Genomic DNA, 54,768 nt, shown 5'->3' with positions numbered 1-54,768 from the left:
GCACGCCACCGGCCGCGCTGCCGGTGGACGAACGCGCGCTTTCGCCCTGAGCACCCGCCAGCACATGGCGTCCTGCCAGGCGCCGCGGCTGGCACATTGACGCCTCGGCGCTCCGCTGATCGCCCGCAATATGCAGCCGGCTGCGCCAAACCGCGTCAAAAAGCGTTGCATTTGCCCCGATCCGGACTAAAAAAGGAGAAGAGAATAATTCGCATCTGGTAGAATCTGCCCGTAATTTCAAAGGCTTACCATGCTCTACCCCGAACTGTTCAAATCGTTGGAAGCCGTCCGCTGGCACATGGACAAGGACATCCCCTGGGACTCCTTTGACGCCAGCATGCTGACGGACGACCAGGCCAAGACCATCCGGATGAATGCGATCACGGAATGGTCCGCCCTGCCCGCGACCGAGATGTTCCTGCGCGACAACCGCCACGATTCTGATTTTTCGGCGTTCATGAGCATCTGGTTCTTTGAGGAACAGAAGCACTCGCTGGTGCTGATGGAGTACCTGCGCCGCTTCCGCCCGGACCTGGTGCCGACCGAGGAAGAACTGCACGCGGTGCGCTTCGAGTTCGACCCGGCCCCGCCGCTGGAAACCCTGATGCTGCATTTCTGCGGCGAGATCCGCCTGAACCACTGGTACCGCCGCGCCGCCGAATGGCACACGGAACCGGTGATCAAGCATATCTACCGCACCCTGTCGCAGGATGAAGCCCGCCATGGCGGCGCCTACCTGCGCTACATGAAGAAATACCTGGCGCAGTTCGGCGACAGCGCGCGCGCCGCCTTTGCCAAGATCGGCGTGCTGATGGCCTCGGCCCGCCGCACCGAGAAGCCGCTGCACCCGACCAACCTGCACGTCAACAAGGCGCTGTTCCCCAACGACACGGTGCAGTCGCGCCTGCCGGATCCGGACTGGCTCGAGCACTGGCTGGACGAGCAGATCCGCTTTGACGAAGGCTGGGAGAAGAAGGTCATCGAACGGATTCTGCACAACATGTCGCTGCTGTTCGAACGCACCTTCGAAACCGTGCAGGACCTGAACCGCTACCGCAAGGAACTGAACGCCAGCCTGCAAGGCTCGGGCGGGGCCCAGCCGGCGCAAGCCTGAGCGGCCAGTCCGGCAGCACGAAAAAAAGCCCCGCCGAAGCGGGGCTTTTCTTTTCCCTTCTTTTGCCTTGACGCATTCCCGACAAATGCGACCCGCGGCGGCGCACCGGACCTGGTCCGGCTGTGGCGGGTATTCTGCGATGCTGATTTCCTTGTCCCGGAAATTCGAGCGCCTGGCATGATAAACGAGCGAGTTGCCACGCAGGTAGTAACCGGTTACTACATCATTCCATTCCCGTCCCGCGCACTGCCGCGCTCTCGCGCGGCGGCGGCAAACCCATGCCTGGCGTCCGTTTGTCGAATAGATTTATATCCGGAAATAGAATATTTAAATCACGCCTCAATTACCCTGGCCATCAATTCGATGTAAATCCAGCATTACGAATTCATTTAATTCGTGGTGTAATGCCTCGCAATTCCGATAATATCGGAATTAGCGCCAGCCGCAGCTGGCAGCAACGCGCAGGCCGCGCATATCGACGCCGTGCGGCAGGCGCTGCAGGGCGCCTTGCGCGGCATTGCCACCGCGTCGGTGCAGCAGGCCCGGCCGGTCTCCGATCCGGCAGCCAGGGATGTCGCCAACGACGCGGCCATGAGGCTGTGCGTGACGGGGTAACCAGGACCCCGCCGCCGGCGGGGATCCCAAGAAGGGGTACCATCTCGGGCAAGCACGCCGGCTCCGACCAGGGGCCAGCCTCCACTTTCCGATGCCGACCCCATGTCCGTACCCGCTTTCGAATCCAAGCTGACCCTGCCTGACACCCCCGCCGCGCTGGCCGCGCGCATCGCCGCCTTGCCGCGCCCGCTGGTGTTCACCAATGGCGTCTTCGACATCCTGCACCGCGGCCATGCCACCTACCTGGCACAGGCGCGCGCACTGGGCGCAAGCCTGGTGGTTGGCGTCAACAGCGATGCTTCCGTAAAGATGCTGGGCAAGGGCGACGACCGTCCGCTGAACCATGAATCGGACCGCATGGCGCTGCTGGCCGCGCTGGAGTCGGTCGACCTGGTGGCGATGTTCCGCGAACAGACCCCGGTGGAACTGATCCGCCTGGTGCGCCCCGACATCTACGTCAAGGGCGGCGACTACGACATCGACACGCTGGAAGAAACCCGGCTGGTGCGCAGCTGGGGCGGGCAGGCCTACGCCATCCCCTTCCTGCACGACCGCTCGACCACCAAGCTGCTGACCAGGGTGCGCCAGGGCAGCTAAGGCAGCCCAGGGCGCTCAGGAGCAGGCCAGCACGTCCTCGGCGCCGTAGCGCTGGCGCATGGCCTCGAGCCGGGCACGCGCCGCGTGGTCGGCATCGCGCACGCGCAGCCACTGCCGCGTGAGCGGCCGCGCGGCCTCGGTCAGCATGGCGGTACGCACGCCATAGCCGCGCAGGGTATCGAGATATTGCTCGGCACGCTCGCGCTCGCGGAAGAGGCCCAGCGACACCGTATAGGTGGGGGCCTCGGGCGTGCCAGCGGTCACCAGCGAGTACTCGGTCACATTGCGCCGGCGCAGTTCGGCCAGCTTGCGCTCGGCATGCTCGCGCGTGGGCTGCGCGGGCAGATGGACCCACCAGCGCACCTGTTCCTGCCGCGCGAACGCTTCCACGCGCAGCGCGGCGGCGGCCAGGTCTTCAGTGGCGCGGCGCGCCGCCTGGGCGCTGAAGCCACCGATCTCGACGCAAGCTGCCGCCAGCGTGGCGGACGGCAGCGCGCTGCGCGGTGCGGCACCCGCCGCCGGTGCCGACGCCGGCGCCTGCACCCGCATCCGCTCCCCACGAACTTGCTGCTGCAGCCGTTGCGGTTCACGCGGGGTTTCAAACCAGCCGGCCAGCGGGTTCGCGCCGAACACCCCGAGCACCGCCCCCAGCAGCACGGCATTGGCGAGCAGCAGCAACAGCGGGACGATGCGCGGCGAGCGTGGCCGGGCGGGCTGGCCTGGGGCGGTCATGGGTCGGGGCGGATTGAGGCTGTGAGAAGTTGCGCTGCGCGCTAGTCGCCGGCCGATGCCATCGCCATCGCGTGCAGGCCGAGCAGCACCAGATTATCGTGCATCTCGAACGGCACGGCGAGCGCGCCTGCCAGCGCGCCGCGGGCACCGCCGGACAGCAGGCAGCGCACGGGGCCCGGCCCGCGCTCGCCCAGCGCACGCCAGGTGCGTTCGATGGCGCCGGCCTGCGCGGCCAGGCAGCCCGCGGCAATGGCGTCGTGCGTATTGTCGGCCCAGCGCAGGTGCGCGCCGGCCACGGTGCCGGCGTCGTCCACGTCCAGCGCCGGCAACTGCGCGGTGTTGCGCGCCAGCGTGCCCAGCATCAGCGCCAGCCCGGGCAGGATCAGGCCGCCCTCGAAGCGCGCGCTGCCATCCGCCGCGGCCGTGACGATATCCAGCGTGGTGGCCGTGCCCGCGGTCACCACCAGCAGTGTGTCGTGCGGCAGCCAGCGGTGCGCTCCGATGGCGCCGACCCAGCGGTCCACGCCCAGTTGCGTGGGCTTGCGGTAGCCGTTGGCCAGGTTGCCGTGCGCGGCGGCGCTGCGCACCCATTGCACATGCGCACAGCCCCCGAAGGCGTCGGCCAGCGCCGCATCCACGGCGGCCGCGATCACCGGCCCGGCGACGTTGCTGATCCACACCGACGGCATCGGCCCGCTGCCGCGCAGCGCGCGCAGGTCAGCGGCCAGCGCCTGCAGCGCGCCGGCGTCGGCATGGGTAACCACGCCGCCGTGCTGCCACGGCGTGGGCAGCGCGCCGGTGGCGGGCAGCGCCGCACCGGCTTCGCACCAGGCCCACTTGAGGCGGGTATTGCCGATATCGATCAGCAGGAGCGGCGCGCTCATGCGGTGTCTCCCTGCCCCGGCGCGGGCCGCAGCGACAGCTCGCCGCTGGCGATGCGCTCAAGCCCCGCCGGCGTTTCCAGCAGCAGGTGGCCAGCCTCGTCGACGCCGCGCGCCATGCCTTCGGCGATCACCTTGCCCTCGTGCAGCAGCCGCACCGGCTGGTCGCGGTAGGCATCGGCCGCGGACCAGCGCCGTGCCATCGGCCCGAAACCGTGCGCCAGGAACGCGATGCGCATGGCCGCCAGCCGTTCCAGCAGCGCGGCCAGCAGGCGCGGGGCATCGCGCTGCGCGTCGAAGCCGGGCATGGCCTCGGCCACGCCAGCCAGCTCGCGGCCCAGCGCCGCTTCCATCTGCGCGTCGCGCACCAGGTTCAGGCCGATGCCGATCACGGCCCAGACGCGCTGCGGCCCGGCGGGCACCGACTCGATCAGGATGCCGGCCAGCTTGCGGCCATCGATCTGGAGGTCGTTGGGCCATTTCAGCCCGATCCGTGCGCCGAGTCGCGCATCGACATCGCCCAGGGCCTCGGCCAGCGCCAGGCCCACGGCCAGGCTCAGGCCGCTCAGTTGCGCCGGCGCCAGCGCCAGCGGCAGTGCCACCGAGAAGGTCATGCCTGCCTGCCCCTGCCATGGCCGGCCCTGGCGCCCGCGCCCGGCGGTCTGGCGGTAAGCCAGGCGCAGCCTGGCGGCGTCGGTCCACGGCGCCTGGCGGCAGGCCGCGGTCAGGTCGGCATTGGTGGAGCCGGTTTCCTCCACCAGCTCCAGCGTCCAGTCGCTCAGCGCGGGCGACAGCATGCCGCGCAGCGCGCCGGCATCAATGCGCCAGTTGGCGCCGGATGGGGCGGAAGGGTCGGATGGAGTCGGAGGAACGGCGGACATGCGCGGCAAAGGGTTGGGATCGATGGCGATCGTAGAAAACACAGGCGGGGACGGGGTGCGGCCCGGGTGCCTGCGGCAGATGCCGCATTGTAGCCGCGCCGCCGCCTCGGCACGGCGCGGTCGCGCCAGCGGGGCGGGTGGCTTAGAATCGAGACTCGGCCATCACATCGCATGCCCTTGGAACGCCAGACGACGCCAGACTTCGATATCACGCGCGGGGACGGAACCGTCAGCGTAGCGCTGCGTGGCGACTGGACCGCGCTCGCCCTGGCCGGCTGCCACCAGGCGCGGCAGCTGCGCGCGCAGCTGCATGAGCTGGCGCAGGCGCCAGACAGCGCGCAGTGGTCGCTGGCCGGCGTCGAGCGGCTGGACCATATCGGCGGGCAACTGCTGTGGCAGGCCTGGAACGGCGCGCTGCCGCAGCGGCTCGATGCCAGCGAGGGCCAGCGCCGCGTGTTCGAGCGCATCGCCGCGGTGCAGAACGAGGGCTGGAAGAAGCACATGATGGACCGCTTCAACCCGATCACGCTGTTCGGCGCCAACGTGCTGTCGTTCGGCGCGCAGCTGCGCAGCGGCATCACCATGCTGGGCCAGCTGGCCTTCGATCTGCTGCGCTTTGCGGGTGTGCCGCAGCGCGGCCCATGGCGCGAGATCTCGGCCAATATCTACAACGTGGGCTACAAGGCGCTAGGCATCACCGCGCTGGTCGGCTTCCTGATCGGCATCGTGCTGTCCTACCTGTCGGCCAACCAGCTGCGCACCTTCGGCGCCAGCACCTTTATCGTCAACATCCTGGGCATGGCGGTGATCCGCGAGCTGGGCCCGGTGCTGGCGGCGATCCTGATCGCGGGGCGCTCGGGTTCGGCCATCACCGCGCAGATCGGCGTGATGCGCGTGACCGAGGAGCTCGACGCGATGCGCGTGATGGGCATCTCGCACGGCTTCCGGCTGATCATGCCGCGCGTGATCGCGCTGGCCATCGCCATGCCGCTGCTGGTGGCGTGGACCGACGTTATGGCGCTGGCCGGTGGCATGCTGGCCGCGCGCATGCAGTTGGGCATCAGTGCCACCTTCTTCCTGCGCGAGCTGCCCGATGCGGTGCCGGTAGCCAACCTGTGGCTGGGGCTGGGCAAGGGCGTGGTGTTCGGCATCCTGATCGCGCTGACCGCATGCCACTTCGGGCTGCGCATCAAGCCAAATACGCAAAGCCTGGGCGAAGGCACCACCGCCTCGGTGGTGACCGCGATCACCATCGTGATCCTGGCCGACGCGGTCTTCGCCGTCCTGTTCAAGGACGTGGGCCTGTGAGCGCCGCGCCAGCTACCGCCACCCAGGACGGGAAGGTCCAAAAGGACCGCACCCCGGTCATCGAGGTGCGCAACCTGGTCAAGCGCTTCGGCAAGGCCATGGTGCATGACCACGTGAACCTGGACGTCTACCGCGACGAGGTGCTGTCGATCGTGGGCGGGTCCGGCAGCGGCAAGACCGTGCTGCTGCGCCAGATCGTGGGGCTGGAGCGGCCCACCTCGGGCAGCATCAAGGTGTTCGGCGAGGACCCGACCCGGCTGCGCCCGGCGCAGCTGCAGGCGCTGCGCAACCGCTGGGGGCTGCAGTTCCAGCGCGGCGCACTGTTCTCGGCGCTGTCGGTGATCGACAATATCGCGCTGCCGCTGCGTGAGCTGCGCGCGCTGCCCGACAACCTGATCTGCCAGGCCGCGCTGCTCAAGCTGCAGCTGGTGGGCCTGTCGGCGCGCGATGCCGACAAGATGCCGTCGGACCTGTCCGGCGGCATGATCAAGCGCGTGGCGCTGGCGCGCGCGCTGGCGCTGGAGCCCGAGCTGCTGTTCCTGGATGAGCCCACCGCCGGGCTGGACCCGATGGCCTCGGACGACTACGTGGCGCTGATCCGCGAACTGCGCCGCGAACTGGGCCTGACGGTGGTGATGATCACGCACGACCTGGACACGCTGGTGGCGTTGTCCGACCGCGTCGCGGTGCTGGCCGACCACAAGGTGATCGCCGCGGCGCCGATCCCTGAAGTGGTGAAGGTGGACCACCCCTTCATCCGCGAGTATTTCCTGGGCGAGCGCGCCCAGCGCGCCATGCAGGCGCTGCCGCCGCACGCGCAGCCGGATGCGCCGCCCCCTGGAGAAGCATGATGGAAAACAAGTCACACGCATTCCTTGCCGGCGTGTTCACCATCGGGCTGGCCGTGCTGGTGCTGTTCGCGATCTTCTGGTTCAGCACCGACCACGCGGTGCGCGTGCCGTATGACCTGATCACACGCTCCACCGTCAACGGCCTGCAGCCGCAGGGCGATGTGAAATACCGCGGGCTTGCGGTGGGCAAGGTCGAGTCGATCAAGTTCGACCCGCAGGTGCCGGGCCAGATCATTGTGCGCGTCAACGTCAACAAGGACACGCCGATCACGCGCACCACCTATGGCACGCTGGGCTTCCAGGGCGTGACCGGAATCGCCTACGTGCAGCTGGACGACAGCGCTACGCACGACGGCACCACGGCCTCGCCGCCGCTGCCGACCTCGCCCAAGGCGGTGGCCCGCATCGCCATGCGCCCCGGCTTCTTCGAAGAGCTGGAAAAACGCGGCGATTCGCTGCTGACACAGGTCGAGACGATGATGGCCTCGCTCAACGACATGTTCCAGGGCGCCAACCGCGCCGAGCTGATGGCCGCGATCCGCTCGGTGCGCAAGACCGCCGAGGACTACTCGCGGTTGTCCGATTCGCTGGGCCCGGCCGCCAACCGGCTGCCGAAGGTGACCGAGAACCTGAACGCCACGCTGGAATCGACCCGGCGCCTGACGCAGGAGCTGGCCAACCCCAACGGCACAGTGATGCGCACCGTCGACAGCGTCGGGCGCGACCTGCAGGGCGCGGCCTCGTCGGTGCAGTCCGCGGCGGGCACCTTCAGCGAAGAGACCCTGCCGCAGCTCAATGGCCTGGCCCGCGACGCGCGCCAGACCGCGCGCACCTTCGAGCGCGCCGCCGGCCAGTTCAACGAAAGCCCGAGCAGCGTGCTGTTCGGCGCGCCCGCGCCCGCGCCGGGTCCGGGCGAGCCGGGCTTCAGCGCGCCGTAGCGCGGCCCGCATGCCGCCCCTCACCCGATACCGCCAACCGCGAGATGCCGCCGTGAACCCTGCGACCGAGATGCCACGCTTGCTCCGATCCGCGATCTCCCGCCTCCAGGCCGCCCTGCTGCTGGCCGCCGCGGGGCTGGCGCTGTCAGGCTGCGCGCTGACGCGCGGCAACGACCCCACCGTCACCTACGACCTCGGCCCGCCGGCCGCCACCACCCCCGGCAACGGGAACCCTGCGCCGGCGCGGCTGCCCAAACTGCGCGTGGCGCAGACCGATGGGCCCAACTGGCTGGATGGCAACGCCCTCTTCTACCGGCTGCAGTATGCGCAGGCGCAGCGCCTGCAGGCCTACGCCACGCAGCGCTGGGTGATGTCGCCCACGCGCCTGTTCGACGAGCGGCTGCGCGAGGCCGTGGCCGCGCGCGGCACGCTGAGCTGGTTCGGCGACAGCAGCGTGCCGGCGCTGAAGGTGGACCTGATCGAGTTCGACCAGGTGTTCGACAGCGCCACCACCAGCGAAGGCGTGGTGCGGCTGCGCGCCACGGTGTTCCAGCATGGCATGCTCGGCCAGCAGACCTTCGAGGCACGCCGGCCCGCTGCCAGCGCCGATGGCGCCGGCGGCGTGAAGGCCCTGGCCGAGGCCAGCGACGCGGTGATCGCGGCGCTGCTCGACTGGATCGGCACGCTGCAGCTAAAGTAGACACGCAAGGAGAAATGCCATGGAGCCGGCTCCCCCGCCGCCCTCCGCGCCGCCCCCGGCGGCTCAGCCAACGCCGGAAGCCACCGGCCCGCAGCACTCGCCGCTGGCCCGAGTGGGGCTGATTTGCTTCACGCTGCTGGTCGTGTACGCCAGCCTGTACCCGTTCTCGGGCTGGGTCGACAACGGCGTTTCGCCGTTTGCCTTCCTGAGCGCGCCCAAGCCGCGCTACATCACCGACTTCGACCTGCTGACCAATGTGCTGGGGTACTTCCCGTTCGGTGCGCTGGTGGTGCTGTCGCTGCATCCGCGCATGTCGGGCGGGCGCGCCACGCTGGTGGCGCTTGTGGCCGGGACGCTGCTGGCGGCCTGCATGGAGGCCTTCCAGACCTGGCTGCCAAGCCGCATCTCTTCCAATATCGACCTGATCACCAATGCGCTGGGCGCGCTGCTGGGCGGCGCGGTGGTGGCGCCGTTCACCCGGGCCCTGATCGACGACGGGCGCCTGACGCGCCTGCGCCATGCGTGGTTCGAGCCGCACGCCAGCTTTGCCATCATCCTGCTGCTGCTGTGGCCGTTTGCGCAGGTGTTTCCGCAAGAGCACCTGTTCGGCATGGGCGGCATCGTGCGCGAATGGCTGACCGACCCGGAGTCCTGGCCGATGCAGGCGCTGCAGATGGTGTTCCCGCAGCTTGAGGCCTGGCAGGACCATTTCGGCCTGCGGCCCGAGGACATGCAGAGCCAGCAGTTGCTGGAATCGCTGGTGACCGCCAGCAGCTGGGTCGGCACCGGCCTGTTCGCCTCGATCGCGATGCGCCGCAGCGCGCCGATGCTGCGCATCCTGGCCGGCCTGCTGGCGGCCGCGCTGCTGCTCAAGGCTACCGCGGCCGAACTGCAGTTTCCGTCCGAGAGCGCTTTTGTCTGGCTGTCCGAGGGCGGGCGCTTTGCCTTGCTGACCAGTTCGCTGGTGCTGGCGCTGCTGCTGTACCTGCCGCGCTGGCTGCGCGCGGTGCTGGCGATGGTGGCACTGATCGTGCTGGTGGTGCTGACCAATGTGCTGCCATCCAACCCCTATGCGTGGATCTCGGAGCAAGGCTGGCGCATGGGCCGCTTCATCCACTTCAACAGCCTGGCGCAATGGCTGGGCTGGCTGTGGCCGTTCCTGGCATTCTGCTATGTGATCTGGCGCTTCGAACAGGTCAGCCTGCGCCGCCATGCCAGGAAAAAAGCCGCGGCGCGCCGTGAGGCGGCCGCGGCCGGTACGCAGGAATAGCGCTGACGGGGCCTAGTGCAACTGCCCGCCTTGCTCGCGCACATCGGCGCGGGTCGACAACGCCGTCGCCACCGCCGCGCGCAATCCCTTCACCAGCGTTTCCTGCGCCAGGCTGGGCTGGCCCGGATGGCGCGCCGCCTGCTCGGGCAGGTAGGGGATATGGATAAAGCCGCCGCGCACGTCGCCATCCGGCTGCTGCGACAGCCGGTGCATCAACCCGTAGAAGACATGGTTGCAGACGAAGGTGCCGGCGGTCTGCGACACCGAGGCCGGCACGCCCGCCGCGCGCATGTCGCGCACCATCGCCTTGATCGGCAGCGTGGCAAAGTAGGCGGCCGGGCCGCCCGCGACGATGGCGGTATCGATCGGCTGGGCGCCGGCGTTGTCGGCAATGCGCGCATCGTCGACATTGATCGCCACGCGCTCCACCGACATCTCGGCGCGCCCGCCGGCCTGGCCCACGGCAATCACCAGCGCGGGCCGCAGCACGTCGACCAGCTCGCCGATGGTATCGATCGCCGCGCCGAACACGCACGGCAGCTGCCGCGCCACGATCACCGCGTCGCCCACGCGCTCGCCGTCGAGCGCGCGCACTGCCTCCCATGAGGGATTGATCGGTTCATTCTCGAACGGCTCGAAGCCGGTCAGCAGCACGGTACGCATGGCGAGGCTCCGCGGTTACATCAGGAAGTACAGCAGCGCGATATTGGCCACCAGGATCGCCAGCGCGGTCGGCACCTGCGCGCGGATCACGGCGTTCTTGTCGTCGAGTTCCAGCAGCGCCGCCGGCACGATATTGAAGTTGGCCGCCATCGGCGTCATCAGCGTGCCGCAATAGCCCGAGAACATGCCGATCGCCGCCATCACCGCCGGATTGCCGCCGAACATGCCGACCAGGATCGGCACGCCCACGCCGCCGGTCATCACCGGGAAGGCCGCGAAGCCGTTGCCCATGATCACGGTGAACAGCGCCATGCCCACGCAATAGACCGCCACCGCCACTAGCTTGTAGTCCATGTTGATATAGGCGGTGGACAGGTGCGCCACCGCCTTGCCCACGCCCGCGTCGGCGAACACCAGGCCCAGCATCGCCAGCATCTGCGGCAGCACCAGCGCCCAGCCCAGCGACTCGGTCAGCCGGCGCGACTCGCGCAGGCCCTGCGCCACGGTGTCGCGCGTGAGCCAGCACACCACCGCCAGCGAGATCAGGCAGCCGATCCCCAGCGAGACAAAGGTCACGTTCTTGGGATCGAGCAGCGGCACGCCGGCGATCTTGACGTCCTTGAACAGCATGGTGCCGATCACGGTCACCAGCGGGATCAGCAGCGCCGGGATGAACAGCCTGTTGCCCAGGCGGCGCGCGCTGGCGCGGCGTTCTTCCTCGGGCAGGCTGTGGTGCTTGCCGTGGCCGACGCCGCCGAAGCCCGCAATCAGCGCCATCACCACCGCGCCGATGCCGACCGCGGCCGGCGGCAGCCGGTCGCCAATCAGGAATACGATCGCGTACAGCAGCCAGAACAGGCCGGTGCTGAGGCGGCGCGGATGCTCGCGGTCGGCGAAGGTCATCAGCGCGGTGATCGCCAGCACCAGGCCCGCGAGCCAGTAGAGATATTCGATGGAAATGATCATGGCGGGCTCCTTACTCTGCGCTCTTGGCAGGTACGGCGGCTGCGGCGGCCTTGCCGCCCAGTTCGCGCTCGAGCCAGCGGTCCAGGCGCTTCAGGCGCACGGCGTGGATCAGGAAGGCGCAGATCGCGGTGGGGATGCCCCACACGGCAATATGCAGCGGCTCAACGTCGATGTTCGACGACAGCAGGAAGGTGTGCATCAGCGCGATCGCGCCGAAGGCCACGAAGATGTCCTCGCCAAAGAACAGGCCGACATTGTCGGTGGCGGCGCAGAACGCCAGCACGCGCTGGCGCACCGGCTCGGGCAGGTGGCCGAAGCGGTTCTCGGCCGCGCCCTCGGCCATCGGCGCCAGCAGCGGGCGCACCATCTGCGGGTGCCCGCCCAGGCTGGTCAGGCCGATCGCGGCGGTCAGCTCGCGCACGCCCAGGTAGACGATCAGCAGGCGGCCAACCGTGGCCGAGGCAATGCGCGCGATCCATGCCTGCGCATGTTCGCGCAGCCCGTGCCGCTCCAGCAGGCCGATCACGGCCAGCGGCAGCAGGATGATCAGCGGCAGGTTGCGCGCCTTGACGAAGGCGGTGCCGATCGCCGAGAAGATCTGCATCAGCGGCATCGGCGCGGCCAGCCCCGTGGCCAGCGCGGCGAGCACCACCACCAGCATGGGATTGAAGCGCAGCACGAAGCCGACAATGATGACGCCGACCCCGACAAGGGGCCAGAGATTGACTGCCTGTTCCATAAGAGACACCAAACGAGTGTGACGGAGGCGAGCGGACGGCAGCCGTGTCAGCGCACGACAGCGCCGGCCGCAGTGGATGCTGGCGGTTGAGACGGAGTGCTCAGTCGCCGGCGCGGACCGCGATGCCTTCCGCGCCCAGCCGTTCCCGGATGCGCCGCGCAAAGGCCAGCGCGTGGGCGCCGTCGCCGTGCAGACACACGGTTTCGGCTTGAATCGGTACCCAGGTGCCGTCGATGGCGCGCACGCGTTTCTCGCGCACCATGGTCAGGGTCTGGTTCAGGGCGACTTCCTCGTCCTCATGCAGCGCGCCCGGCGTGCCGCGCTTGACCAGCGTGCCGTCGGGGTTGTAGCCGCGGTCGGCAAAGACCTCCTGCTTGACGCGCAGGCCGGCTTCCCTGGCGATATCGATCATCTGGCTGCCGGCCAGGCCGAAGAACACCAGGTCGGCATCGAAGTCGCGCACCGCGCGCACGATCGCGCGGGCCAGCGCCGGATCGCGCACGGCCTGGTTGTACAGCGCGCCATGCGGCTTGACGTGATGCAGCTCGCCGCCCTGCGCGCGCACGATCGCGTCGAGCGCGCCGATCTGGTACAGCACGTCGGCGTAGACGTGTTCCGGGTCGCGCTGCATCTCGGTGCGGCCGAAGTTCTCGCGGTCCGGGTAGCTCGGGTGCGCCCCGATCGCCACGCCGCGCTCCAGCGCCCACTTCACCGTCTGCACCATGGTGGCCGCGTCGCCCGCGTGCCAGCCGCATGCGATATTGGCCGAACTGATCAGCGCCAGCAGCGCCTCGTCGTTGGCACAGCCTTCGCCAAGGTCAGCGTTCAAATCGATCTGCATTGCCATTCTCCTGTGCGGCGCACTGCGTCGCCCGATTGATGTTGCGCGTGCGCGCCTATGCCGCCACGCGCGTGCTTGCGCGCCGCCGCGCGGCGATGGGCATGCCATCGCCCTGCCACCGCAGCGCCTGGTCGATCTGGCGCAGGTAGCGCTCCAGCTCGGCCTGCGCCGCCTCTGCCTGCGCCAGCGTCACCTGCACGAAACGCACCGGCGCACCCAGCGGCACCTGCGCCAGCCGCCACAGGTCCGCACCGATCACCACGCCGATCTTGGGGTAGCCGCCGGTGGTCTGCGCATCGGCCATCAGCGCGATCGGCTGGCCGCCCGGCGGCACCTGCATCACGCCCGGCACCACGCCATGCGACAGCAGGTCGGCGCTGCGCTCGGCGCGCCGCGCCAGCGCGGGCCCGTTCAGGCGCAGCCCCATGCGGTTGCTGTTGGGCGTGACGGTCCAGTCGGCCTGCCACAGCGCGGCCCGCGAGGCCGCGTCGAAGTCTTCATATTCAGGCCCCGGCAGCATCCGGACCGGCGCGGCCTTGCCCGCGATGCTGGCAGGCAGCGCCCACGCCGGCGCCTGCACGCCGATCCAGTCGGTCTCGGCCGCCAGCCCCGGGCGCCCCGCCGTCAGGCGGTCGCCTTCCTGCAGCGCGCGCCCGCCCAGACCGCCAAAGCCTGACTTCAGGTCGGTGCTGCGCGAGCCCATCACCGGCTCGACCTCGATGCCGCCCGCCACGCACAGGTACACGCGCGTGCCGCCGCGCGTCGACGGCAGCGTCAGCGTCTCGCCCTTGTGCACGTCAAAGGCATGCCACGACCACACCGGCACGCCGTCCAGGTTGGCGCCGCATTCGGCACCAGCCAGCGCCACGCGCATATCGGCATGGAAGCGCAGCGCGGCTCGGCCCAGCGTGAATTCAATGGCGGCACAGCCCGGCGCATTGCCGAGCAGGCGGTTGCCCACCTCCACCGCCAGCATGTCCATGGCCCCGCAACGGCCGACGCCAAAACGGCGAAAGCCGGTACGGCCCAGGTCCTGCACCGAGGCAAGCGCGCCGGGACGAATGATTTCGATCACGCGATGATTTCCTCGGCAACAAAGCGCACGGTATCGCCGGGCGCAAACAGGGACGGCGGATCCCGGTCCGCCACGAAGAGCTCGGCATCGGTGCGCCCGATCAGCTGCCAGCCGCCCGGCAGCACCGCCGGATAGATCCCGGTCTGCTCGCCGCCAATGCCGACCGACCCGGCCGGCACCGCCACCCGCGGCTCACGCCGGCGCGGCGTGGCCAGCTCCGGCGCCAGACCGCCCATATAGGCAAATCCCGGCTGGAAGCCCAGGAAGTAGACGACGTACTCGCCGGCGGCATGGCGGCGCACCACTTCCCGCGGTGTCAGCCCGGTATGGGCCGCCACATCGCCCAGGTCCGGGCCATGCTCGCCGCCGTAGCGCACCGGGATCTCCACCAGCTTGCCGGTGGCATTGCGTGCCTCGCCGGAGGCCCAGGCGAGCTTCAGGTTGCGCTCCAGCGCGTCCACATCGGCGCTGCCGTCGAAGATCACGGTCAGGTTGTTCATGCCCGGCACCACGTCCACCACCCCGCGCCAGTCCTCGGCCCGGGCAGCCATCGCCCAGATCCGGCGCTGGACTTCCAGCGATGCGGGGGGAGCCACGCTGTACAGCAGCGCCTGCTCGGCGAGTCGGTGGACGGTGCAGTTCATGAGATTCCCGGTAGCGCACTTGCTACCAGTTTAGGCAGGCAAGCCGGAATGTGACGTGTTTGTATTTCATCGATAATTTATCGATGAATTCATAATATCGAAATGAGACGAGGAGAAACAGTCAGGATTGACCCTAGGGGCGCAAGGGCCACTGCGACCGGCTGCACCATGGCCGGGCACCAAAGAAAAACGGCCGGGAAATCCCGGCCGTCTCTGCTCGATCAGTGTGCAGCGCTGTCGTTCAGGCAAACCCAGCCTGATGCGCCTGCTGGTCGGCATGGTACGAACTGCGCACCATCGCGCCCACCGCAGCGTGGGTGAAGCCCATCTTGTAAGCCTCTTCCTCGAACATCTTGAAGGTGTCGGGATGCACGTAGCGCAGCACCGGCAAGTGGTGGTTCGACGGCGCCAGGTACTGGCCGATGGTCAGCATGTCGATATCGTGGGCGCGCATGTCGCGCATGACTTCGAGGATTTCCTCGTCGGTCTCGCCCAGGCCCACCATCAGGCCGGACTTGGTCGGCACGTTGGGGTTGCGGCGCTTGAATTCCTGCAGCAGCTTGAGCGAGTGCTCATAGTCCGCGCCCGGGCGCGCCTGCTTGTACAGCCGCGGCACGGTTTCCATGTTGTGATTCATCACGTCCGGCGGGCAAGCCTGCAGGATGTCCAGCGCCTTGTCCAGGCGGCCACGGAAGTCGGGCACCAGCACTTCGATGCGCGTGGCGGGCGACAACTCGCGCGTCTGCGAGATGCAGTCGACATAGTGCTGGGCGCCGCCGTCGCGCAGGTCGTCGCGGTCGACGCTGGTGATCACGACGTAGTTCAGCTTGAGCTGGGCGATGGTGCGGGCCAGGTTGCCCGGCTCGTTCACATCCAGCGGATCGGGGCGGCCGTGGCCGACGTCGCAGAACGGGCAGCGGCGCGTGCACTTGTCGCCCATGATCATGAAGGTCGCGGTGCCCTTGCCGAAGCATTCACCGATGTTGGGGCAGCTCGCTTCCTCGCACACCGTCACCAGGTTGTTGGCACGCAAGATGTCCTTGATCTCGTAGAAGCGTGAGCTGCCGGTGGCGGCCTTGACGCGGATCCAGTCCGGCTTCTTGAGCTTTTCGGCCGGCACGATCTTGATGGGGATGCGTGCGGTCTTGTCGGCCGACTTCTGCTTGCGGGTCGGGTCATACTGCTCCGCGGGGGACTGCGGGGCTTCGCTGGAAGTGGCGATCAGGGCGTCGCTCATACATTTCTCCGCACGCGCTCAGCGTGCATTTCGCTTTTGACTAGGAGGCCAGGGCCGTCTCACCCGGCTGCTTCGCTTCAGCCGGGGCGGCAGTTCCTTCGGCAGCCAGCGCGCGGGCTTCGTGCGCTGCCAGCACCTCGCACAATGCTGCCGCCAGGCGCAGTGCGATTTCCGGTTGTTGTGCCGCGGTCACGGGCAAGGGGGCGCCGTTGGCATCCGCCGCCGCGAAGGTGGCGCCTGCGCTGGCCATGTCGACTGTTTCCAGCCCGGCATAGCCGCAGGGATTGATGCGCAGGAACGGCGACAGGTCCATCTGCACGTTGAGGCTGACGCCGTGGTAGCTGCAGCCGTTGCGGATCTTGAGGCCGAGCGCGGCAATCTTGGCGCCCTGGTGCGGCCCGTCGGACAAATAGATGCCGGGGGCGCCGGGCTTGCGTTCGGCTGCGAGATTATACGCCGCGAGCGTGTCCAGCACCGCCTGCTCGATGCCGTGCACCAGTTCGCGCACCATCAGGCGGCGGCGGCGCAGATCGAGCAGCAAATAGGCCACGACCTGGCCGGGACCGTGATATGTGATCTGCCCGCCACGATCGATCTGCACGACGGGAATCTGGTCGTCCGGGGCGAGCAGGTGTGCGGGATCGCCCGCCTGGCCCAGCGTGTAGACCGGCGGATGCTCGACCAGCCAGACCTGGTCGGGCGTCTCGGGCGTGCGTGCGGCGGTGAAGGCGCGCATCGCGTCGAAACACGGCTGATAGTCCTCGCGGCCGCGTTCGATGACTTGAATCGGATGCATGGCGAGAGTGTAACGAAAAGGGCCGGCTTGCGCCGGCCCTGCCTCGGTCACTTGTGCTGCCCGCTCAGGGCGTGGACCGGCGGGAATCGTCCGATGCGTCACGCGACCAGACCAGGCGCAGATGCCCGCGGCTGCGGTGTGATGCGGACGATGCCCCGCCGGCCTTCGCCTCAGGATGCAGTGACCTGGTCCTGGTTAGGCGTCCACTCCGTGCCTCGAACCAGACGGCGCAGGCTGCGATATACCAGGTGCGGCACATCAGCCAGCGCCAGCGCCGGGCGGCGGGCTTCCGCGATCAGGGCGAGGCGCACCGGGTGCAGCGCACGCGGGTCAACGCTCAGCACCACCTCGTCACCCGAGCGCAGCAGCAGGCTGCCGCCACAACGCAGCCAGTAGTCCTCTGAATCTTTCTCGCGGGTCAGCCATACGTCAGCGCCGCGGGCCTCTTCGACATGCAGGCGCTGGGCAGCATGCACCGACAGCGTGGTGACTTCGCCAGGATTCAGGGTGAACACGGTCGTTGTGAGCACGGTTTTCATGGTGGTTCTCCGTTCAGCCGGCCTCGGCGGGGATACGCCAAACCCAGTACGAATTCGCGGCGGGGTACCGGAACTGGCCCGGCAAGGGGACCAGGCCAGTTAAATCCTCTGAATATCGCCGTGAAGTAAATGACTACTGCGGGGGCCGGTGATGGAATATTAGTGATTGCCCGGCCACTATCAAAACGATATATTTTCTTTGTTCTTGTTAGACAAACTCACATACACACGACCGCCTGGAGACCACCATGGCATGGAAGAGCGCCTGGGAAAAGGACCTGCCGCGCGGCTGGCACCGCGAGCTGCCGCGCCTGCCGGCGCTGACCGCGCTGCGCGCCTTCGAGGCCGCGGCGCGGCACGAGAGCTTTTCGCGCGCGGCCACGGAGCTGTTTGTCACGCACGGCGCGGTCAGCCACCAGATCCGCGCGCTGGAAGACGAACTGGGCATGCCGCTGTTCGAGCGCCACGGCAAGCGTGTCGCGCTGACGCCGTCGGGGCGCCTCTATGCCGAGCGCGTGCGTGACGCGCTGCTGCAGATCGCCGATGCCACGCGCGCGCTGCAGGCCGGCAACCGCGACAAGCGCCTGACCATCAGCACCATGCCGTCGTTTGCCGCGCGCTGGCTGACGCCGCGCATCGGCAGCTTTATCGAGCGCCACCCGGAGCTGGATGTCGAGCTGCTGTCGTCGAACACGCTGGTCAACTTTGCGCATGAGGAAGTCGATATCGCGCTGCGCATGGGCAGCGGCGACTATCCCGGCCTGTATGTGGAGCGGCTGCTGGACGACGTCTTCTTCCCGGTCTGCAGCCCCGGCTTCAATGGCGGCCGCCTGCCCGAGCGGCCGCAGGACATGGCGGGGCTGCCGCTGCTGCGCGGCGAGGGCGATCCGTGGAAGCCGTGGTTCGAGGCCGCCGGGCTGGACTGGCCCGAGCCGCGCAAGGGCCTGCTGCTGGAAGATTCCTCGCTGCTGCTGCAGGCCGCGTCCGAAGGCCAGGGCATTGCGCTGATCCGCTCCTCGCTGGCCTACAACGACCTGCTGGCCGGGCGCGTGGTGCGGCTGTTCGATGTCAGCATCCCCTGTCCATGGCTGCTGTACTTCGTATGCGCCCCGGGCTCATTGAACCTGCCCAAGGTGCAGGCGTTCCGCGGCTGGCTGCTGCCCGAGATCGAGCGCTTCCGCGAGGTGCTGGCGCAGTGGGAGTGAACTAGTCTTCCGACGCTTCGCCGGAGTCAGCAGGATCGGCGGCTGCGTCCGCCGCCGGCCTGGCGCGCGCCCGGCCGGCCCGCGGATGGGCCTTGTCGTAGACCTTCGCCAGATGCTGGAAATCGAGCGCGGTATAGACCTGCGTGGTCGAAATGCTGGCATGGCCCAGCATCTCCTGCACCGCGCGCAGGTCCCCCGACGACTGCAGCACGTGGGTGGCAAATGAGTGCCTCAGCATATGGGGATGCACATCGGCCGGCACGCCGGCGCGCAGCGCCTGTTGCTTGAGCCGCAACTGCACCGTGCGCATCGACAGGCGCCGCCCGCGCGGGCCGAGGAACAAGGCGTGGGCATCTTCCGGCAAGGCGCCTGGGCGCAGCAGCGTGTCGCGCACCGCCAGCCAGGCACGCAGCGCCTCGATGGCCTTGCTGCCGACCGGCACCGAGCGCTGGCGCGAACCCTTGCCGGTCACGGTGACTTCCGCTCCGGCCAGGTCGAGCCAGCCGCTGGAGCGGTAGCCGTCGGCATCGGCATAGCGCAGGTCCAGCTGCACCAGCTCGGACAGCCGCAGCCCGCTTGAATAGAACAGCTCATGGACCGCTTGGTCGCGCAGTGCCTGGGCATCCGTGCCGGCAGGATGCGCGACCAGTGCCACCGCATGTTCGACCGACAAGGCCTTGGGCAGTGCGTGGCCAGAGCGCGGCGCGCGCACGCCGTCGACCGGGTTCACCGTGACGCCATGGCCGTGGCGCGCCGCCCACTGGAAGAAACCGCGCCAGGCCGACAAGGTGCGCGCGATGCTGGTGCCGACCAGCCCGGCGCCATGCAGCCGCGCGGCAAAGTTGCGGATATGGTGGGTCTGCAGTGCCAGCAGGGCCACGCCGGGTGCATAACGCGCCGCGTGCCCCTGCAGCACGCGCAGGTCGCGGCTGTAGCTGGTCAGCGTGTGCTCGGCCAGCTTGCGGCTGCCGCGCAGCCAGTCCAGGTAGCGTGTGACCAGCGGCTCGGGTGCCGGCGGCGGGCCGTCGCTGGCAGGAGCGATATCCGCAACCACGCTGCGGGGCGGCCGGCGTGCAGTCATGGCGTCAGGCGTGGGCCGCCGCGCCTCAGTCGCGCAGCCGGTGCAGCGCGGCGCCGGCGACTTCGCCGATCTGCGACAGGTAGGCGGTGCCCATGCCTTCGTGGAAACGGCGCGGATCGGGCGAGCCCAGCACCAGCAGGCCAAAGGCTGCGCCGCGCACGTCGGCACCGGCCTCGGCATCGCCGGCACGCACCGGCACGCGCAGCGTCACCATCGCCAGCGAGGTGATATCGTCGCGCTCCAGCAGCCCCGCGGCCTCGAAGCCGCCGTTGCTGCCGCAGTACGGCGCACGCAGGCCTTCGGCAAAGATGCGCAGGTCTTCGCTGGCGCCCTGCGCCACTTCCATATGGACGTATTGCTCGGCGACATCCCACAGCCTGAGCGCCACCGCCGGCACATCGAACACCTGCTGCAGGCCGTCCTGCACTGCATAGGGCAGCGCGTGCGAATCGGCTTCGGCCAGCAGGCGCAGCTGCCAGGCATGCATGCGTTGCTGGGTGCGGTCGTTGTCATGGCCGTGGCGGACCAGGTCCGCCAGGCGCAGCTCCAGGCCCTTGTTCTTCTCGCGCAGGATTTCCATCTGGCGTTCCTGCAGCGACACGGCGCGGTGGCTGTGCGGGCTGGTCAGCTGCACCGCGGCCAGCAGCTCGGCGTGTTCTTCGAAGAATTCGGGGTGGCTCTGCAGGTAGGCGGCAACGTCTTGGGCGTTCATGGGGCGTGGACCGGTAGAGGTAAAGTGGGTGGCAGTTTAGCAAAGGGGACCGGCGGCACAGCCGCGGCCCCTTTTTTACGCAGGCCGCGCTACGTCTGGATCAGCCGCTTCTGCCGCGAAATGCTCATCAGAATGCCGATGCCCGCGCCCAGCGTCACCAGTGCGGTGCCGCCATAGCTCATCAGCGGCAGCGGCACGCCCACCACCGGCAGGATGCCGCTGACCATGCCCATGTTGACGAAGGCATAGGTGAAGAAGATCAGCGTGATCGATCCCGCCAGCAGCCGCGAGAACAGCGTCGGCGCATTGGCCGCGATAAACAGGCCGCGAAAGATCAGCAGCAGGTACAGCACCAGCAGCACCGCATTGCCGATCAGGCCGAACTCTTCCGAGTACACCGCGAAGATAAAGTCGGTGTGCTTTTCCGGGATGAATTCCAGGTGCGTCTGCGTGCCCTTGAGCCAGCCCTTGCCCTCGACCCCGCCGGAGCCGATGGCGATGATCGACTGGATCGTGTGGAAGCCCTTGCCGAGCGGATCGCTGGTCGGGTCCAGCAGCGTGCAGACGCGGTGCTGCTGGTAGTCGTGCAGCACCGGCCAGTTCACGCCCGGCGCGCACATATCGTTCTGGAACGTGATCAGCAGCGTGATCGCCACCACCAGCAGCCCCAGCAGCGGCAGGATCAGCCGCCACGACAGGCCGGCGAAGTAGATCACGTACACGCCCGCGGCCATCACCAGCAGTGCCGTGCCCAGGTCAGGCTGCTTGGCGATCAGGCCGACCGGGATCAGCAGCAGCCCCAGCGCCACCACGAAGTCGAACCACTTGATCACGCCCTCGCGCTTCTGGAAATACCAGGCCAGCATCAGCGGCATCGAGATCTTCATGATCTCGGACGGCTGGATCACCATGCCGACATAGAGCCAGCGGCGCGCGCCCTTGCGGATCAGGCCGAACATGGCCACCGCGATCAGCAGCGCCACTCCGACCGTGTAGATCGGCACCGCCACCCGCATCAGCGTCTGCGTAGGCAGGTAGGCGATCACGATCATCACCACATAAGACAGCAGGATATTGCGCAGCTGATCCTCAACCCGGCCCGGCATGTCGATGGCGGCCGAGTACAGCGCCACGATGCCAGTGGCGAACAGCAGGAAGACGATCAGCGAGAGTGGTTTGTCAAAACCGGTCAGCGCGGTCTTGATCAGGGACAGGACGCGGCGTCGATCCATGCGCGTCTCCTTCAGCGAGTGGCGTCGGCACCGCTGGCTGCCTTGGCAGCCACGGGCTTGACGCGTGGTTTGGGCGCGGGCGCCTTGGCCGGCACGACCGGCGCGGAAGCCGGCGGCGGCACCTTCGGCTTGCTGTGGCCCAGCGCCTGCAGCATGCGTTCATCCAGCGTCTGCACGGCCGAGGCCGGTGCGATCGCGGCCGGGTCCAGCGCCGCCGCGATCGCGTCAGACGCCCCGGCATGCGCGCCCGACGCCGCGGCGACCTCGCTGGCGGCCGCGCCGCTGGCCGGCGCGCTGCCGCTCGACATCACCGTGGCGCTGGCAATGCTGGCGGTCTGGCCGGTGGTGAACACGCTCGGCGTTGCCACCGGCGGGCGGCCCGCCATGCGCTCGGCTTCCGGCGGCGCGATGGCTTCCAGCTCCGCCGGCCATTTGCCGGTCAGGTAGTAGTCCATCACCTTGCGCGCGATCGGCGCGGCCACCGCGGCGCCGAAGCCGGCGTTCTCGACGATCAGCGCAATCGCGATCCTGGGGTTGTCCGCGGGCGCGAAGGCCGTGTACAGCGAGTGGTCGCGCTTGCGCTCGTCCAGCGCGTGGTGGTTGTACTTCTCGCCCTTGGCCAGGCTGTAGGTCTGCGCCGTGCCGGTCTTGCCCGCCGATTCGTAGGCGGCGCCGGCGAACACGCGCGCGGCCGTGCCGGAATGCGTCACCGCCACCATGGCGCGCTTGATCACGTTGATGTCGGCCTGCTTGAGCGGGATCGTGTAGCTTTCCTTGGGCACGGTCAGCGTGCGCTTGCGCGTGACCGCATCCTCCACGGCCTTGACCAGGTGGGGCTTCATCACCTTGCCGTCGTTGACGATGACCGAGGTGGCCTGCGCCAGCTGCAGGATGGTGAAGCTGTTGTAGCCCTGGCCGATGCCCAGCGAGATGGTCTCGCCGTCGTACCACTTCTGCTGCTCGGGCTTGCGGTAGGCACGGCGCTTCCAGTCGGTCGACGGCAGGATGCCGCGGCTTTCGCCCTCGATGTCGATGCCCGTGATCTGGCCGAAGCCCAGCGGCTTCATGAAGTCATGGATGCCGTTGACGCCCATGTCACGCGCCAGCGCGTAGTAGTAGGTGTCGCACGAATGCACGATCGAGCTGTGCATGTCGACCCAGCCATGGCCGCCCGGCTTGTCGTCGCGGAAGGTATGGTTGCCCAGCGTGAAGAAGCCGGGGTCGGACATGCCCCAGGCCGCGGTGCGCTTGCCGGTGGTCAGCGCGGCCAGCGCCATGAACGGCTTGTAGGTCGAGCCCGGCGGGTAGGTGCCGCGCAGCGGGCGGTTCAGCAGTGGCTTGTCGGGCGAGTTGTTGAGCTCGTTCCAGGTATTGGTGTCGATGCCCTCGACGAACAAGTTGGGGTCGTAGGTCGGCTTGGAGACAAAGGCCAGGATGTCGCCGGTGGACGGCTCGATCGCCACCAGTGCGCCGCGGCGGTTGCCGTAGAGTGCCTCGGCCAGCTGCTGCAGGCGGATGTCCAGCGACAGGATCAGGTTGTTGCCAGGCGTGGCGGGTGACGTCGAAAGCGTGCGGATGGGGCGCCCGCCCGCGCTCACTTCCACTTCCTCGAAGCCGGTCAGGCCGTGCAGCTCGCTCTCGTAGCTCTGCTCCAGGCCGATCTTGCCGATGTAGTTGGTGCCCTTGTAGTTGTCGGCGTCCTTGCGCGGATCGTATTTGGCGCCGTCGGCATCGTTGGCCTCGTCCATGGCCTCGATGCGTTCCTGGTCGCGCTGCGAGATGCGGCCCAGGTAGCCGATCACGTGCGAAGCCGACTCGCCCAGCGGGTACTGCCGGAACAGCCGCGCGCGCACATCCACGCCCGGGAAGCGGAAGCGCTGCGCGGAGAAGCGCGCCACTTCCTCGTCGCTCAGCTGGCTGCGGATCGGCAGGCTTTCAAAGCTGCGCGACTCTTCCATCAGCCGCTTGAAGCGGCGCCGGTCGCGCGGCTGGATATCCACCAGCGCCGACAGGCCTTCGATGGTGTTGTCCAGCGTATCGCCCAGCTTGGACGGCGTGATCTCCAGCGTGTACGCGGAATAATTGCGCGCCAGCACGATCCCGTTGCGGTCCATGATGATGCCGCGGTTGGGCTCGATCGGCGCCACCGAGATGCGATTGTCCTCGGCCTTGGCCGAGTACTGGTCATGCTTGTACCACTGCAGCCACAGGAAGCGCGTGAACAGCAGGCCAAAGCAGATCACCGTGAACAGGGCCGCGGCCGCCACGCGGATGCGGAAGCGGCCGATTTCCAGTTCGACGTTGCGGATTTCGGTCATGGTACTGCGTTGGCCAGGGATGAGCGTTTAGGTGCGGTCAGGTGCGTGCGGCGTCAGATCGGACGCGTCTCGTCGACATCGCTCGAACGGCGCTGCGGCGCCAGCAGCAGGCTGGTGGCCAGCGGCCACAGCAGCGCCTCGATCGCCGGTGCCAGCAGCAGTTGCCAGCCCGGCAGCGGCGCGCCCATGGCCAGCCGGATCAGCACCGGCACCGCGTGCACGACGAACAGCAGCGGCAGCACGTGCAGCGCCTGGGTATAGACGGTGAACCACAGCACGCGGCGGTGGATGGTGATGGCGAAGTAGGCCAGCAGAGTGTAGGCCAGTGCGTGCTCGCCCAGCAGCCGGGCATCGTGCACGTCCATCAGCAGGCCCAGCAGGAAGGCCACGCCCATGCCCACCTTGCGCGGCTGGTGGATGTTCCAGAACACCAGCACCAGCGCCACCATGTCGGGGACCCACAGCGTGGTGCCCCAGGGCATCAGGTTGAACAGGAACGCCAGCACGAAGCTGAAGGCGATAAAGGCGGGATTGACCGGCCGCAGCAGGTATTGGGGATTGGTCACCGTGGTGCCTCCTTGGCGGGTGCGGCCTTGGCAGCCGCTGCGCTATCGGCGGCAGCGCGTGCCGCAGCGGACTTGGCGCCCTTGACCGGCGCCTCCGGCTTGGCCTCGACCGTTTCCCGCGCGGGAATGGCCGCGTCGTAGCGCACCACCAGCAGCAGGCGGTGCGCGCGCACGCCGGCCACCGGCTCGCAGTACACGCGCGAAAACGCGGTATCGGCCTTGCGCTCGATATGGACGATCTTTGCCACCGGCAGGCCCGGCGGGTAGGTGCCGTCCAGGCCCGAGGTCACCAGCAGGTCGCCCTGCTGCAGGTCGGCGGCGGCGGCCATGAAGCGCAGGTCCAGCTGGCCCGCGCGCGCGCCGCCGAAGGCCACGCTGCGCAGCCCGTTGCGCACCACCTGCACGGGGATGGCCTGGTCCTTGTCGGTGAGCAGCGTCACCTCGGACTGGAACGGCGACACGCGCGTGACCTGCCCCACCACGCCGCGCTCGTCGATCACCGGGTAGCCGGCGCGCAGGCCGTGCTGGCTGCCCTTGTCGATCACGATACGCTGGGTGTAGGGATCGCGCGCGTCATACAGGATCTCGGCGGCCGTCACCGGCGTGGCCGACTGCTGCGCCAGCCCGAGCAGCTTGCGCAGCTGGTTGTTCTCGGACTCCAGCTGCGCCTGGCGCACCGAGGCCTGGGCCTGCTGCACGGCGTTCTGGCGCAGTTCGCGGTTTTCGGTGGCGAGCATCGCCGACGACTGCGCATAGTCGAACATCGTGCGCAGTGCGTCGCGCGGCGTCAGCACCAGGCGTTCGACCGGCATCAGCACGGTGGCGGCAACCTGCCGGCCCACGCTGAGCGCGTCGAAACGGGCATCGACCACCAGCAGCGCCAGCGCGATACCCACGTACAGGACCAGCCTGGCGACAGCCGAGGTGCCTTGCTTGAAGAGCGGCGGAGGGGAGTAATCCATTTACCCGAACAAAGGCCAAAGCCCACGCGGAAACGCCCCGCCGCCCGCCGTGCCACGCCCGGGTCCCTTGCGGGGACGGGAGCGGCACGGCCGGGCGGCGGGAACTGCCAGGGCCCGGCCCCGGCGGATGAGGCGCCGCGACGCCGCCCTGATCGCTGGATCCGGCAGGCCGCGCATCGCCACGTGAGCGTCCTTCTTACTCGTAGGAGAAGATGCTGCCGAGCTTGTCCATGCGTTCCAGCGCCATGCCGGAACCGCGCACCACGCAGGTCAGCGGGTCTTCGGCCACCAGCACCGGCAGGCCGGTTTCTTCCGCCAGCAGGCGGTCCAGGTCGCGCAGCAGCGCGCCGCCGCCGGTCAGCATCATGCCGCGTTCGGCGATGTCGGCACCCAGTTCGGGCGGGGTCTGTTCCAGCGCGATCTTCACCGCCGAAACGATCTGGTTCAGCGGATCGGTAAGGGCTTCGAGGATTTCATTGGACGACACGGTGAAGGCGCGCGGGATGCCTTCGGACAGATTGCGGCCCTTGACTTCCATCTCGCGGACTTCGGAGCCCGGGAAGGCCGAGCCGATTTCCTTCTTGATCGCTTCGGCGGTCTGTTCGCCGATCAGCATGCCGTAGTTGCGGCGGATGTAGTTGACGATGGCCTCGTCGAACTTGTCGCCGCCCACGCGCACCGAACCCTTGTAGACCATGCCACCCAGCGAGATGATGCCCACCTCGGTGGTGCCGCCGCCGATATCCACCACCATCGAGCCCGACGGCTCGGACACCGGCAGGCCGGCGCCGATCGCGGCCGACATCGGCTCCTCGATCAGGTAGACCTGGCTGGCACCGGCGCCCAGCGCCGATTCGCGGATGGCGCGGCGCTCGACCTGGGTCGAGCCGCACGGCACGCAGATGATGATGCGCGGGCTCGGGCGCAGCAGCTTGCTGTCGTGCACCATCTTGATGAATTGCTTGAGCATCTGCTCGGTGACGGTGAAGTCGGCGATCACGCCGTCCTTCATCGGGCGGATCGCCTCGATATTGCCCGGCACCTTGCCCAGCATCTGCTTGGCTTCCTTGCCCACCGCCGTGATGGTCTTCTTGGCGTTGGGGCCGCCTTCCTGGCGGATCGCGACGACCGAGGGCTCGTCCAGCACGATGCCCTTGTCGCGCATGTAGATCAGCGTGTTGGCGGTGCCGAGGTCGATCGCCAGGTCGTTGGAGAAGTAGCTGCGGAGAAATCCGAACATCAGGAATCCTGTCTGTGGTGGTGTTCGCGGGTAGGCGAAGCGGCCGGCACCGCGAACGGCCCGGCCACGAAATACGTTGTGTTGAATACGGAATGGTTCCCGGCTTCCCGGTCCGCCCGCCGTCCGGCACGGGGCTGCCCGGGCCGGGATGGAATGGGAACGGCAGTCGCCGGCGCACCGCGCGCGCCGGCCCTACGGGAACCTTTGATTAGACCCCGCGGAAAAGTTCGCGGAAATGTGCAGGCACCGGCGCACCATATCGAATCACTGCGACATGCGCTGGCCGGCTGCAGAGGCCTAATCAGAGGACCCAGGTCCGCCCTTCGGGCGCCTGTGGATGCCAGGCGCAAGCGCGCCGGCCAGCGGCCGGCTTGCGGCCATGTGGCGTAAGCGTTGCCAAGGGTCGGTAACTCGCAATGATACCTTATAATTCCTGCTGCTTCGGGCGTTTACAGCCTGAAAATACCTGTAATTCCGACGACTCCGGGGCGCCACTCCGGCGCCCCCGGTCAGGCCACGGGCCGTGCGACGCAGCCGCCCCATGAGCCAGCCGCCGGCGCAGCCCGCGCCCCCGCATCCGAGCATCCGAACCACCACGCCATGGCCCTCGCTCTATCCGACGTCAAGCGCATCGCCCACCTGGCCCGCATCGAAATCAGCGATGACGAGGCCGCCCAGACGCTTGCGCAGCTGAACAACTTTTTCTCGCTGGTCGAGCAGATGCAGGCGGTCGACACCACCGGTATCGAGCCGCTGGCCCACCCGCTGTCAGCCGTGCGCGACATGGTCCAGCGCCTGCGCGAGGACGTGGTCACCGAATCCGACCGCCGCGCCGACTACCAGCGCCCCGCGCCGGCCACCGAAGACGGCCTGTACCTGGTGCCCAAGGTCATCGAATGACCGCCGCCCGGCCCGGACCCGACGCACCCGTGCATGCCTGTCCGGCGCCGGCCACCCGCCAGTACGCCACCCCCTGATGCCAACCGACTGTCATGCCCTTTTCCGCTGATTCCGTGACCTCCCTGCGCCAGCTAGCCGATGCGCTGGCCGCGCGCTCCGTCTCCGCCGAGGAACTCGCACGCGAGTACCTGGCCCGCATCGAGCAGGCTGCCGCGCTCAACGCGTTTATCCACGTCGATGCCGAGCGGACCCTGGCGCAGGCGCGCGCCGCCGATGAACGCCGCGCCCGCGGCGAGGCCGCGCCGCTGACCGGCGTGCCGATCGCGCACAAGGACGTGTTCGTCACGCGCGGCTGGCGTGCCACCGCCGGCTCGAAGATGCTGGCCAACTATGAAAGCCCGTTCGACGCCACCGTGGTCGAACGCATGGCCGCGGCCGGCATGGTCACGCTGGGCAAGACCAATATGGACGAGTTCGCGATGGGCTCGTCCAACGAGAACTCGCATTTCGGCCCGGTGCGCAACCCCTGGGACACCAGCCGCGTGCCCGGCGGCTCGTCGGGCGGCTCGGCCGCGGCCGTGGCCGCCGGCCTGGCCCCCGCCGCCACCGGCACCGACACCGGCGGCTCGATCCGCCAGCCGTCGTCGTTCTCGGGCATCACCGGCATCAAGCCGACCTACGGCCGCGTGTCGCGCTACGGCATGATCGCCTTCGCCTCGTCGCTGGACCAGGCCGGCCCGATGGCCCATAGCGCTGAAGACTGTGCGCTGCTGCTCAACGCCATGGCCGGCTTCGACCCCAGGGACTCCACCAGCATCACGCCCGCGCAGGGCGGCGTGGACGAGGACTACACCCGCCTGCTGGGCCAGCCGCGCGCCGGCGCCACTACCGAGCGCCCGCTCGCCGGCCTGCGCATCGGCCTGCCGAAGGAATACTTCGGCAAGGGCCTGTCGGCCGACGTCGAGCAGGCCGTGCGCGCCGCGCTGGCCGAGTATGAAAAGCTGGGCGCCACGCTGGTCGAGGTGACGCTGCCAAAGACCGAGCTGTCGATCCCGGTGTACTACGTGATCGCGCCGGCCGAGGCCTCGTCCAACCTGTCGCGCTTTGACGGCGTGCGCTACGGCCACCGCGCGGCCGAATACCGCGACCTGCTCGACATGTACAAGAAGAGCCGCGCCGAAGGCTTCGGCGCCGAGGTCAAGCGCCGCATCATGGTCGGCACCTATGTGCTGTCGCATGGCTACTACGACGCCTACTACCTGCAGGCGCAGAAGATCCGCCGCATCATCGCCGACGACTTCCAGCGTGCCTTCGCCCAGTGCGACGTGATCATGGGGCCGGTGGCGCCGACGGTGGCGTGGAAACTGGGCGAGAAGACCTCGGACCCGGTGCAGATGTACCTGGCCGATATCTTCACGCTGTCGACCAGCCTGGCCGGCCTGCCCGGCATGAGCGTGCCGTGCGGCTTTGGCGAGGCCGGCATGCCGGTGGGCCTGCAGCTGATCGGCAACTACTTCGACGAGGCGCGCCTGCTGCAGACCGCGCACGCGTTCCAGCAGGCGACCGACTGGCACCTGCGCCGTCCGGGCAAGGCATGAACATGACCGCGCGCTCCTCGCTGACCCTGCGCCTGATGGCCGCGGCCGCGCTCGCCGCGGCGGTGGCCGGCTGCATCCCGCTGCCGGGCGGGCTGGGCCGGCCCGCTCCAATCGCCAGCCGCGACATCGACCTGGCCGGCGACTGCCGCCGCACCGAGGAAGACGGCTTCCGCGAAGACGCCCAGCTGCGCGTGTCGGACAACAGCGTGCAGCAGCTGTCGTGGAAGCTGTGGGTAGGCAAGCGCGGCTCGTGCAGCTTCAACCTGGCGGACTTCCGCCAGGTCCAGAAGAAGCCGCATATCGAGCTGCGCGCCAATGACGGCAGCGGCTGCAAGCTGATGGTCTGGCAGGACCCGCGCCGCGTTACGCTGGCGCACGCCAACTGCCAGCAGCGCTGCACCCCCGGCGTCTACGAAGAAGCCTGGCCCGTGATGTTCGAGCCGGGCAGCGGCGCCTGCGCCCGCACGCGCTGAAGCCACCGAAGCCGGCCATGACCCACGCACCCGCCACCCCGCAACGCTCACCGCGCACCGCCCGTCCGGCGGTGGCGGTGCTGCGCGCCGCGGTGGCACTGGGGCTGGGCGCATGGCTGGCCGGCGCATCCGCGCATACACCGGAACTGCCCGCGCCCGCGCTGGCGCAGCCGGCGCCGCTGACGCCCGCCGGCGTGCTGGCGCCGAATGCGGTGAGCCGGGCCGCGCCAGGATCCGCGGCCACGGCACCCGTGCCGGCGCAGCGTGTCCAGCTGCGCGGCGATGCGGCCACGCCCGCGCTCACCGCCTACTGGTTCCTGCCGCGCGAGGGCGCCACCCCGCGCGCGCTGCCGGTGGTGGTGGCGTTGCACGGCTGCGGCGGCCTGCTGTCCGCGCGCCCCGCGCGCGCGAGCGCGGCGGGTGCCGCCGGAACCGCCCAGGCGGACGTTTCCGGACTGCTGCAGCAACGCTACCGCGAATACGCGCACTGGCTGAACGAGCGCGGCTATGCCGTGCTGATGCCCGACAGCTTCAGCGCGCGCGGCAGGCCCCACGGCATCTGCTCCGAACCCATCGACGCGCGCGGCATCGACGACCGCACGCGCCGCGCCGATGCGCTGGCCGCGCTGCGCTGGGTGGCGCAGCAGCCGGCGGTCGACACCGCGCGTATCGTGCTGCTGGGCTGGTCCAACGGCGCGCAGGCGGTGCTGGCTACCGTCGATGCCAGCCGCCCGTGGCCGGCCGGCACGCCCCAGGTGGAGCGCGCGGTGGCGTTCTACCCGGGCTGCAGGCGCGCCGTGCAGCAGCACAACTTCCGCCTGCGCGCGCCTATGCTGCTGATGATCGGCGGCGCCGACGACTGGACGCCCGCCACCCGCTGCGCCATGCTGCAAAGCGCGGTGCTGGCGCGCCAGCCGGGCGCGCGCTTCCGGCTGGAGATCTACCCCGGCGCCTATCACGGCTTTGACGGCACCAGCGAGCTGCATATGCGCCGCGACGTACCGGCGGGCATGCGCAAGACCCAGGGCGTCACCGTCGGCGGCGATGCGGTGGCCCGCGTGGCCGCGCTGGCCCAGCTCGACTCATGGCTTGCCAGCCCCGACCCCTGAGGGCCGGGGCAAGACCAGACTGAACCCCGGGGCGGCTGCGCCGCTCCACCGCAACAGACAGAACCGAAAGAACCGAACAGGAATACCGCCATGCAATGGGAAGTGGTGATCGGCCTCGAAACGCACGCTCAGCTTTCGACGGCCTCCAAGATTTTTTCCGGCACCTCCACCGCCTTCGGGGCCGAGGCCAACACGCAGGCCTCGCCGGTGGACCTGGCGCTGCCGGGCGTGCTGCCGGTGCTCAACAAGGGCGCGGTCGAGCGCGCCATCCAGTTCGGCCTGGCGATCGGCGCCACCATTTCGCCGCGCAGCGTCTTTGCGCGCAAGAACTACTTCTACCCCGACCTGCCCAAGGGCTACCAGATCAGCCAGTATGAGATCCCGGTGGTACAGGGCGGCACCATCACCATCCAGGTCGAAGGCAAGAAGGGCGAGTTCTACGAAAAGACCGTCAACCTGACCCGCGCCCACCTGGAAGAAGACGCGGGCAAGTCCCTGCACGAAGACTTTGCCGGCATGACCGGCATCGACCTGAACCGCGCCGGCACCCCGCTGCTGGAAATCGTCACCGAGCCCGACATGCGCAGCGCCGCCGAAGCCGTGGCCTATGCCAAGGCGCTGCACTCGCTGGTGGTGTGGCTGGGCATCTGCGATGGCAACATGCAGGAAGGCAGCTTCCGCTGCGACGCCAACGTGTCGGTGCGCCCGCTCGGCCAGAAGGAATTCGGCACCCGCCGCGAAATCAAGAACCTGAATTCGTTCCGATTCCTGCAGCAGGCCATCGAGTACGAAGTGCAGTGGCAGATCGCCGAGATCGAGGACGGCCGCAAGATCCAGCAGGCCACCGTGCTGTTCGACCCGGAAACGGGCGAAACGCGCGCCATGCGCACCAAGGAAGACGCGCACGATTACCGCTACTTCCCAGACCCCGACCTGATGCCGCTGGAAATCGACGCGAGCTGGGTCGAGCGCGTGCGCGGCGAGCTGCCGGAACTGCCGGTGGCGATGCAGGCGCGCTTTGTCTCGCAGTACGGCCTGTCGGCCTATGACGCCACCACGCTGACCGCGACCAAGGCCTTCGCCGCCTACTACGAGGCCGTGGTGGCCGACGCCGGCGCCGCCAACGCCAAGCCCGCGGCCAACTGGCTGATGGGCGACGTGGCCTCGCAGCTGAACCGCGAAGGCATCGCCATCGACGCCGCACCGGTCACGCCGGCGCAACTGGCCAGGCTGCTCGCGCGCATCGCCGACGGCACGGTATCGAACAACACCGCCAAGAAGGACGTGTTCCCGGCGATGTGGGCCGGCGAGCACGGCGGCGATGCCGACGCCATCATCGCGGCCAAGGGCCTGAAGCAGATGTCCGACACCGGCGAGCTGGAGAAGATCATCGACGACGTGCTGGCCGCCAACGCCAGGTCGGTCGAGGAATTCCGCGCGGGCAAGGAGAAGGCGTTCAATGCGCTGGTCGGGCAGGCGATGAAGGCGACCAAGGGCAAGGCCAATCCGGCGCAGGTGAATGAGCTGCTGAAGAAGAAGCTGGGGTAAGGGCTGGCTGACAGGGCCAGCGAACCGCTGCGGCAGGCGTATCCTACTGGCCTGCTCTAAAAGTCAGGAGATCCCCCATGAGCTGGTCCGCCCACCAATACGTCGCCTTCGAAGACGAACGCACCCGCCCGGTCCGCGACCTGGTGGCTGCCATCCCCAATGAGATCGCGCGCAGCGCGGTGGATATCGGCTGCGGGCCGGGCAACTCCACCGAGGTGCTGCTGGCGCGCTATGCGGGGGCGTCGGTGACCGGGCTGGACAGCTCGCAGGACATGGTCGATGCGGCGCGCAAGCGCCTGCCCGCGGTGCAGTTCCGCGTGGCCGACATCGGCGCCTGGGACGAGGCCGGGCCCTATGACGTGATCCTGGCCAATGCCGTGCTGCAGTGGCTGCCTGACCACGCCAGCCTGTTCCCGGCACTGGTATCCAGGCTCGCTCCCGGCGGCACGCTGGCCGTGCAGATGCCGGACAACCTGGAAGAACCCGCGCACCGGCTGATGCGCCAGGTGGCGACGGAAAGCCCGTGGGCAGAAAAGCTCGCCGGCGCCAGCAAGGCCCGCGCCGAGCGTGCCCCGGCGCAGTGGTACTACGAGCTGTTGCGCCCGCTGTGCCAGCGCGTGGACGTATGGCTGACCACGTACCACCATCCGCTGGCGGGCGGCCCGGCCGCGGTGGTGGAGTGGTTCAAGGGCAGCGGCCTGCGCCCCTTCCTGCAACCGCTGGACGAGGCCGAGCGCGCCGCCTACCTGGCGCGCTACCAGACCGAGATTGCCAAAGCGTACCCGGCGCTGCCGGACGGGTCGGTGCTGCTGCCGTTCCCGCGCCTGTTTATCGTCGCGACGCGCTGAGGCCAGCCCTACGCCGGCTTGTGGCACACCGCTTCGATGTTGTGCCCGTCCGGATCCAGCACGAAGGCGCCGTAGTAGTTGGGGTGGTAGTGCGCGCGGATGCCCGGCGCGCCGTTGTCGCGCCCGCCCGCGGCCAGCGCCGCGCGATGGAAGGCATCGACGGTCTCGCGGCTGTCCACGCGGAAGGCCACATGCAGCGGCGGCTGGTTGGGCGTGCCGCGGTGGATCCAGAAGTCGGGTTGCCCCGGTGGGCCGAAGCCTGCGACATCGGTGCTGCCGGTGACGCTGGCCGGGAATTCCTTGTCCAGCACATAGCCGATGGCGCCCAGCGCCGCCTGGTAGAAGGCGCGGCTCTTGCCGTAGTCACTGACGCTTACGCCGGTGTGGTCGATCATGGGTCGCTTCCTTTCAACGGTGGGAGGGGGCTCAGGCCAGGTCCAGCACGCTCATGGTGGCGTTCAGGCGGCTGACCAGCACCGATTCACCGTGGACGTCGGCGAAGACATCCGCCTCCACCACGATGATCGAACGGCCGGACTTGAGCACATCGGCACGGCAGCGCAGCCGTTCGCTGCGCACGGCCCTGAGCAGGTTGATCTTGAACTCCGCGGTGACCACGTGCTGGCCTGCCTCCAGGATGGTGGATGCCGCCGCGCCCGCGGTGTGGTCCGCGATGGTGGCCTGCACGCCCGCATGGACGATGCCGCCGTGCTGCAGGTGGCGCGGCGCAATGGCCAGCGTGGATTCGCACCAGCCGGGCCCGCAGTCCGCCAGCGTGATGCCGACATCGTTGACAAAGGCGGCCTGGCGAAAGCCCGCCTCGATGGTGTCGCGCAGCAGAAGCCGTTCCTGTTCGGTGGTCATGGCTGTTCCTTGTCGGGTCACTGCATCACCGGGATGTGCGCATTGCAGCGTGAAGGCGCGGGGCTGTCAACCATCCATGCGCCTGTTACGCCGCGCGGAAGCGGGCCGGCGTGCCGTCGCCTACACTGGAAGCATCCGCGACCCGAGTGCGCGCCTGAGCGCATGCAGCCCGCAATGATCGCCGACACCCATCCCCCCACACTGCGCCGCAAGACGCGGCCCGCCGCGGCCTTTGCCGCGCTGACGCAGGCAAGCCTGGCGCGCATCGAAGCGAGCCTGGCCCAGTTGCTGCACCGCGACGAGCCCGAAGACCTGCACGCGCTGCGCGTGGCGGTGCGCCATGCGCGCGCGGTGCTCTGGGCCCTGGGGCCGTCGTTGCCGCGGCAGGAGCGCGATCGCTGGAAGCATGACCTGCGCATGCTGGCGCGCGCCACCAGCGACGTGCGCGACTGGGACGTATTCCTGGCCGAAACCATCGCCCCGGCACGCAAACTGGAACCGGACGATACCGTGCTGTCGGCCATCGCCGACACCGCCCGAGAGCGCCGCGACACCGCACGGCAAACCATGCTGGCGGCCCTGGCCGGTTACCGTGACTGGCCGCTGCCAGCGCTGCATCGCGACCTGGCGCACCTGGCCCAGCTGGCCGCCCGCGCCCGCAATGGCGGTGGCCGCCTCGGGCCCTTTGCGCGCAAGCGCGTGCGCCGCGGCCGCAAGCGCCTGCGCGCGCTGGCAAAGGCCGCACGCCGCGGCGATCCCCGCGCGGTGCATGAGCAGCGCATCGCCGGCAAGCGACTGCGCTATGTGATCGAGGCATTCGAGCCGGTGCTGCCATCCCGCTACACCAGGGACCTGCATCGCAAGCTGGTCAAAGGGCAGGCAAAGCTCGGCCGCCTTGTCGACGGCATCGTCGCGCGCCGGCTGCTGGCCGATTGCCTGCAGGCGCAGGCAATGCCGGACGAGGCGCCGCCGCGCCCGCTGCCCGGTGCCAGCTGACCACCCGCCCGCCATGGCGGCCTGCCCACCGCGTGCCACGCCAACCGCACCCGATCTGCGACAATAGCGCCATGACTGCTCCCCAGGTTCCCATTGCCGCCATCGCCACCGCGCCCGGACGCGGCGGCATCGGCGTGGTGCGCGTGTCGGGCCCCGATGTTGGCCCCGTGATGCGCGCCGTCTGCGGCCAGGCACTGAAGCCGCGCCACGCCACCTACCTGCCGTTCCTCGATGGCCATGGCAAGGTCATCGACCACGGCCTGGCGCTGTATTTCCCGGCGCCCAATTCCTATACCGGCGAGGAAGTGCTCGAGCTGCAGGGCCACGGCGGGCCGGTGGTGATGCAGATGCTGCTGACACGCTGCCTGCAAGCGGGCGACGGCATCGGCCTGCGCCTGGCAGAGCCCGGCGAGTTCACGCGGCGCGCCTTCCTCAACGACAAGCTCGACCTGGCCCAGGCCGAGGCCGTGGCCGACCTGATCGAAGCCAGCACCGAGGCCGCGGCGCGCTCGGCGGCGCGTTCAATGGAGGGCGAATTCTCCAACGCCATCCGCCAGCTTGTGGACAAGGTCATCCACCTGCGCATGCTGGTCGAAGCCACGCTGGACTTCCCCGAAGAAGAGATCGATTTCCTGGGCCAGTCCGACGCGCGCGGCCAGCTTGCCACCATCCGCACCGAACTGAGCGGCGTGCTGGCGCAGGCGCGCCAGGGCGCGCTGCTGCGCGAGGGCCTGTCGGTGGTGCTGGCGGGCCAGCCCAACGTGGGCAAGTCGTCGCTGCTGAACGCGCTGGCCGGCGCGGAGCTGGCCATCGTCACGCCCATCGCCGGCACCACGCGCGACCGCGTGCGCGAGACCATCCAGATCGACGGCATCCCGCTGCATATCATCGACACCGCCGGCCTGCGCGAGCATGCCGCCGACGAAGTCGAGCGCATCGGCATCGAACGCACCTGGGACGCCATCCGCCGCGCCGACATCGTGCTGCACCTGGTCGACGCCACCGACTACCTGCGCCATGGCCTGTCAGAGACTGACGACGCCATCGACGACCAGCTCAGCGGCCAGCTGCCGCCGGGCTCGCCGATCGTGCGCATCGTCAACAAGATCGACAAGGCGCCCGCGGTTGGCGATGTCGTCTTCGGCGGCAACCGCCCGCACGTGGTCGCCGCCAACGGCCCCAACCCGACCGAGATCTGGATCTCGGCGCGCACCGGGGCCGGCATTGAACTGCTGCGCCGTGAGCTGCTGCGGCTGGTGGGCTGGCAGTCGGGCAATGAAGGCAACTTCCTGGCGCGCGAGCGGCACCTGACGGCGCTGCGGAATGCGCAATCGCACCTGGATATCGCCGCCGAGCAGGCCGAGCACCAGGCGCAGGCGCTGGACCTGTTTGCCGAAGAACTGCGGCTGGCACAGGATTGCCTGAACAGCATTACGGGTGAGTTCACCAGTGATGATCTGCTGGGGACGATCTTTACGCGGTTTTGCATCGGAAAATAAGGCACAGCGCCTGACCTCAATCCAGGCTCAGCTGCGAGGTCTTGATGGTTTCGCTCCAGCGCAAGCGTTCCGCCGTGACAAAGGCGGCGAATCTCTCCTGTGCCTGTCCGCCTGGAATACCGCCCATCCGGCTGATTTCGGTAACCACGTCCGGGGCGCGCAGGACCGCGACCAGGTGCTCATGCAGCCTGGCTGCGATCTCCGGCGGCGTGCCGGCTTTCACAAAGATGCCGATCCACGCCGTCGACAAGAGGTTGCCCACCCCGGTTTCCTCCATGGTCGGCACCTCGGGCAGGCTGGGGATTCGCCGTGCCGACGTCACGGCGAGCGGGCGCAGCTTGCCGGCCCGGATATGCGGCAGGGCCTGGGTCAGGTTGTCGAACTGGAAAGTCGTTTCACCGGCCAGCAGCGCGGTGGTCGCCGGCGTGGAACCGCGATAGGGAACGTGAATGGCATCCGTTCCCGTGCGCTGCTTGAGCAGTTCGCCGGTCAGGTGGCTGGTCTGGCCGATGCCGGAGGAGCCGAAGGACAGCTTTCCCGCCTGCGCCCTCATTTGCGCGACCAGGTCGGCGGCGCTCCGGATCGGCGACTGTGCGTTGACGACCAGGACGCTGGGAAAAGAGATGACATCGGTAATCCCCACCAGGTCGTCCGGCTTGTATGGCAGGGTCTTGTAGGCGCTGTAGTTGATGGCCTGCGGCCCGACATTCCCCGCCAGGAGCGTGTAGCCGTCGGCGGGCGCGCGTAGCGCCGCCTGTGTGCCGATGATGCCCCCGCTGCCGGGCCGGTTGTCCACGATGACAGGCTGGCCAAGGCGAAGGCTCAGTTTCTGCGCGAGCAGGCGGATGGGAATATCGATCGTGCCCCCTGCCGCGCCCGGCACGATGATGGTAACCGGCCGCGCAGGCCACGCCGCGCCCGTTTGCGCGGACACAGCCGGGGCCGCCATCATTGCGCCCAGGGCAGCGGCAAGTGCGAGCGCCAGGCGCCTGGTACTGCGGAGTGCTTGCATGGCATTGCCTCTTTCTTCTCAGTGTTGTCCTGTTCACGCCTGCGAGCGATGGTCGGCATCGACAAAGCGCCCGAGATGCGCCGAGGCATTGCCGAGCAGTGCATCGTTGGCCATCAGGCGCTTGCTGTAGTGACTGATCGGGGTTTCGTCCTGCATGCCGATCGCCCCATGCAGTTGCAGGGCGTCAAGCGCAAGCACACGGCTGGCATGGCCAACCATGTACTTGGCGGCGCTGACGCGGCGCGAGCGCTCGGCCGGCGGCACCAGGGACCAGCCTGCAACGGCTTCGCGCACCAGCTGGCGTGCGGCATGCCAGCCGCGATAGTGGTCGGCCACCCGATGCTGAAGCACTTGCTGCTCTGAAAGGGTGCGGCCGAACTGCTTGCGCATGCGCATGTACTCAACCGTGAGGGCAAGCGATCGCCGCATGGCCCCGATGCTTTCCGCGCAGAGGGCGAGGGTGGCAAGTTCCAGCGCGTCGTCCAGCAACGCCGTGGCGTGGTCCGCGCCGCAGAGCAGCGCGGACGCAGGCAGTTCGACGTTGTCGAAGCGAATGTCCGCCGCGCTGCGCCCGTCGTGGAGCTGATAGGCACGCAGGCCGACACCGGCCGCCTGGCTCGGCACATCGAACAGCGCCAGCCCGCCTTCAGGCAGGCAAGCCGTAACAAACAGATGCTGCGCCTGGGCGGCGCCCATCACCAGCCGGTTGACGCCGTGCAGGCGCCAGTGCGCGCCATCCCAGCGCGCAACGGTTTCAGGATGGTGGACGTCGCGGCGGGACTGGCCCTCGCGATAAGCCAGCGCGCAGCGGGCCTGGCCGCTGGCCAGCGCTGCGAGCAGCGGTTCGCGTCCTTCTGCGTTCTCCGCGCCAAGCAGCACCTGCGTGCCGAGGACCGCGCTCCAGAGCATGGGCTCCACCACCAGGGCCTCGCCGAGCGCTTCCAGCAATGGCATGAGGTCGGACAGGGTGCCGCCCAGGCCGCCGTCGCACTCCGGGATCAGCAGGCCGGTCAGGCCCAGCTCGGCAAGGGCAGCCCATGCGGCAGGGTCGAAGCCGTCCCTGGCAGCCACGGTCTCGCGCCTGCGCTCGAAGCCGTAGTGCTTGTCCAGCCAGCGGCGCAGGGTGCCGTCCATGATCGCCTGCTGCTCGTCCATCTGGTCCTGGCGGGGGCGGTCGATCTCGGTCAGTCCGCCGAACACAGCCTTGGCAACGATCTGGCGTTGTATCTCCGACGAGCCCCCGGCCAGCGTGATGCCACGGTAGCGCCAGTAGTGCAGCGGAAAATTCTCGGCATGGCCAGGAGATAGCGGCTCCGGACTGGGCTCGCCATCGATCGCGCGGGGATCGAAGGGCAATGTTCGGGCGCCCAACGCATCCAGCTTGAACGTGTGCAGGTCCTGCAGCAGCAGGTTGCCATCGAGCTTGAGCAGCGAGGCTTCCAGCTCAGGGCTGCCGCCCTGCTCAGCAAACCGCACTGCCGGCCACCACGCGGCTTCGAGCGCGCGCATGCGAATGTCCAGCTCGGCATGCCGGCGCGCCAGCAAGGCATCGTCGATCTGCGCGCCGGGGCCCGGGCGCCATTTGCCGGCCAGTTTCGCGACGCTGGCCAGCTCCGCCTTGCAGTCTCCCACCCGGGCGACGAACAGGCGCTCGATCACCAGCAGTCCCTTGGCGATGGACCAGCCGGCGTGTTCCACGCCCACCAGGTTGGCCGCGGGCACCCGCACGTCGTCGAAGAACATCTGCACGTGGAAGTGCGCGCCGTTGATAAAGCGGATCGGCCGCACCGTCACGCCCGGTGTGCGCAGGTCCATCAGCAGCACCGAGATGCCCTCTTGCTTGCGTCGGGCAGACGGATCGGTGCGGACCAGCACCAGTGCCCAGTTGGCCCACTGGCCCAGGGTCTGCCAGATCTTGCTGCCGTTGACGACCCATTCGTCGCCATCGCGGCGCGCAACGGTGCGCAAAGACGCTAGGTCGGACCCGGCGTCGGGCTCGGAATAGCCTTGCGCCCAGAAGTCATCGAAGGACAGCATGCCGGGCAGGAAGCGCCGGCACTGCTCGGGCGTGCCATAGCGGATCAGCGTGGGTCCGATGGTATCGATGCCGAGATTGTCATAGCGCGGCGCGTCGCTGGCCGCCAGCTCTTCCCGGAAGATTGCCTGCTCCACCAGCGACCATCCCGGGCCGCCGTACTCCCGCGGCCAGCCAGGTGCCGCCCACCCGCGCGCATGCAGGATCCGCTGCCAGCGCACGGCCTGCTCGCGCGTCACCAGGCAATGGGCGCGCGAAGCGGCCCGGATATCGGGCGGGACCACCTCGCGCAGGAAGCTGCGAACCTCCTGGCGGAATGCTTCGAGGCGATCGGCTCGGGAATGATCTGGCATGGTTGGCCCTTTGATGAAAGCACTGCTGGGTTGCGTTCTCCTGACGGGATCACAGTCACCCTGGCGACCATGCCGGCTTGCGCTTCTCCACGAACGCCGCCACGCCTTCCTTTGCGTCATCGGTTACCGCGATATTCCCGAAGCTCTCCACCGCACCGGCTACGCCGCGGCGGTAGTCGGAGTCGTTGGCGCGCAGGAAGGCGGCGCGGCCCATCCGCACGATGGTGGGCGATTTCTCGCAGAAGGATTGCGCCAGCGCCCGGGCTTCGCGCATGACGTCCGGCTGCGGCACGACGCGGCTGACCAGGCCAAGCCGCCAGGCTTCGTCGGCATCGAATGCGCGCCCGGTGAACAGCAGGTCAAAGGCGCGGTGGCGCCCGACGATGCGCGGCAGATGCGTGTAGTGGATGGCAGGGATCATGCCGACGTCGATCTCGGGATAGCCAAATGTTGCGTCCTCGGCCGCGACGATCATGTCGCACGAGATGGCCAGGGTCATGCCACCGCCGCGCGCCGCACCCTCGACCGCCGCGATCGACGGCTTCTTCAGCTGGAACTGCGCCTCGCACAACCCCACATAGAGTTTCTCCACCAGCGCATAGAGCTGGCTCGGTGAAGACTGCTGCACGGCATCGAGCCGCAGGCCGGCACAGAAGCGGCGCGGGATGGCGCTGCCGAGGATGACGGCGCGCACCGAGTCGTCTTCGGCGGCGCGCCGCAAGGCGCCGATCAGATCGTCGATCATGGCCTCGTTCAGCGCATTGACTGGCAGGCTGTCCAGCTGGATTTCGGCGACCTGGTCGCGCACGGCATAGCGGATGGAGGACATGGATTCCATTGAGTGGATATGGGACGGGCTTCAGTTGACTTGGGGGCGGGCTTGCCTCGCGCTCACTACGTGACGGATCCGGCGACCGCCACGATGCCGTCGGCCTGGTAGCGCCGGATCATGTCGGGGCCAAAGCCTGCCTCGCGCAGAATTTCCTCGGTGTGCTGCCCCAGCAAGGGCGGCGCGCGGTGCGCCTGCCGCTTGCCGTCGCGAAACCGCACCGGCAAACCCATGTTCCGGACCGTGCCCAGCACCGGGTGTTCCGATTCGACCACCAGCTGCCGCGCCTCCAGCTGCGGGTGGGCAAGGGCCTGGTCGAGTGTGTGGATGGGCGAGCAGGCCACGCCTGCCACGCGCAATGCCTGCAGCCAGAATGCGACCGGCTGCGTGGCGATGCGGCGCTGCACGAGGTCCACGGTGCGCGCGAAGTTGGCCACGCGCGCCGCATTGGTGGCGAACGCGGGGTCATCGACGTGGTCGTGCAGCCCGGCGACCGTGCAGAAGCGGCGCCACTGGGCATCGTTGCCGACGCCGATCATGAGCGGGCCATCCGCTGCATCGAAGGCCTGGTACGGGGCCATGGCGGGGTGCGCGGTCCCCATGCGCGCCGGCGCCCGGCCGGTGCGCCAGTAGTTCTGCGCCATGTAGCCCATGAAGCCGAGCGCGGTATCGAGCAGCGAGACCTCCAGGTAGACGCCGTGCCCGGTCTTTTCGCGTTCGATCAACGCGGCCAGGATGCCGCTGAAGGCATGCATGCCCGTGCCCAGGTCGACCGGAGAGAAACTGGCGCGCGCCAGCTTGCCTGCCGGATCGCCCATGGTGCTAATCATGCCGCTGAACGCCTGCAGCATGACGTCATAGCCGGGCTCGTTGCCGAGCGGGCCGGTGCGGCCATAGCCGGAGATCTCGCAGTAGATCAGGCGGGGATTGCGCGCGCTCAGGCTGTCATGGTCCACGCCCAGCCGGGCCGCGGTGCCTCCGCCGAAGCCCTGCAGCACGATGTCCGCGCCGGCGGCCAGGGTCTGCACGAGCTGCTGTCCCTCGGCGGTCTTGAGGTCGACCGCGATGCTGCGCTTGTTGTGGTTGACCGAAAGGAAGGTTGCCGACTGGCCCTGCTCCTGCGGCAGCCAGGCGCGGGTATCGTCCCCCACGCCGATCGGCTCGACCTTGACGACGTCGGCGCCGAGTTCCCCCAGATACTGGCCGCACAGCGGGCCGGCCAGCACCTTGCTCAGGTCCAGCACGCGAATTCCTTGTAGCGCAAGCATGGGCAGTTTCAATGGATGTAAAGTCGGATGAGAGGGCCGGGTGGCGGCTATTCCGCCCGAATGCCAATGCTGCGGGCTGCGGCAGTCCAGCGTTCAGCATCGCGGTCGACAAAGGCCTGCACTTGCGCCGGGGCGATCAGGAGCGGCTCTGCGCCACGCGCGGCCAGGGCGCGCTGATAGGCGGGATCGGCCAGCGCCCTGGCCAGGGCCTGGCGCAGCGCGGACACGATCTCAGGCGGGGTCCTGGCCGAAGCCTGGAGCGACAGCCAGTACTTCAGGGCCAGGCCGCCGTAGCCCGCCTCCTTCATGGTGGGGACGGCCGGCAACAGCGGCGACCGCTCTGCCGAGGTGATCGCCAGCCCCTTCAGCTTGCCGCCCTGAATCTGGCCCACGCAGGTGGTCATGCTGTCGAACAGGAAGTCCACCTGGCCCGCCATCACATCGCTGCTGGCCGGCGCGCTGCCCTTGTACGGCACTTCAATGGCCGAGAAGCCGGCCAGCCGCTGGAGCAGCGCACCGTAGATATGCGGAGAACTCCCCGGCCCGTAGGTGGCAAAGGTGAGGTTGCCGGGCCGCTGCTTGCCAAGCCTGACCAGGTCGCCCATGGTCGAGACACCGAGCTTGCCCGGATGGACCACCAGCACGTTCGGCACGGTGGCGGCAATGCCGATGGCCACAAAATCGCGCTGCGGCAGGAAGCGCGCGGCTGGGTACATCAGGGGATTGACCGCCTGCATGCCGACCGTGTTCAGCAGCAGGGTATGGCCATCGGCCTCCGTGTCCAGCACGAACTGCGCTCCCAGGTTGCCGCTGGCGCCTGGCTTGTTCTCGACCACGACCGGCTGCGCCAGCACCTGCGCGAGATGCTTCGCGGCCAGGCGCGCGACGAAATCGCCCGGACCTCCCGCCGCGAACGGCACCACGATCCTGACCGGCCTGGAAGGCCAGCCCTGTGCAAACCCGTGCCGGGCCAGCAAGGCGGCGACAGTGCCGAGCAGCAGGGTGCGGCGGCTGAATGTCATGGCAGTCTCCGGTGTGGTTCCCTTGTCCCTGGCCGGACACGCTTGCCTGGCAGGATGGGAATCTGGTTGCCACTATGGCGCCGGCCTTGCTATAAGTAAAAGACCGTTTCACGATGCCATACATATAATTTCTATATACTGAGCTCCCCGCCTTGTCGCGCGTTTGCTGGAAATCCCATCATGGCCATTGATATACGGGATCTGCGGTGCTTCCTGGCCGTCGTGTCCGCAGGCTCGATCTCGCGGGCGGCCGAGCACTTGCACCTGGCCCAGCCGGCGCTGAGCCTCCAGATCAAGCAACTCGAGCAAGAACTACGCGTCAGGCTGTTCGACCGTACCCAGAGGGGCGTGCTACCCACGGCGGCCGGCCTGCGCTTCGTGAGCCACGCCAAGGACATCCTGACCCGCGTCGACCTGGCCTGCGAGGATGTCCGCGACTTCGTGGCCGAGCCGGCGGGCCGTGTCGCGATCGGCCTGCCCCAGTCCATGGCGCAGATCCTGACCCTGGCGCTGGTGCGCGAGACGCTGGCGCGCTGGCAGAAGATCCAGCTCCAGATCATCGAACTGAGCACGGGCTATATCCCGGAGCGCCTGCTCAGCGGGCACATCGACATCGGCCTGACCTTCCAGGTGGATCCTGGCGCCGGGCTGCTGTTCGAGCATCTGCTGGACGAGGACCTGGTCCTGGTGGGACCCCCTGGCGCGCTCCATGGGGCGCCGAATGCCAGCGGCAGTCCGGGCACGGTCGGCCAGGTCGCCTTCGCCGAACTGGCTGACTACGCCATGCTCCTGCCGGCCGGGCTGCATGGCCTGCGCGCGCTGATCGACCGCCATGCGAAATCCCATCACGTCAGCTTGCGCGTGCTGGCGGAGGTCAACGCCATTCCGCAGTTGATCGAGCTGGCCGCGGCGGGAGTCGGCTTCACCATCCTGTCCTATGCGTCGGTCCGCCGCGAATTGCGCAGCGGCTTGCTGTCCGCGGCCCGCATCGTCGAGCCCGGCATTTCGCGGCCGGTCTACCTGTGCCGCTCTGCCACCACCCCACTGTCGATGGCCGCATCGACCGTGCAAGCGCTGATTTCCGACACGGTGCAGGCCCTGGTCGCCGACGGCCGCTGGCCGGCACACGCTTCCTGAGGCCAGGCTGGCCTACTGTGCAAGCTACGCCCGGGTAAACTGTCGGGAACACCACAATCGAAGCTGCGATGCGGATTTTTGCATCGCACCTTTCCCCCGCCATGCGCCTCATCCTGATCACCTTCGGTACCCAGGGCGACTGCCGCCCCATCGTCGCGCTGGGCCTCGGCCTGCGCGCCGCCGGCCATGACGTGCTGATGCTGGGCGAACGCTCGGCGGCCACGCTCGCGGCAGAGCACGGCCTCGCCTTCGCGCCGATGGCAGGCGATATCCAGCAGACGCTGGCGCCCGGCGGCGCGCTGCACAAGCTGATGACCGAAGGCGGCAACGTCGCCGAGGCCACGCGTGCATTCGCGCGCATTGCCGAGGACAACACCGAGGCGTGGATGGCGCAGCTGGCGGAGGCTGCGCGCGATGCGGACGGCATCGTGTTCTCGGGGCTGACGGCGTATGTGGCGCTGTCGGTGGGCGAGCAGTTGGGCAAGCCGGTGATCGGCGCGGGCATGTTCCCGATCTCGCCGACGCGGGCCTTTCCGTCCGCGCTGCTGCCGCCGTTCAGGATGCCGGGGTGGGCCAATCGCGCCAGCCACCACGTGATCAACTTCGTGCTGTGGCGCATGTTCCGTAGCGCGACCAATGCTGCGCGCTCCAGGCTGTTCGGCGCGTCGGCGCGCAAGGCGATGTGGGCGGACTTTCCTACGCTGTACGCGATCTCGCCGCAGCTGGTCCCGCGCCCGCATGACTGGCATGACGACTGGCTGGTGAGCGGCGCGTGGACCATGCCGCCGCAGCCGGACTGGCAACCGGACGCGCCGCTGCGCGACTTCCTGGCGGCCGGCGAGGCGCCGCTGTATATCGGCTTTGGCAGCATGGCGGGCTTTGACCGGCACAAGGTGGTGACGGCGCTGGTGCAGGCGGCCGATGGCCGGCGCGCGCTGTTCTATCCGGGCTGGAGCGGCATCGACGTGGCGGCGTTGCCATCCAGCTTCCACGTGGTGGGCGCCACCCCGCATGACTGGCTGCTGCCGCGCGTGTCGGTGACAATCCATCACGGCGGTGCGGGCACCACGCATGCGGCCGCGGCGGCGGGCGTGCCGGCGATCGTGCTGCCGTTTGCGGGCGACCAGTTCTTCTGGGCGGGCCGGCTGGCGGCACTGGGCGTGGCGCCGCGCCATGTCGCCGGGCACAAGATCGACGCGCCGCGGCTGGCGTCGATGATCGCCTTTGCCGAGCAGCCGGCCACGCGCGAACGGGCCGCCAGGCTGGGCCGCGCGATGGCCGCCGAGCGTGGCGTCGACCACGGCGTGGCGGCGATTGAGCGCTTTTGCGGCAGGCAGGGCGCATAATCCCGTTCCGCATTCCGCATTCCGCATTCCGCATTCCGCATTCACTGACGCAGGACCTTCCGATGTTGAACCGTACCCAGCAAATCCTTGTTGCCATCGTCGCCGTGGCTGTCCTTGGCATGTTGTGGTTTGCCGGCAATGACCGCCGCGACGATGTCGGCGATGCCGCGCCCGAGGCGCAGGCCGAAGCCAGCGCGGTGCCGGCCAGCGTCGTGCGCGGAATCCCGCGCGATGGCACGCTCGACCCGATCAGCATTGACCCGGAGCGCCCCGCGGACCGGCTGCCGCAGCTCCAGGCCGACACGCTGCTGAATGACTACCGCGACAACCCCAAGGAAGCCGACACCCGCTACCTGGGCCAGTACCTGATCGTCGAAGGCGTCGCCAGCGGCATTCGCCGCGAGCGCGACCAGGTCTTTGTCGATATCCGCACCAACGATCCCGGCGTGAATGTGCGCGCACTGCTGCTGCAACGCCAGATCTGCGGCCCGGCAGGGCGGGTGTGCGAGGTGGAAGCACGAGCCACCATGGTGCGGCGCGGCCAGAAGGTCGCGCTGGAATGCAACGGCGCAGGGCTGGCGGATGGCGCACCGCTGCTGCGCGACTGCCTGCTGCGCGGCGGCGCCAACTGATCGCGCCATCCTAGATTCCGGAGTCCCGCCATGCAATCCGTTCTGTCCGTCCTTGCCATCCTGATCATGGTGGCCACCATCGTCGGCGTGGTTTCGCCCGCCTGGCTCAGCCAGACGCTGTTTGGCGGCAGACCCGTCACGCGGCTGCAGGTCGCAGTGATCGGGGTCTGCCTTGCCGGGCTGTGCCTGGTCCTGGTGGGCCGGCTGGCTCAAGGCGGCGGCGCGGGCGGCTGAGGCGCCACCGCGGCGCAGAAGCGGCCGTTTTGCGCTTCTGTTTGGACGATTGGATCGGCGTGCCGGCGCCTACAGTGTGAAGGTATGCGGTGGCCACTGTGTCTTGCATGGCAGCCCGCCCCAGCCACACAGGACATCCATGTACAAAGCTATGCTGGCAGGCCTTGGCCTGCTGATCACCGGTTGCTCGACCTACCAGGCAGTGACCCCGGTCGACCGGCCCGACCACACCGATCCCCTGGTCGCGTTCCAGGTGCCCGCTGGCGGCGGCCCGCTGGGCAACTACGGCGCCAACGGCACGCTGCTGTGCGTGGTGGTGAACCCGGTCACAGGCAATGACTTTGTCGAGAACTTTCTCTCATCGCTGCGGCGGCGCAATTTTGAGGTGAAGGTGCTGCAGGCGCAGACCTCGATCGCGGCATGCCCGGTGGTGGCGCTGTACACGGCGCGCAGCGCCTGGTACTGGACTGCGTACCTGAACAGCGCGGACATCACCGTGTTCCGCAACGGCGACCGTGTCGGCAAGGCCATCTATAACGCCAACCGCAGCGCGGGCGGGCTCAACCTGAGCAACTTCGTGCAGCCGTCGTCCAAGCTGGATGAACTGGTCGAACAGCTGTTCCCCGGCATGCTGCCGCCGCCCCCGCCGCCGGCGGGCACGGCCGCCCCGGCGGCCTAGCCTGTCAGCAGTCAACCGGAGGGCCGGACCATGCCTCTCTGCGCAGCATCTTGCCGGGCGCAGCCGCGCCCGGCCCAGCGTACCCGGATCAGCGCTCCAGCCGCCCCAGGCGCACCACGGTCACGCCCGGGCGCAGCTGCCGCAGCGACGGCATCACCAGCACGCAATCCGGATACGGCGTCACCACTGGCTCGCCGTCGCGCCAGCCGATTACGGTCCCGGCCTCGGTAAAGGTCTCCAGCCCGGTATAGGGGCCGGCAAAGCGGAAGTCCATGCTGGTGGCCACCACCGGCTCGGTCACGCGCACCACGCGCTGCGTGGCGGGCAGCGGTTGCAGCCAGCCTGCGGGCAAGTCGCTCGCATCGATCACGCCGGCATGCAGCAGGAAGCGCGCGGTGCTGTCCTGCGCCACGGTCACGGCGGCGGGCTCCCAGTGCTGGCCGCACTCGATCAGCAGTGCATTGCGCGGGCTGGCGGCATCGCCAAAGCCATCGTAGTCGCGCATGCGGCGGCCTTCGGGGTGGCCTTCGTCGACGATCACATCGGCCGGCGCGCCCAGCGCGCGCGCCAGGGCGATGCCCTTGTCGAGCGGGCCGGAGACGATCAGCGGCCGGCTTTTCTCATGCATCGAATGCAGGTCCAGCAGCAGGTCGACGGTGTCGATCACCGGCCGCATGGCGCGCGCGCGACGCAGCTCCGATGAATCCAGGCTGGCGTCATCCAGCACCCTGGCGGTCCACACGCGGTTGAAATCCTGGTCGACAAAGCGCGATGCGTCGGGCCTGGCGGCATCGAAGCTGTGGTACGCGTCGACGTTGGCAAACGCCAGCGTCAGCCGGCCGCGGCGCGAGCGCAGTCCGTGGTCCAGCAGCGCCTTGACGGCGATGGCGCCGCAGACCTCGTTGCCGTGGGTCAGCGCGTTGACCATCACGTGCGGGCCGGGCTGGCCGCTGTCGAAGGTGTACAGGTAGGGGATGCCGGTATTGCCGGCGGCGTAGGCGCGGATGTCGGGGAACGCGACATCGACTGGGTAGGCGTCGATCGGTGCGGTGGGCTGGGTCATGGGAATCGGTGCGTTCAGGGCGCCTGGCAGGTCGTATGCCTGCGGGGTCGTTGTTGTGAATCGAGTTGAGGAAGGGCGGCGGGCACTTGCAAGAAGCGACGCCGCCCCGCAACCTCACTTATTCATGAATGCCAGCGGTCTGCACGATGGTGCGATAGCGCCCCGTCTCGCGCTTGATAAAGCTGCCGAACTGCGCCGGATTGGCAGGCGCCACTTCCACACCGGCTTCTGCCAGCTTCTTCTTCACATCCGGCATGGCCAGCACGGCCTGCATCTCGGTGTTCAGGCGCTCCACCACCGTTTGCGGCAGCCTGGCCGGGCCCATCAGGCCGAACCACACGCCCATGTCGACGCCCTTGAGCGCGGGCGTCTCGGCCAGCGCGGGCACGTTCGGCGCCACCGGCGAGCGCTTGGCGTTGGTCACGCCGTAGGCCTGCACGCGGCCGGCCTGGATATGCGGCAGCGCCGACGACAGCACCATTACCGCCAGGTCGATCTGGCCGCCGAGCAGGTCGGTGGCCATGGCCGACGCGCCCTTGTACGGCACGTGCGTGATATTGACCTTGCCCTGCTGCTTGATCAGCTCGCCGGCCAGGTTCAGCGGCGTGCCCACGCCCGACGAGGCATACGACAGCTTGCCCGGCTGGGCCTTGGCCAGCGCAATCAGCTCGGCCGCGTTCCTGGCCGCCAGGCCGGGCTTGCCGACCAGCACCATCGGCTGGGTGCCGACGAAGGTCACCGGCACCAGGTCCTTTTCGCCGTCGTAGCGCACGGCGGGGTTGGTCAGGCGGGCGATCGACACTTCACTGCCCGAGCCCATCAGCAGGGTGTAGCCGTCGGCCTCGGCCTTGACCACCTTGGCCGCGCCGATGGTGCCGCCGGCGCCGCCCAGGTTCTCGATCACCACGCTCTGGCCCAGGCGCTTGCCCAGCTCCGGGGCAATGGTCCGGGCCACCAGGTCGACGCTGCCGCCGGCGGTGTAGCCCACCACCAGCGTGATCGGCTTGGCGGGCCAGGCGGAGGCAACGGCGCCGGCGGAAGCGGCAAGGCAGAGTGCGGCAGCGGCCGCGCGCAGGATGGTCTTCATGGTCTTGGCTCTGGGGGTCCCGGAATGGTTGTTGTGGAGCGATGGTAGTGAGCGCGGAACCGGCCCGGCGTGCAGCTTTGGCAAGGGCGGTTGCCGATTCGGCAATGGTGGCCGAAGGCGCATCAGCGCGGTGCCTGCACCGCCGCCTGCCAGAAAGCCTCGGCCAGCGGGCGCATCGGCGCGCGCGGGCGGTACAGGCGGATATCGAGCGCCAGGTCGCCGCCATCATCGCTGCGCGCGCCGCTGATGGCACGCACCAGGCGCCCGGCGTGCAGGTCGTCGGCAATCAGGCGTGCCGGCAGCCAGGCCAGGCCCATGCGCTGGCGCACCATCTCGTGCACCGACTCGGCAAAGTCGCTGACCGCGATCACGTCCAGCCGCGGCGCCAGCTTGCGGCGCGCGATCTCCTGGTTGACCATGCGGCCGAGTGTCAGGGTCTCGGCGTAGGCGATCATGGGCACCGGCTTCGCCGCAGCCTTGCCGGTCGCAAGCCGGTGCAGCGGCGCGCCGCGCGCATCGGCGGCGCTGACGCAAACCAGCCGCTCCACGCCGGCCAGGTGGAACTGGTAGCGCGCGTCATCCAGCATCACCGGCAGGTCCGGCGGGCTGTAGCAGAGCAGGAAATCGGCATCGCCCTCGGCAAACATGGCTAGCGCGTCATGCATCGGGAAGGTCGACAGCTGCGTGCGGAAACCGGCCGCCGCGGGGTCGTGCCGCAGCGCCTCGCGCAGGCCCGCCAGCCACGCCGGCACCATCGAGCGCGCCAGGGTCTTGCCGGTGGCGATGGTGACCGTGCTGGCGTCGGCGCGGTGCGCGGCGCGCAGCGCCACGCGGGTCTCGTCCAGCGTGCGCAAGGCGCTCTGCGCGGCTTCCAGGAACTGGCGCCCTTCGGCGGTCAGCCGCACCGGGAACGCGCTGCGGTCGATCAGCGGGGCGCCGGCCCAGACCTCAAGCGCCTGCATGCGCCGGCCAAACGCGGGCGGGGTCACGTTGCGCAGCTCGGCGGCGCGCGCCAGGCTGCCGGCCTGGGCCAGGCAGACGAAGTCTTCAAGCCAGCGGATATGCATGGAAGGCGGACCGTTGAAGGTGGGGCGGCAATGCCCTCATTATCGGCAATACCGGCCGCCACCTTTGCCTGCCGCATTCCTCGGTTAGAATTTTTCGCATGACACTGATCCGGCGCCGCCACCCCTCGTCCCCGACCAGCCAGGCGTCCGACACCACGCCGCCCGCCCCGGAATACACCATCGACGAGCTGGCGCGCGTGGCCGGCACCACGGTGCGCAACGTGCGCTCCTACCAGGACCGCGGCTTGATCGATCCGCCGCAGCGGCGCGGGCGCGTCGGCATCTACACGCAGGCGCACCTGGGACGGCTCAAGCTGATCCACCACCTGCTGGCGCGCGGCTATACGCTGGCCAATATCACCGAGCTGCTCAAGGCCATCGTCGAAGGGCACGACCTGCGCTCGATCCTTGGGTTGGAGACTGCCATCAGCAGCCCGTGGACCAACGAGACGCCGCGGCACTACTCCTACCTGGCGCTGGCGCGGCTGTTCGGCCGCGCGATCTCGCGCCCGGCCCTGGCCAAGGCGATCTCGCTGGGGCTGCTGGAACCGGACGGCCTGGGCTATCTCGCGCGCAGCCCGCGCGCGCTGGCCGCGGGCGCGGAGATCGCCCAGGCGGGCTTTGCGCTGGAGGACGTGCTGGAGATCATCGCGCAGTCGCGCGGGCATTTCCAGGCGGTATCTGACCATATCGTCGCTACCGTGGTGCGCGAGCTGGACCGCTTTGGCATTGGCAAGCTGCCGCCGCCGCAGGACGTGCCGCGGCTGGTGGAGATCCTGTGGCGCATCCGCCCGCTGGCACTGGTGATGGCGGAGACGGAGATGATGCGGGCGCTGGAGATCTCGGCCAACAAATACCTGGGGGACCGGGTGGCGGCGATCATCGAGCATCTGCATGACGAGGAAGATGGCAGCGGCGGGAAGCCATGATTCCGCGCCGGTCCGGCCCCCTCCCCCGCTGTACAGAGCGGGCACACAGGTGACAGGTGTGCGAGGACATGGTTGACGCTTCCCGGCACACGCATCCCACCGCGCTACCTCGCCGCCCTTCCCCGCACCGACTCCTCCAGCAACGACCGCAACTTCGCCAGCGCGCCCGGATCCCCGTGCGCGGCTGAGCGCGCATACCAGATCTTGGCCTGCTCGAGATCCCGGTCGACCACGCCGGGCTCGCCGTGTTCGTAGAAGCTGCCGACGATGTATTGCGCGCCGCCGTCGCCGGCACTGGCCGCGCGGCTGTACCACATGAACGCCTGTCCGTAGTCGCGCGGCACGCCCCGGCCAGTGAAGTAATTCGTCGCCAGCGCCATCTGCGCCTGCACATGCCCGCCCTGTGCCGCCAGTGCATACCAGCGGTTGGCTTCCTCCAGTGACTTCGGCACCAGTTCGCCGCGCTCGTAAAGGTCGCCCCAGGTGTACTGGGCATGCGTCATCTGGTTGTCGGCCGCTTTTTTCAGCCAGACCAGCGCCTCCTGCGGGCGGGCGGCGGTGCCCTCGCCGCGCAGCAGCATCATTGCGTAGTTGAACTGGGCCAGACGGTTGCCCAGCCGGGCCGCATCGGCAAAGCCACGCAGGGCCTGGTCGAAGTTGCCCGCTTCATACGCGGTGACCGCGTCGCGGGTCTGGACCTGCGCGGGGGCAGGCGGCTGCGGTGCGGAGGCTGCCGCCTGCATGCACAACAGCCATGCGGCGGTGGCGCCGGCGAGCAAGGCGGCAATCGGGGGGCGGGCAATCGACATGGCGGACTCCGGGCACAGCGCCTTCCTGATTCCAGTGTAGGAGTCAGGACACGGCGCCGGTAGGCAGGCGCGGACTCGCCGGAATATCCATACGAATAATCAATCGGCCATAATATCTGCCACGATCATTCCTCGCACAGATAAAACCAGGTCTTCAGATCCACCCGGCCCGATGCAGCCGCCGCCACAGTCCCCCGCAGGCGACCGCGGTCACGCCGATCACTGCCGGGTAGGCGAAGTGGAATTTCAGCTCAGGCATGAAATCGAAGTTCATGCCATACAGGCTGAAGATCACGGTCGGGATCGCCAGGATCGCGCCCCAGCCGGCCAGCCGCTTGACCACCTCGTTCTGGCCCACGGTGACCAGCGCCAGGTTGACCTGCACGGCCGTGGTCAGCATTTCGCGCACCACGTCGAGCGTGCGCACCAGCCGGCTGGCGTGGTCCTCGATGTCGCGGAAATAGGCGCGCAGCTCCTTCGGCACCAGGTCTTCGTGCAGCCGGATCAGCTGGCCGCACATGTCCTCCACCGGGCTGACCGCATTGCGCAGGCGCAGCACCTGGCGCTTGATCTGGTACAGGCGCTCGATCGCCTTGCGGTCGAACTCGTCGCGGAAGATACCCTCCTCCAGCGCCTCGAAGGTGTCTTCCAGGCGCGTGACGATGGGCATGTAGTGGTCGACGATAAAGTCCATCAGCGCGTACAGCACATAGCCCGGGCCATTGGCCAGGCCGTGCGGGTCCTGCTCGCAGCGCTCGCGCACGGGCGCATAGGTGCTGCTGACACCGTGGCGCACCGAAACCACATAATTAGGGCCGACAAAGAGATGGGTCTCGCCGACCACGACTTCATCTTCCACCAGTTGCGCCGTGTTGAGCACCACGAAGACCGAATCGCCGTAGGCCTCGAGCTTGGGGCGCTGGTGCGCATCGAGCGCATCTTCCACCGCCAGGTCGTGCAGGCCGAACGCCTGCTGGGCCTGGCGCAGCAGCGCGAGGTCAGGCTCATGCAGGCCCAGCCAGACAAAGGTGCCGGGCACCCCCAGCACGGTGCGGATCTCATCCATGCCCACTGTGCCGAGCCGCTTGCCCTGCCGGTAGGCCACGCAATTGACGATGGCGCCCATGAAAACTCCGCTGATCAGATGGCGCAATCGTAACAAGCCTTTACGCTGTGCCGGACTCGATGCGCGTTGCCCCGCGCGGCATACCACGCTGGCCGCACTTGTCCGGCGCTACGGTGTGCCGTGCACGCGCATATGGAACCCACGCGCCACCTGCTGTACATATCGATCCAATTGTTACAGTTCGCGACAGATACGACGTTAGAATGTGGCATTTCCACGGTCACCCGGCTATGTCCCAGAAGAAATCGCCACGCTTCGAGCTGCGCAGTGGCAACGTAGACGCCCTCCTTCTCGCCCTCCAGACCGCCGACATGGCTGCGCTGCGGGATGACCTCCTCGCCCGCTTTGAAGCCACCCCCGACTTCTTTTCCAATGACGTGATTGCGCTGGACCTGCGCGCGCTGGAAGATGACAGCGAAGTCGCGCTTGGCACCGTGATCGAGACGCTGGCCACGCTCAGGGCCCGCGCCATCGGCGTGGTGGCCCGCCCCGGCCAGCGCGAGTGGGCCGAGCGCTTCGGCCTGCCGCTGCTGGACAGCCAGGCCCGCCGCGGCAGTGGCGCCGATCGCGCCACCGACCGTGCCGCCGAGGCCAGGGCCGCAGCCGCGGCGGAACAGGCCGCAGCCGACCAGGCCGCGCGCGAGGAATCCATCCGCGCCGCCGCGCAGGCCACCACCGACGCCGCCGTGGCCGCTGCCATCCGCCAGACCCAGACCATGCTGATCGACAAGCCGCTTCGCTCGGGCCAGCAGGTCTACGCGCAGGGCGACGTGGTCATCCTGGACGTGGTCAGCTACGGCGCCGAGGTGATCGCCGAAGGCAACATCCATATCTATGCCCCGCTGCGCGGCCGTGCGCTGGCGGGCGTCAAGGGCAACACCGGCGCGCGCATTTTCAGCACGTGCATGGAGCCTGAACTGATTTCCATCGCCGGCATCTACCGGACCGCGGAGCAGACGCTTCCGGCCGACGTGCTCGGCAAGACCGCCCAGGTGCGCCTGGCCGATGAAAAACTGATCCTGGAAGCGCTGCGGCTCAAGTAACCGCGGCAGCCCCCGGGACCGAATTGCAGAGAGCGCAAGCTTCAACTTATTACTGGACCAAAGAGCCATGGCAAAAATCATCGTTGTGACCTCCGGCAAGGGAGGCGTCGGCAAGACCACCACCAGCGCCAGCTTTGCCGCCGGCCTGGCCCTGCGCGGCCACAAGACTGCCGTGATCGACTTCGACGTCGGCCTGCGCAACCTTGACCTGATCATGGGTTGCGAGCGCCGCGTGGTGTACGACCTGATCAACGTGGTGCAGGGCGAAGCCAACCTGCGCCAGGCGCTGATCAAGGACAAGAAGTGCGAGAACCTGTTCATCCTGCCGGCCTCGCAGACGCGCGACAAGGACGCGCTCACGCGCGAAGGCGTCGAGAAGGTCATCAACGGCCTGATCGAGATGGATTTCGAATTCATCATCTGCGACTCGCCGGCCGGCATCGAGTCGGGCGCGCTGATGGCGATGTACTTCGCCGACGAGGCGCTGATCGTGACCAACCCGGAAGTGTCGTCGGTGCGCGATTCGGACCGCATCCTGGGCATCCTGGCCTCCAAGACC

The 54,768-nt window shown here is 68.6% G+C and carries 56 protein-coding genes (2 of these 56 cut by a window edge); 25 read left to right on the top strand and 31 right to left on the bottom strand.

Annotated features, from left to right (window positions below; genetic code table 11):
* From C265_RS25440 to rfaE2, 3 genes are all read left to right on the top strand, one after another.
* Positions 1-50, top strand: partial view of a patatin-like phospholipase family protein gene (locus C265_RS25440; protein WP_010811506.1) — the final stretch only. Its footprint begins 1,216 nt before the window's first position; only the last 50 of its 1,266 coding nucleotides appear in the window; its start codon lies off the left edge, out of view; its stop codon occupies positions 48-50.
* A 200-nt stretch (positions 51-250) separates the two neighbouring features.
* Positions 251-1,114, top strand: a complete 864-nt coding sequence (locus tag C265_RS25435; RefSeq protein ID WP_010811505.1) for a ferritin — start codon at positions 251-253, stop codon at positions 1,112-1,114.
* Between the two features lie 717 nt (positions 1,115-1,831).
* The gene (gene rfaE2 / locus C265_RS25430; protein ID WP_010811504.1) at positions 1,832-2,326 is read left to right on the top strand and encodes a D-glycero-beta-D-manno-heptose 1-phosphate adenylyltransferase; all 495 of its coding nucleotides are present in this window, start codon (positions 1,832-1,834) and stop codon (positions 2,324-2,326) included.
* Between the two features lie 15 nt (positions 2,327-2,341).
* Here rfaE2 and C265_RS25425 read toward each other — a convergent pair whose 3' ends face one another.
* The 3 genes from C265_RS25425 to C265_RS25415 are packed head-to-tail and all read right to left on the bottom strand — an operon-like array spanning position 2,342 to position 4,820.
* Positions 2,342-3,058, bottom strand: coding sequence for an SPOR domain-containing protein (locus C265_RS25425; RefSeq protein WP_010811503.1), 717 nt, complete (start codon positions 3,056-3,058; stop codon positions 2,342-2,344).
* 41 nt (positions 3,059-3,099) lie between these two features.
* Positions 3,100-3,942 carry a type III pantothenate kinase gene (locus C265_RS25420; RefSeq protein WP_010811502.1) on the bottom strand — a complete coding sequence of 281 codons (843 nt, stop codon included), beginning with the start codon at positions 3,940-3,942 and terminating at the stop codon, positions 3,100-3,102.
* Positions 3,939-4,820 (bottom strand): biotin--[acetyl-CoA-carboxylase] ligase, encoded by an 882-nt coding sequence (locus C265_RS25415; RefSeq protein WP_037025304.1) that lies wholly within the window; start codon positions 4,818-4,820, stop codon positions 3,939-3,941. The genes C265_RS25420 and C265_RS25415 overlap by 4 nt, the downstream gene beginning before the upstream one ends.
* Before the next feature lie 171 nt (positions 4,821-4,991).
* Between C265_RS25415 and C265_RS25410 the strand changes: the two genes are divergently transcribed.
* The 5 genes from C265_RS25410 (at position 4,992) to C265_RS25390 (ending at position 9,887) form a co-directional block, all read left to right on the top strand.
* Complete coding sequence (locus C265_RS25410) at positions 4,992-6,128, top strand: ABC transporter permease (protein ID WP_010811500.1); 1,137 nt, start codon at positions 4,992-4,994, stop codon at positions 6,126-6,128.
* Entirely contained in the window at positions 6,125-6,979 is an 855-nt protein-coding gene (locus C265_RS25405; protein WP_010811499.1) for an ABC transporter ATP-binding protein, read from the top strand. The genes C265_RS25410 and C265_RS25405 overlap by 4 nt, the downstream gene beginning before the upstream one ends.
* Positions 6,976-7,917 (top strand): MlaD family protein, encoded by a 942-nt coding sequence (locus C265_RS25400; protein ID WP_011614365.1) that lies wholly within the window; start codon positions 6,976-6,978, stop codon positions 7,915-7,917. The genes C265_RS25405 and C265_RS25400 overlap by 4 nt, the downstream gene beginning before the upstream one ends.
* 70 nt (positions 7,918-7,987) lie before the next feature.
* On the top strand, positions 7,988-8,617 hold the full coding sequence (locus C265_RS25395) for an ABC-type transport auxiliary lipoprotein family protein (RefSeq protein WP_231881374.1): 630 nt from the start codon (positions 7,988-7,990) through the stop codon (positions 8,615-8,617).
* 19 nt (positions 8,618-8,636) lie between these two features.
* Positions 8,637-9,887 carry a VanZ family protein gene (locus tag C265_RS25390; protein ID WP_010811496.1) on the top strand — a complete coding sequence of 417 codons (1,251 nt, stop codon included), beginning with the start codon at positions 8,637-8,639 and terminating at the stop codon, positions 9,885-9,887.
* 12 nt (positions 9,888-9,899) lie between these two features.
* On the opposite strand, the gene pcp is transcribed toward C265_RS25390, so the two are convergent.
* The 9 genes from pcp to C265_RS25345 form a co-directional block, all read right to left on the bottom strand.
* Positions 9,900-10,550 (bottom strand): pyroglutamyl-peptidase I, encoded by a 651-nt coding sequence (gene pcp / locus C265_RS25385; protein ID WP_010811495.1) that lies wholly within the window; start codon positions 10,548-10,550, stop codon positions 9,900-9,902.
* 15 nt (positions 10,551-10,565) lie between these two features.
* Entirely contained in the window at positions 10,566-11,516 is a 951-nt protein-coding gene (locus tag C265_RS25380; RefSeq protein ID WP_010811494.1) for a DUF979 domain-containing protein, read from the bottom strand.
* 10 nt (positions 11,517-11,526) lie between these two features.
* Positions 11,527-12,255, bottom strand: a complete 729-nt coding sequence (locus C265_RS25375) for a DUF969 domain-containing protein (protein ID WP_010811493.1) — start codon at positions 12,253-12,255, stop codon at positions 11,527-11,529.
* Between the two features lie 100 nt (positions 12,256-12,355).
* Positions 12,356-13,096 (bottom strand): 5-oxoprolinase subunit PxpA, encoded by a 741-nt coding sequence (gene pxpA / locus C265_RS25370; RefSeq protein ID WP_010811492.1) that lies wholly within the window; start codon positions 13,094-13,096, stop codon positions 12,356-12,358.
* 55 nt (positions 13,097-13,151) lie between these two features.
* On the bottom strand, positions 13,152-14,171 hold the full coding sequence (locus C265_RS25365; protein ID WP_010811491.1) for a biotin-dependent carboxyltransferase family protein: 1,020 nt from the start codon (positions 14,169-14,171) through the stop codon (positions 13,152-13,154).
* Positions 14,168-14,815, bottom strand: coding sequence for a 5-oxoprolinase subunit PxpB (pxpB, locus tag C265_RS25360; protein WP_010811490.1), 648 nt, complete (start codon positions 14,813-14,815; stop codon positions 14,168-14,170). Before pxpB ends, C265_RS25365 begins: the two co-directional genes overlap by 4 nt.
* Before the next feature lie 241 nt (positions 14,816-15,056).
* A complete protein-coding gene (gene lipA / locus C265_RS25355; protein ID WP_010811489.1) occupies positions 15,057-16,052 on the bottom strand; it encodes a lipoyl synthase in 996 nt (331 codons plus the stop codon).
* A gap of 40 nt (positions 16,053-16,092) precedes the next feature.
* Positions 16,093-16,848: a lipoyl(octanoyl) transferase LipB gene (gene lipB / locus C265_RS25350; protein WP_010811488.1), complete on the bottom strand. Its 756-nt coding sequence runs from the start codon at positions 16,846-16,848 to the stop codon at positions 16,093-16,095.
* 170 nt (positions 16,849-17,018) lie between these two features.
* Positions 17,019-17,387: a DUF2917 domain-containing protein gene (locus tag C265_RS25345; RefSeq protein WP_010811487.1), complete on the bottom strand. Its 369-nt coding sequence runs from the start codon at positions 17,385-17,387 to the stop codon at positions 17,019-17,021.
* Between the two features lie 248 nt (positions 17,388-17,635).
* On the opposite strand from C265_RS25345, the gene C265_RS25340 reads away from it, so the two are divergent.
* Positions 17,636-18,592, top strand: a complete 957-nt coding sequence (locus C265_RS25340) for a transcriptional regulator GcvA (RefSeq protein ID WP_010811486.1) — start codon at positions 17,636-17,638, stop codon at positions 18,590-18,592.
* Between the two features lies 1 nt (position 18,593).
* On the opposite strand, the gene C265_RS25335 is transcribed toward C265_RS25340, so the two are convergent.
* From C265_RS25335 to C265_RS25305, 7 genes are all read right to left on the bottom strand, one after another.
* Positions 18,594-19,673 (bottom strand): tyrosine recombinase XerC, encoded by a 1,080-nt coding sequence (locus C265_RS25335; protein WP_010811485.1) that lies wholly within the window; start codon positions 19,671-19,673, stop codon positions 18,594-18,596.
* A gap of 25 nt (positions 19,674-19,698) precedes the next feature.
* Positions 19,699-20,385 (bottom strand): DUF484 family protein, encoded by a 687-nt coding sequence (locus tag C265_RS25330; protein ID WP_010811484.1) that lies wholly within the window; start codon positions 20,383-20,385, stop codon positions 19,699-19,701.
* A gap of 89 nt (positions 20,386-20,474) precedes the next feature.
* Positions 20,475-21,617 (bottom strand): rod shape-determining protein RodA, encoded by a 1,143-nt coding sequence (gene rodA / locus C265_RS25325; RefSeq protein WP_010811483.1) that lies wholly within the window; start codon positions 21,615-21,617, stop codon positions 20,475-20,477.
* Between the two features lie 11 nt (positions 21,618-21,628).
* Entirely contained in the window at positions 21,629-23,935 is a 2,307-nt protein-coding gene (mrdA, locus tag C265_RS25320) for a penicillin-binding protein 2 (protein WP_010811482.1), read from the bottom strand.
* 53 nt (positions 23,936-23,988) lie between these two features.
* Positions 23,989-24,501 (bottom strand): rod shape-determining protein MreD, encoded by a 513-nt coding sequence (mreD, locus tag C265_RS25315; protein WP_010811481.1) that lies wholly within the window; start codon positions 24,499-24,501, stop codon positions 23,989-23,991.
* A complete protein-coding gene (mreC, locus tag C265_RS25310) occupies positions 24,498-25,463 on the bottom strand; it encodes a rod shape-determining protein MreC (protein ID WP_010811480.1) in 966 nt (321 codons plus the stop codon). Before mreC ends, mreD begins: the two co-directional genes overlap by 4 nt.
* A 196-nt stretch (positions 25,464-25,659) precedes the next feature.
* Positions 25,660-26,703 carry a rod shape-determining protein gene (locus tag C265_RS25305; protein WP_008648066.1) on the bottom strand — a complete coding sequence of 348 codons (1,044 nt, stop codon included), beginning with the start codon at positions 26,701-26,703 and terminating at the stop codon, positions 25,660-25,662.
* A 600-nt stretch (positions 26,704-27,303) separates the two neighbouring features.
* Between C265_RS25305 and gatC the strand changes: the two genes are divergently transcribed.
* The 6 genes from gatC (at position 27,304) to tam (ending at position 33,179) form a co-directional block, all read left to right on the top strand.
* Complete coding sequence (gene gatC, locus C265_RS25300) at positions 27,304-27,603, top strand: Asp-tRNA(Asn)/Glu-tRNA(Gln) amidotransferase subunit GatC (protein ID WP_010811479.1); 300 nt, start codon at positions 27,304-27,306, stop codon at positions 27,601-27,603.
* Between the two features lie 92 nt (positions 27,604-27,695).
* Positions 27,696-29,201, top strand: a complete 1,506-nt coding sequence (gene gatA, locus C265_RS25295; protein ID WP_010811478.1) for an Asp-tRNA(Asn)/Glu-tRNA(Gln) amidotransferase subunit GatA — start codon at positions 27,696-27,698, stop codon at positions 29,199-29,201.
* Positions 29,198-29,674: a hypothetical protein gene (locus tag C265_RS25290; protein ID WP_010811477.1), complete on the top strand. Its 477-nt coding sequence runs from the start codon at positions 29,198-29,200 to the stop codon at positions 29,672-29,674. The genes gatA and C265_RS25290 overlap by 4 nt, the downstream gene beginning before the upstream one ends.
* A gap of 17 nt (positions 29,675-29,691) precedes the next feature.
* Positions 29,692-30,783 carry a dienelactone hydrolase family protein gene (locus C265_RS25285; protein WP_010811476.1) on the top strand — a complete coding sequence of 364 codons (1,092 nt, stop codon included), beginning with the start codon at positions 29,692-29,694 and terminating at the stop codon, positions 30,781-30,783.
* A gap of 90 nt (positions 30,784-30,873) precedes the next feature.
* The gene (gene gatB / locus C265_RS25280; protein WP_010811475.1) at positions 30,874-32,331 is read left to right on the top strand and encodes an Asp-tRNA(Asn)/Glu-tRNA(Gln) amidotransferase subunit GatB; all 1,458 of its coding nucleotides are present in this window, start codon (positions 30,874-30,876) and stop codon (positions 32,329-32,331) included.
* Positions 32,332-32,408: 77 nt separating this feature from the next.
* Complete coding sequence (gene tam / locus C265_RS25275; protein WP_010811474.1) at positions 32,409-33,179, top strand: trans-aconitate 2-methyltransferase; 771 nt, start codon at positions 32,409-32,411, stop codon at positions 33,177-33,179.
* Positions 33,180-33,187: 8 nt separating this feature from the next.
* Here the strand turns inward: tam and C265_RS25270 are convergent, their stop codons facing one another.
* Both C265_RS25270 and C265_RS25265 read right to left on the bottom strand, forming a co-directional pair.
* Positions 33,188-33,574 (bottom strand): VOC family protein, encoded by a 387-nt coding sequence (locus C265_RS25270; protein ID WP_010811473.1) that lies wholly within the window; start codon positions 33,572-33,574, stop codon positions 33,188-33,190.
* Positions 33,575-33,605: 31 nt separating this feature from the next.
* The gene (locus tag C265_RS25265; protein ID WP_010811472.1) at positions 33,606-34,043 is read right to left on the bottom strand and encodes a PaaI family thioesterase; all 438 of its coding nucleotides are present in this window, start codon (positions 34,041-34,043) and stop codon (positions 33,606-33,608) included.
* Between the two features lie 174 nt (positions 34,044-34,217).
* Between C265_RS25265 and C265_RS25260 the strand changes: the two genes are divergently transcribed.
* On the top strand, positions 34,218-35,039 hold the full coding sequence (locus C265_RS25260) for a CHAD domain-containing protein (RefSeq protein ID WP_010811471.1): 822 nt from the start codon (positions 34,218-34,220) through the stop codon (positions 35,037-35,039).
* Between the two features lie 71 nt (positions 35,040-35,110).
* Positions 35,111-36,538, top strand: coding sequence for a tRNA uridine-5-carboxymethylaminomethyl(34) synthesis GTPase MnmE (gene mnmE, locus C265_RS25255; protein WP_010811470.1), 1,428 nt, complete (start codon positions 35,111-35,113; stop codon positions 36,536-36,538).
* Positions 36,539-36,554: 16 nt separating this feature from the next.
* Here the strand turns inward: mnmE and C265_RS25250 are convergent, their stop codons facing one another.
* The 5 genes from C265_RS25250 to C265_RS25230 form a co-directional block, all read right to left on the bottom strand.
* Positions 36,555-37,550 (bottom strand): tripartite tricarboxylate transporter substrate binding protein, encoded by a 996-nt coding sequence (locus tag C265_RS25250; RefSeq protein ID WP_010811469.1) that lies wholly within the window; start codon positions 37,548-37,550, stop codon positions 36,555-36,557.
* A gap of 33 nt (positions 37,551-37,583) precedes the next feature.
* Entirely contained in the window at positions 37,584-39,938 is a 2,355-nt protein-coding gene (locus tag C265_RS25245; protein ID WP_010811468.1) for an acyl-CoA dehydrogenase family protein, read from the bottom strand.
* 55 nt (positions 39,939-39,993) lie between these two features.
* On the bottom strand, positions 39,994-40,767 hold the full coding sequence (locus C265_RS25240) for an enoyl-CoA hydratase/isomerase family protein (RefSeq protein ID WP_010811467.1): 774 nt from the start codon (positions 40,765-40,767) through the stop codon (positions 39,994-39,996).
* Between the two features lie 65 nt (positions 40,768-40,832).
* Entirely contained in the window at positions 40,833-42,035 is a 1,203-nt protein-coding gene (locus C265_RS25235) for a CaiB/BaiF CoA-transferase family protein (RefSeq protein ID WP_037025277.1), read from the bottom strand.
* 47 nt (positions 42,036-42,082) lie between these two features.
* Complete coding sequence (locus C265_RS25230) at positions 42,083-43,057, bottom strand: tripartite tricarboxylate transporter substrate binding protein (RefSeq protein ID WP_010811465.1); 975 nt, start codon at positions 43,055-43,057, stop codon at positions 42,083-42,085.
* Positions 43,058-43,237: 180 nt separating this feature from the next.
* On the opposite strand from C265_RS25230, the gene C265_RS25225 reads away from it, so the two are divergent.
* From C265_RS25225 to C265_RS25205, 5 genes are all read left to right on the top strand, one after another.
* A complete protein-coding gene (locus tag C265_RS25225) occupies positions 43,238-44,194 on the top strand; it encodes a LysR family transcriptional regulator (protein WP_010811464.1) in 957 nt (318 codons plus the stop codon).
* Between the two features lie 101 nt (positions 44,195-44,295).
* Complete coding sequence (locus C265_RS25220) at positions 44,296-45,540, top strand: glycosyltransferase (RefSeq protein ID WP_037025275.1); 1,245 nt, start codon at positions 44,296-44,298, stop codon at positions 45,538-45,540.
* A 62-nt stretch (positions 45,541-45,602) separates the two neighbouring features.
* Positions 45,603-46,172, top strand: coding sequence for an OB-fold putative lipoprotein (locus C265_RS25215; RefSeq protein ID WP_010811462.1), 570 nt, complete (start codon positions 45,603-45,605; stop codon positions 46,170-46,172).
* Positions 46,173-46,202: 30 nt separating this feature from the next.
* Positions 46,203-46,406, top strand: a complete 204-nt coding sequence (locus C265_RS25210) for a hypothetical protein (RefSeq protein ID WP_010811461.1) — start codon at positions 46,203-46,205, stop codon at positions 46,404-46,406.
* Between the two features lie 139 nt (positions 46,407-46,545).
* Positions 46,546-47,085, top strand: coding sequence for an Sbal_3080 family lipoprotein (locus C265_RS25205; RefSeq protein WP_010811460.1), 540 nt, complete (start codon positions 46,546-46,548; stop codon positions 47,083-47,085).
* 88 nt (positions 47,086-47,173) lie between these two features.
* Here C265_RS25205 and C265_RS25200 read toward each other — a convergent pair whose 3' ends face one another.
* From C265_RS25200 to C265_RS25190, 3 genes are all read right to left on the bottom strand, one after another.
* The gene (locus C265_RS25200) at positions 47,174-48,148 is read right to left on the bottom strand and encodes a M14 family metallopeptidase (protein ID WP_010811459.1); all 975 of its coding nucleotides are present in this window, start codon (positions 48,146-48,148) and stop codon (positions 47,174-47,176) included.
* A 118-nt stretch (positions 48,149-48,266) separates the two neighbouring features.
* The gene (locus C265_RS25195) at positions 48,267-49,235 is read right to left on the bottom strand and encodes a tripartite tricarboxylate transporter substrate binding protein (protein WP_010811458.1); all 969 of its coding nucleotides are present in this window, start codon (positions 49,233-49,235) and stop codon (positions 48,267-48,269) included.
* Positions 49,236-49,357: 122 nt separating this feature from the next.
* On the bottom strand, positions 49,358-50,302 hold the full coding sequence (locus C265_RS25190; protein ID WP_010811457.1) for a LysR family transcriptional regulator: 945 nt from the start codon (positions 50,300-50,302) through the stop codon (positions 49,358-49,360).
* 98 nt (positions 50,303-50,400) lie between these two features.
* On the opposite strand from C265_RS25190, the gene C265_RS25185 reads away from it, so the two are divergent.
* Entirely contained in the window at positions 50,401-51,231 is an 831-nt protein-coding gene (locus tag C265_RS25185) for a MerR family transcriptional regulator (protein WP_010811456.1), read from the top strand.
* Positions 51,232-51,335: 104 nt separating this feature from the next.
* On the opposite strand, the gene C265_RS25180 is transcribed toward C265_RS25185, so the two are convergent.
* On the bottom strand, positions 51,336-52,040 hold the full coding sequence (locus C265_RS25180) for a tetratricopeptide repeat protein (protein WP_010811455.1): 705 nt from the start codon (positions 52,038-52,040) through the stop codon (positions 51,336-51,338).
* A gap of 154 nt (positions 52,041-52,194) precedes the next feature.
* Entirely contained in the window at positions 52,195-53,166 is a 972-nt protein-coding gene (locus C265_RS25175; RefSeq protein WP_010811454.1) for a magnesium and cobalt transport protein CorA, read from the bottom strand.
* 230 nt (positions 53,167-53,396) lie between these two features.
* Between C265_RS25175 and minC the strand changes: the two genes are divergently transcribed.
* The gene (minC, locus tag C265_RS25170; RefSeq protein ID WP_010811453.1) at positions 53,397-54,209 is read left to right on the top strand and encodes a septum site-determining protein MinC; all 813 of its coding nucleotides are present in this window, start codon (positions 53,397-53,399) and stop codon (positions 54,207-54,209) included.
* A gap of 67 nt (positions 54,210-54,276) precedes the next feature.
* On the top strand, positions 54,277-54,768 hold the 5' portion of the coding sequence (minD, locus tag C265_RS25165) for a septum site-determining protein MinD (RefSeq protein WP_010811452.1). The gene runs 324 nt beyond the window's last position; 492 of the gene's 816 nt are visible here — the first part of the coding sequence; the start codon lies at positions 54,277-54,279; its stop codon lies off the right edge, out of view.

It is taken from the genome of Cupriavidus sp. GA3-3, assembly GCF_000389805.1.
In the GTDB taxonomy this organism is placed as follows: Bacteria; Pseudomonadota; Gammaproteobacteria; order Burkholderiales; family Burkholderiaceae; genus Cupriavidus; species Cupriavidus necator_D.
Note: the sequence above shows the minus strand (reverse complement) of the source record. Positions and strands in the feature narration are given on the sequence as shown.

What these genes read in the sequence shown, in the direction of transcription:
- C265_RS25435 (WP_010811505.1), top strand. Translation starts at nt 251, where the DNA reads ATGCTCTACCCCGAACTGTTCAAATCGTTGGAAGCCGTCCGCTGGCAC.
- rfaE2 (WP_010811504.1), top strand. Translation starts at nt 1,832, where the DNA reads ATGTCCGTACCCGCTTTCGAATCCAAGCTGACCCTGCCTGACACCCCC.
- C265_RS25425 (WP_010811503.1), bottom strand. Translation starts at nt 3,058, where the DNA reads ATGACCGCCCCAGGCCAGCCCGCCCGGCCACGCTCGCCGCGCATCGTC.
- C265_RS25420 (WP_010811502.1), bottom strand. Translation starts at nt 3,942, where the DNA reads ATGAGCGCGCCGCTCCTGCTGATCGATATCGGCAATACCCGCCTCAAG.
- C265_RS25415 (WP_037025304.1), bottom strand. Translation starts at nt 4,820, where the DNA reads ATGTCCGCCGTTCCTCCGACTCCATCCGACCCTTCCGCCCCATCCGGC.
- C265_RS25410 (WP_010811500.1), top strand. Translation starts at nt 4,992, where the DNA reads ATGCCCTTGGAACGCCAGACGACGCCAGACTTCGATATCACGCGCGGG.
- C265_RS25400 (WP_011614365.1), top strand. Translation starts at nt 6,976, where the DNA reads ATGATGGAAAACAAGTCACACGCATTCCTTGCCGGCGTGTTCACCATC.
- C265_RS25395 (WP_231881374.1), top strand. Translation starts at nt 7,988, where the DNA reads ATGCCACGCTTGCTCCGATCCGCGATCTCCCGCCTCCAGGCCGCCCTG.
- C265_RS25390 (WP_010811496.1), top strand. Translation starts at nt 8,637, where the DNA reads ATGGAGCCGGCTCCCCCGCCGCCCTCCGCGCCGCCCCCGGCGGCTCAG.
- pcp (WP_010811495.1), bottom strand. Translation starts at nt 10,550, where the DNA reads ATGCGTACCGTGCTGCTGACCGGCTTCGAGCCGTTCGAGAATGAACCG.
- C265_RS25380 (WP_010811494.1), bottom strand. Translation starts at nt 11,516, where the DNA reads ATGATCATTTCCATCGAATATCTCTACTGGCTCGCGGGCCTGGTGCTG.
- C265_RS25375 (WP_010811493.1), bottom strand. Translation starts at nt 12,255, where the DNA reads ATGGAACAGGCAGTCAATCTCTGGCCCCTTGTCGGGGTCGGCGTCATC.
- pxpA (WP_010811492.1), bottom strand. Translation starts at nt 13,096, where the DNA reads ATGCAGATCGATTTGAACGCTGACCTTGGCGAAGGCTGTGCCAACGAC.
- pxpB (WP_010811490.1), bottom strand. Translation starts at nt 14,815, where the DNA reads ATGAACTGCACCGTCCACCGACTCGCCGAGCAGGCGCTGCTGTACAGC.
- lipA (WP_010811489.1), bottom strand. Translation starts at nt 16,052, where the DNA reads ATGAGCGACGCCCTGATCGCCACTTCCAGCGAAGCCCCGCAGTCCCCC.
- lipB (WP_010811488.1), bottom strand. Translation starts at nt 16,848, where the DNA reads ATGCATCCGATTCAAGTCATCGAACGCGGCCGCGAGGACTATCAGCCG.
- C265_RS25345 (WP_010811487.1), bottom strand. Translation starts at nt 17,387, where the DNA reads ATGAAAACCGTGCTCACAACGACCGTGTTCACCCTGAATCCTGGCGAA.
- C265_RS25340 (WP_010811486.1), top strand. Translation starts at nt 17,636, where the DNA reads ATGGCATGGAAGAGCGCCTGGGAAAAGGACCTGCCGCGCGGCTGGCAC.
- C265_RS25335 (WP_010811485.1), bottom strand. Translation starts at nt 19,673, where the DNA reads ATGACTGCACGCCGGCCGCCCCGCAGCGTGGTTGCGGATATCGCTCCT.
- C265_RS25330 (WP_010811484.1), bottom strand. Translation starts at nt 20,385, where the DNA reads ATGAACGCCCAAGACGTTGCCGCCTACCTGCAGAGCCACCCCGAATTC.
- rodA (WP_010811483.1), bottom strand. Translation starts at nt 21,617, where the DNA reads ATGGATCGACGCCGCGTCCTGTCCCTGATCAAGACCGCGCTGACCGGT.
- mrdA (WP_010811482.1), bottom strand. Translation starts at nt 23,935, where the DNA reads ATGACCGAAATCCGCAACGTCGAACTGGAAATCGGCCGCTTCCGCATC.
- mreC (WP_010811480.1), bottom strand. Translation starts at nt 25,463, where the DNA reads ATGGATTACTCCCCTCCGCCGCTCTTCAAGCAAGGCACCTCGGCTGTC.
- C265_RS25305 (WP_008648066.1), bottom strand. Translation starts at nt 26,703, where the DNA reads ATGTTCGGATTTCTCCGCAGCTACTTCTCCAACGACCTGGCGATCGAC.
- gatC (WP_010811479.1), top strand. Translation starts at nt 27,304, where the DNA reads ATGGCCCTCGCTCTATCCGACGTCAAGCGCATCGCCCACCTGGCCCGC.
- gatA (WP_010811478.1), top strand. Translation starts at nt 27,696, where the DNA reads ATGCCCTTTTCCGCTGATTCCGTGACCTCCCTGCGCCAGCTAGCCGAT.
- C265_RS25290 (WP_010811477.1), top strand. Translation starts at nt 29,198, where the DNA reads ATGAACATGACCGCGCGCTCCTCGCTGACCCTGCGCCTGATGGCCGCG.
- C265_RS25285 (WP_010811476.1), top strand. Translation starts at nt 29,692, where the DNA reads ATGACCCACGCACCCGCCACCCCGCAACGCTCACCGCGCACCGCCCGT.
- gatB (WP_010811475.1), top strand. Translation starts at nt 30,874, where the DNA reads ATGCAATGGGAAGTGGTGATCGGCCTCGAAACGCACGCTCAGCTTTCG.
- tam (WP_010811474.1), top strand. Translation starts at nt 32,409, where the DNA reads ATGAGCTGGTCCGCCCACCAATACGTCGCCTTCGAAGACGAACGCACC.
- C265_RS25270 (WP_010811473.1), bottom strand. Translation starts at nt 33,574, where the DNA reads ATGATCGACCACACCGGCGTAAGCGTCAGTGACTACGGCAAGAGCCGC.
- C265_RS25265 (WP_010811472.1), bottom strand. Translation starts at nt 34,043, where the DNA reads ATGACCACCGAACAGGAACGGCTTCTGCTGCGCGACACCATCGAGGCG.
- C265_RS25260 (WP_010811471.1), top strand. Translation starts at nt 34,218, where the DNA reads ATGATCGCCGACACCCATCCCCCCACACTGCGCCGCAAGACGCGGCCC.
- mnmE (WP_010811470.1), top strand. Translation starts at nt 35,111, where the DNA reads ATGACTGCTCCCCAGGTTCCCATTGCCGCCATCGCCACCGCGCCCGGA.
- C265_RS25250 (WP_010811469.1), bottom strand. Translation starts at nt 37,550, where the DNA reads ATGCAAGCACTCCGCAGTACCAGGCGCCTGGCGCTCGCACTTGCCGCT.
- C265_RS25245 (WP_010811468.1), bottom strand. Translation starts at nt 39,938, where the DNA reads ATGCCAGATCATTCCCGAGCCGATCGCCTCGAAGCATTCCGCCAGGAG.
- C265_RS25240 (WP_010811467.1), bottom strand. Translation starts at nt 40,767, where the DNA reads ATGTCCTCCATCCGCTATGCCGTGCGCGACCAGGTCGCCGAAATCCAG.
- C265_RS25235 (WP_037025277.1), bottom strand. Translation starts at nt 42,035, where the DNA reads ATGCTTGCGCTACAAGGAATTCGCGTGCTGGACCTGAGCAAGGTGCTG.
- C265_RS25230 (WP_010811465.1), bottom strand. Translation starts at nt 43,057, where the DNA reads ATGACATTCAGCCGCCGCACCCTGCTGCTCGGCACTGTCGCCGCCTTG.
- C265_RS25225 (WP_010811464.1), top strand. Translation starts at nt 43,238, where the DNA reads ATGGCCATTGATATACGGGATCTGCGGTGCTTCCTGGCCGTCGTGTCC.
- C265_RS25220 (WP_037025275.1), top strand. Translation starts at nt 44,296, where the DNA reads ATGCGCCTCATCCTGATCACCTTCGGTACCCAGGGCGACTGCCGCCCC.
- C265_RS25215 (WP_010811462.1), top strand. Translation starts at nt 45,603, where the DNA reads ATGTTGAACCGTACCCAGCAAATCCTTGTTGCCATCGTCGCCGTGGCT.
- C265_RS25210 (WP_010811461.1), top strand. Translation starts at nt 46,203, where the DNA reads ATGCAATCCGTTCTGTCCGTCCTTGCCATCCTGATCATGGTGGCCACC.
- C265_RS25205 (WP_010811460.1), top strand. Translation starts at nt 46,546, where the DNA reads ATGTACAAAGCTATGCTGGCAGGCCTTGGCCTGCTGATCACCGGTTGC.
- C265_RS25200 (WP_010811459.1), bottom strand. Translation starts at nt 48,148, where the DNA reads ATGACCCAGCCCACCGCACCGATCGACGCCTACCCAGTCGATGTCGCG.
- C265_RS25195 (WP_010811458.1), bottom strand. Translation starts at nt 49,235, where the DNA reads ATGAAGACCATCCTGCGCGCGGCCGCTGCCGCACTCTGCCTTGCCGCT.
- C265_RS25190 (WP_010811457.1), bottom strand. Translation starts at nt 50,302, where the DNA reads ATGCATATCCGCTGGCTTGAAGACTTCGTCTGCCTGGCCCAGGCCGGC.
- C265_RS25185 (WP_010811456.1), top strand. Translation starts at nt 50,401, where the DNA reads ATGACACTGATCCGGCGCCGCCACCCCTCGTCCCCGACCAGCCAGGCG.
- C265_RS25180 (WP_010811455.1), bottom strand. Translation starts at nt 52,040, where the DNA reads ATGTCGATTGCCCGCCCCCCGATTGCCGCCTTGCTCGCCGGCGCCACC.
- C265_RS25175 (WP_010811454.1), bottom strand. Translation starts at nt 53,166, where the DNA reads ATGGGCGCCATCGTCAATTGCGTGGCCTACCGGCAGGGCAAGCGGCTC.
- minC (WP_010811453.1), top strand. Translation starts at nt 53,397, where the DNA reads ATGTCCCAGAAGAAATCGCCACGCTTCGAGCTGCGCAGTGGCAACGTA.